The following is a 43,193-nucleotide window of genomic DNA, read 5'->3' as shown; positions in this document are numbered from 1 at the left end:
CCCTTAACCCCCTTAAGAAACCCCCTAACCCCCAAGACCGCTTTTTCAATAAGCTATCGCTTGATTAAAATCAAGCTCTTTGCTATTTTTTACAAAAACGCTTAAAGCGTTTTTAAAATCTCATTTTTTAAAAAGAAAGCGATGGGTTAGGGTATAACTCCTCTTTCTTTTTAACCTCATCAAATTCATCTTTATAGCGGTGTTGGTGGTTTGGATCATAATCCACAACGCTCTTTAAGAAACCGCTGAATTTTTCATTTTTCGTGCTAAGCTCTGAAGCCACGGTGTAATCAATCTTTTCTTTGTATTTAGCGTTCAATAAAATAGCGCTTTTATCCTCATCGGTTCTCAAATCAATCACGCCAATCCCAAAACTCGCATGCAAACGCTTCAACAAATCCATGAGTTTGGGATTATGCGTATCAATATGATGGCCCACTAAATACCCCTCATTAGAGCTGTTAGAAATCGCTTGAAAATAACATTTCCTGCAATTATTCACGCTGATTTCTTTTTTCAATTCAAAACTTACCAATTTAACGGGTAAAATGTCAAATTTCTTAGAAAAAGCGATTAAATTTTCATTAGACCATTCAGCGTGTAAAAACCTAACCCCCACCATGTCCGGATAAAGCCACCTGTCCATGCCTTTTGGCGATTTCGAACTCTCTTCATGAAAAATGGTTTTCGTGTAGCATTTCAAATTTTCATTAAAAAAAGCCATGTAAGTTAAAAAAGGGTGCAAATCCCTTTCATGCATGATTTTATTATGCGCGATTTTAACGCTTGAAACGCCGGGCTTTTCTATGTTTAAAACCGGATCGTTTGCCGCATCTTTTAAAGCGATTAAAACCGGTTTTTCTTGCGCTTTCAAAAAAGGCAACTCTTCGCCCTTATTTAAGGCGGTATAAATAAAGGCGCTAACGCTTCTATCTGGAGTGTTGCCCCCATAATCAAACATGTTTGTAATCTCGCCTTTTTCAAAAAGCTCTTTGGCTTTATCATACACTTCAGTAACCTTAATCGGTCCTGTAATCTCTAAAACGCTTTGAACGATTTCAATGTCTTGCGGTTTCATTTTTTGCTCGCTAAATACTCTTCATAACTGCCTTTAAAATCAATGATTTGAGCGCCTTTAGGGCTTGGGACTAATTCAATGATCCGGTTAGCATACGCATCAATGAGCTCTCTGTCATGGCTTATGCAAATCAGCGCCCCATCAAATTTAAAGAGCGCTTCGCCCAAAGCGATAATCGCTTCTAAATCCAAATGGTTGGTTGGCTCATCTAAGACTAAAAAATTCCCCCCCTCTAGCATGAGCTTGGATAAAACCATTCGGTGTTTTTCGCCCCCACTTAAAGCGTTCACGCACTTTTCTTGCTCTTCGCCATTAAAAAGCATCCTCCCTAAAGCGTTCCTAACCTCAGCGCTTTCAATCTTTTTATTGAAATTAAAGAGCCATTGATACAAGGTCTCTTCCCCGCTAATTTCTTCGCTCACGTTTTGAGGGAAATACCCTCTTGAAACCGTCGCTCCCCATTTCACCACGCCCGTATCCGGCTTTAACTCTTCTACTAAAATTTTACAAAGCGTGGATTTACCCACGCCGTTTGGCCCTATGAGGGCGATTTTATCTTTAGGCATCACTTTCAAGCTCACTTGATTTAAGATAATTTGCCCGTCATAACTTTTAGAGATATTTTCACACTCTAAAGCTTCATTCCCAATGGTGCGTTTGGGTTTAAAAATAATGCTAGGATCCCTCCTACTAGATACCGCTAAGCTTTGAATGTCTAATTTATCCAGTTGTTTTTGGCGGCTGGTGGCTTGCTTGGCTTTAGAAGCGTTAGCGCTAAAACGAGCGATGAATTTTTCTAGCTCTTCTTTTTCTTTGAGTTTTTTATTGCGTTCAGCCTCTTGCTGTTTAGCGATCAAGGTAGAAGCGATATACCAATCGTCATAATTCCCGCTAAATTCGCGCACGCTGTGAAAATCCAAATCTAAAATATGCGTGCATACCGCGTTTAAAAAATGCCTGTCATGGCTGATGACTACCATCGTGCCTTCATGGCGTTTGAGGTTGTTTTCTAGCCATTCAATGGCGTTTAAATCCAGGTTGTTCGTCGGCTCATCTAAAAGCAAAATATCCGGTTTAGGGAACAAAACTTGAGCGAGAAGGATTTTAAATTTATCGCTGCTTGGCAAGGTTTTCATCAAATCATTATGTTTAGAGCTAGGAATGCCTAAATCTTCTAGGATTTTTTCAATCACCACTTCGCATTCATACATGGGATCTTCTTCTACGCAAATGGTTTCCAACTCCCCTAATCTCGCATTCACTTTATCATCGCTCAAATCGCCCTCTGTGTATAAGCGCTCTTTTTCTTTGATAGCGTCATACAAACGCTTATTGCCTATCAAAACCGCATCTTTAAGGCTCAAATCTTCAAAAGCGTATTGATCCTGCCCTAAAACCCCCATTCTCATGCCGCTTGTGATGATGACTTCCCCACTGCTGCAATCAATGCTCTTGCTTAAAATCTTTAAAAAAGTGGACTTTCCTGCACCATTAGCCCCAATAAGCCCGTAGCGTTTGTTTTTATCCAGCTTGATATTCACGTTTTCAAACAATTTTTTAGTCGCATAGCGTTGCGTTAAGTTGATGGTTTGTAGCATCTTATGATTTCCTTATTTTTTGTGATCAGACTTATAGAAAGTTTATTGTAGCGTTTTCTTTGCAATATTGTATCCCTTGCTTATTATGGTTATTCATAAGGTCTTTGGCGCCCAAAATTTGATCGAGCCTATATCATTCTCTCTTGATTTTTTATTCAAATTAAGGTAAAAATAATGTTTTAAAGCAAAAAAGGATCAAGTCATTGAAAGTATTTGATTACGAAGATGTCCAACTCATTCCTAATAAATGCATTGTGAATAGCCGTTCAGAATGCGATACGACTGTTATTCTAGGCAAACATGCGTTTAAAATGCCCATAGTCCCGGCCAACATGCAAACAATCATCAACGAATCGATCGCAGAATTTCTAGCAGAAAATGGCTATTTCTACATCATGCACCGCTTTAATGGATCGGCAAGAATCCCGTTTGTCAAAAAAATGAAAGAACGCCAATGGATTAGTTCAATCAGTGTTGGGGTGAAAAAGGAAGAATATCTTTTGATAGAAGAGTTAGCCAAACAAGGATTAGCGCCAGACTATATCACGATCGATATTGCGCATGGCCATTCAAATTCTGTCATTGAAATGATCCAACGCATCAAAACGCGTTTGCCCGAAACTTTTGTGATTGCCGGGAATGTTGGTACGCCAGAAGCAGTCCGTGAATTAGAGAACGCCGGTGCTGACGCTACGAAAGTTGGCATCGGGCCTGGGAAAGTGTGTATCACTAAAATCAAAACAGGCTTTGGCACGGGTGGTTGGCAACTAGCAGCTCTTAGGTGGTGTGCTAAAGCAGCAAGAAAGCCCATTATTGCAGATGGCGGTATTCGCACGCATGGGGATATTGCAAAATCCATACGCTTTGGTGCGACAATGGTGATGATTGGCTCGCTTTTTGCAGGGCATGAAGAGTCATCTGGAGAAACAAAAATAGAAAATGGTGTCGCATATAAAGAATATTTCGGTTCGGCATCAGAGTTCCAAAAAGGTGAAAAGAAAAATGTTGAAGGTAAGAAAATTTGGATCCAACATAAAGGCTCATTAAAAGACACGCTGGTTGAAATGCATCAAGATTTGCAATCTTCAATCTCCTATGCGGGTGGGAGAGACCTTGAAGCAATTCGAAAAGTTGATTATGTGATTGTGAAAAATTCAATTTTCAATGGGGACACAATCTAAAAAAGATCAATGAAAGCGAAGACAGAAAAAATAGTCTTCACCCTCTTTTTCAAGCGATTTGCTTTGACTTGGGTTTTTGGTGTTTTTTGATCCTTTCTTTTTAATTCAAACGCATAGCCTTTGAATTTAGTTTTTGTGAGCGAAATGCCTTTCAATGCAATCGCATAAGATATGGATCATAAGAATGTGCATTTCTTGGATTCGTGGGGTGTCATCACTAGGGACAATCAAAGCCATATCGCTTAAAGGCTTCATTTTCCCCCCATCACGCCCCGCTAAGCTAAGCGTTTTCATCCCTAAATCTTTGGCTTTTTCATAAGCTTTTAGGACATTTTTGGAATTACCGCTTGTAGAAATCCCTATTAAAACATCTTCTTTATTCCCTAGCGCTTCCACTTGTCTGGCGAACACTTCTTCATAACCATAATCGTTCGCAATGGCGGTAAGGGCTGAGGTATCCGTGCTTAAACTTATCGCGCTCAAGCCTTTCCTTTCTAGTTTATAGCGCCCAGTCAATTCAGCGGCAAAATGTTGCGCATCGCTCGCGCTCCCTCCGTTACCGCAAATAAGGATCTTCCCTTGATTTTCTAAAGTTTCTATCAAAAGATGAACGCTTTGCTTTAACGCATCTTGCAAACTTTCTAAACTTTTTTCTAACGCTTCCTTATGGGCTAAAAATTCTTTTTGAATCAAATCATTAATCATTATGTGTCCTTTTAATTTTTTCTATGATAGCGCTTGTGGAATAACCTTCTTCAAACTCCATCAAACGGGTTTCTTTGGCCAACTCGCTCCCTATGATTTCTTTATTGAGGTAGTCCGCTCCCTTGACTAAAATATCAGGCTTTAGGGCTTGAATCAATTTTATTGGTGTGTCTTCTTCAAACACCACAACATAATCCACGCAAGACAAACTCGCTAAAAGAAACGCTCTGTCTTTTTCGCTCACTATGGGGCGTTTATCCCCTTTAAGCCTTTTAATGGAATTATCGCTATTTAACCCCACAATGAGAATATCCCCTAAAGCTTTAGCCTTTTGCAAATAGCTCGCATGCCCTTTATGGAGGAGGTCAAAACAGCCATTGGTGAAAACGATTTTTTGCTGGTTGTGTTCTAAAGTTTCTAACAGCTTTTCTAAAGGGAGGATTTTAGGGTGCGTTTGGTCCAAAATCAAAGCGATTTCTTCTAAACTCGCTAACGCGCTCCCCATTTTACCCACCACCACCGCCGCAGCCGCATTGGCAAACTCGCAAGCATCTTTTAGGCTCTTTGATTCTAATAAAGAAAGCGTTAAAGACGCGATCACCGTATCGCCTGCCCCCGTTACATCATAAACTTCTTTAGCGATAGTGGGGCAATTGACTAACTCGCCTTTTTCTAAAAAAGCGATGCCTTGTTCGCTCAAGGTTACTAAAGGCATAGCGATTTGATAAATTTCTTTTAAGATTTGGAGCGCTTTTGATAAATTCGCATGGCTGTCTAATTTCAAATGGAGCGCTTGCTCTAATTCAGCGCGATTAGGCGTGATCAAACTCGCATGGGAATATTTGCTATAATCCTTTCCTTTAGGGTCGCATAAAATGAGCTTGTGGTGTTGGTTGGCCAAAGTGATCATTTTTTGAGTGAGTTCAAAATCCAACACGCCCTTATTGTAATCTGAAAGGATCACGCCATCTATTTCTTGGATTTTTTCTGTGAAAAAATCTAAAAGTTTTTTTCTTAAATCAGCGTTTAAGGGGTCTTTGATTTCCTTATCCACGCGCGCGATTTGCTGGTTTTGCGCGATGATGCGCGTTTTAAGCGTGGTGCAACGGGTTTTATCTATTAAGACGCCTGAAGTGTCAATCCCTCTTGTTTTTAAAGCGCTAATGAAATGCTTGCCCTCTAAATCATCGCCCACTACCCCACATAAAAAAACTTTAGCTTTTAAAGAGGTAAGGTTATTAGCCACATTGGCCGCTCCGCCTAAATTCTTACTCTCTTTTTTGACTTCTAAAACAGGCACAGGGGCTTCAGGAGAAAGGCGTTCGCTCTTCCCCCACAAATAATAATCAGCGATCAGATCGCCTATGACTAAGATTTTTTTCATGCGTGTTGTTCTTTGAAAATCGCATGGATATGGGGCAAATAATCTTTAATGCCGCTTTCTAAATCGTATAAAGGGGTGTAATCTAAATCTAAAATAGTAGGCTCAATATGCGCTTGGGTGTGCTTTTGGAAAAAAGCGTAAGGGTTTTTAATATAGCTCACTTTAAAATCCCCTAAATGCTCTTTTAAAATGCTAACGATTTCATTATAACTCCTGGCTTGTGAATAACCCACATTATAAACCCCGCTTTTTTGAGCCTTCATCGCTTTCACATTCGCTTGGATCACATCTTCAATATAGACAAAATCCCTTAATTGCTCGCCAAATTCAAAAAGCTTGACTTCCTTAAACGCCATTGCGCTTAAAGCGAGTTGCAAAACCATGGAAGCGGTTTTTTCTTTATAAAATTCCCTAGGCCCATAGACATTAAAATACCTTAAGCCCACTTGAATGTTATCGCTTGAATGAGAGAGAACAAATTCGTCCATGCAAAGCTTGGAAAAGCCATAAACGTTTTCAGGGCTTTCGTTTGAGCCTACCACATTGGGGGCTTTGGTGTTGCCATAAACGCCCGCTGAAGAAGCATAAATCACTTTAGCTTTTTTTGATCGAGCGATTTCTAAAAGGTTTAAAAAAGCCTGATAATTGGTTTTCATCACTAATTCTTGATTGAGTATGGTCGTATCAGAGACAGCGGCCTGGTGGAACAAATAATCAAAATGCAATTTTTCTAAACGCCTTAAATCTAAGGGGTTATTAATATCAGCCGTGATCACCTCACCCTTAAAACCGATTAAATTCTTAAAATGCCCTAAAGAACTCGGGCGGTTATTACTGAAAAGCGTGTTACTGCGGAATTTATCCAAAATTACTACTTTAGCTTTAGGGTGGTTCTCTTGAAAATAAAAGGCCAAATTACTGCCTACAAAGCCAGCCCCACCGGTGATTAAAATCGTTTGATTTTCTAATCCATCATCAATATAACGCATGATTTATCCTTATTTAATCCAATCAATCATCTCCTTAAGATTTTTACATTGTATCCAAGAATGAGGAGTTTTTAAAAAATTTGCGCTCAATAAAAGGTTATTTTTAACTTTAGCGTTCAAGCCGGCTAACATGTCGCTCTCTTTATCGCCTATCATAAAAGATCGCTCCAAACAAATTTGATGCTCTTTAGCGGCTTGTAAAATCAAAGAGGGTTTTGGCTTCCTGCAAGCACAATTTTCTTCTGGAGCGTGCCTGCAAAAATAAACGCCGTCTAAATTAAAACCTAATTCTTTGAGCAAGCTTTCTTGGAGGTATTCAGTGAGTTGTTCAAAATCTTTAAGGGTGTAATAGCCTCGGTTGATCCCGGATTGGTTGGTGATTAAAAGCAATTTATAGCCTAAAGATTTCGCATGCTTTAGCAATTCAAAAATCCCTTTTTGAAACTCAAAATCTTCTTTTTGACTCACGTAACCTTTATCAATATTGATAATGCCGTCTCTGTCCAAAAAAAGGGCTTTGTTAGTGGTGATCATGAAAGTGGCCCTCTTGCTGTGGTGTGGCGTTATTTTGATGGCGCATCATATCGCTTTGATGATGCATCGCATGGGGTGCTTGGTGGCTAATGAGCATGATCCCCATATAAAGGACATAAAGCCCAAAAACCCCCATTAAACCTTTAGACAAAAGATTGAAAAATTTCCTGTAAGAGGTAGAAATTTTGCTTAAAAAAACCCCCATTAAAAACAACGGCACGCTAGTCCCAAGCCCAAAAGAAAGGCCTAGCATCGCTCCCATAAACGCGCTATGACTGAGAATCACGCTCGCTAAAAACGAATACACCATCATGCAAGGCAAAAACCCGTTCAACACGCCTAGAAAATATAACCCCAGAACGTTTTGAGATTGCAAGGTTTTTTTCATCAAAAAAGAGATAAAAGGGATTTGAAAGCTTAATTTTTCCGCTTTAGCTCCTAAGAGCGCTAAAAGGATTAAAACAATCCCCATGCTCATCAATAAAACGCCCCTAAAACCCATGCTCACGCTAAGACTATGCCCTAAACCTGCCGTTATAGCCCCTAAAAGCATGTAGGTGCTGATCCTCCCCACATTATAGAGGGCATGGCAAGCGATCTGGTAAGAAAAGCTTGTAACTTTAGAAAACCTTATTTGACTAAACGCGCTCACAATCCCCCCACACATGCCCACACAATGCCCTAAGGACATGCTCAAAGCGGCTAAAAACATGCCCAAAAAACTCAAATTCTGCATCATTTGCATTCTAGTATCCCTGCTTTTTTAAGAGCGATTTCCATCCCGTCAAAAACCAAACGCTCCTTGCAAACAGAATGAGGTAAAAACGTGCTCAAATACTTCGCATCGCCCCCACAAAGATAGATTTTTTGATCTTTGGCTAAATGCTGGATGCAAGCAATGACGCTCAAAATCATGCCGTAATTCACAGCGTCTCTGGTGTTTTTAGGTAAAACTTCTAAAGAATCTAAGGCTTTGAAAGGTTGCTCTAAGATTTTCGCGCTTTTTTTATACGCATGGGTGTATTGGGCTAAACCGGGTAAAATACACCCTCCTAAATGCCTGCCCTCTTTGACTAAATCTATCGTAATCGCGCTCCCAGCATCCACTATAACCCCATTAGCCACCGCTAAACACGCCATTTGTCGGTCTATCCCAAGCCCTATATAGTCGGTTTCTAAATGAAAAAACCCTGCAATATTCTTAGCGTTAGGGTAACAATTTAAAAGGGCTTTTTCATTTTCTTCATTCACGCTAATGTAAAAAATTTCCTTTTGAATACCCAAACGCTTTAAATCTTCTTTAGCGCTTGAAAAGAGCTGGTAGTTTTGCGCGAAATGGATGCGCGTGTTACCTATATCGCATAAAACCAGGTTTCTCAAATCTTTGAAAGATTGCCTAGCTGGCATAGGCCTACTTCTTATTCATTTCTAAAGCTTTTCTTCTTTCTTCAAGCTCTTTTTCATCTCTTTCTTGATGCTCTCTCGCTCTTTGTTCAAATTCCCTCGCTCTTTGTTCGGCTTTGGCTTTTTTCTTTTCTTCTTTCAAGCGGCGTTTTTCTTCTTTAGAGCTTGGTTTTGGTGCTTCTTTTTTAACAGCGTTCTCTTTTGAAATAGGAGCGTTTTGTTTTTCTTGTTTTTCTTTTACGCCTTGTTGGATAGCGCTATTTTGATCCTTAATAGGCTCAGGCCTTCTGGTTTTAATCTCTTCTTCTTCAAACCCGCTATTTCTTGGTTTAACTTTGTTTTCTTCTAAAGGCTTTTCTTTAGCTTTATGCCTTTCTTGCAAATAAATAGGAGCGTTCCCTTTTTCGCCTTTTTGAGATTTTTTAGATGCCGGTTTTTCTACAACCGGGTAAAGCTTGGGCTTAAAATCGTTATAATCTAAATAGTAGCGATCGTAATACACCCGATTTTTATCATAAAACACCCCTTTATCCAAACGATTGGATGAAAAAAACTTAAAACTGCCTATAGACGGCGTTTTATAGACATTATACGAATCAAAATCATTCAAATCCACCTCTATCACATACCCTCGTTTTTCTAAAGAATACAATTTATTGTGGTTTAATACAATCGTGTTGAGCGAAGCGAAGGGCAGTTTCACGCTGTTTAATTCCCTCAAACTCTTATCCATTTGCAAAATCTGCCCATCTAAAGTCAGCACATATAAAGTCCCCTTATCATAGAGCAAATCTATAATATCCCCATCATAGTTGAACTCTTGACCGCTCACGACTGAGAGTATCCTTTTCCCTGTAGAAGCGATCATGTTATTGCCATCTACGATAAGGTAAGTGATATTGTTAAAAAACTTATCGCTGCTGATAACAATGTTTCTAATAGGCGTAGGGTTTCCATGCACATAATCCACGACCAACAAGCGCCCATCTAGCATGGGGAATACCACGACTGTATCCATAAAAATAGGCATCGCCATTAAAGAATTGATCGTGGTGCTTGGAGAACCTTTCTCACTAAAAAGCAATTTTTGAGAAGTGATGTCGTATAAATTCGCTGAATTGTCCGCTAACACCACCGCTAAAAGATTCCCTTTAACGCTCGCGCTCAAGGCAAAAGTTTCCAAAGGAATGATGATAGATTGTTGGCTGGCGTTAGGGTTATTGCTAATCAATTCCACTTGATGGCAGACTTTATCTTGGACTTCCGCTTCAACGCCCTTTAATTTCAATTCCGTTTCTTCAGTCTTAGCCACCTTTTTTTTGCTTGTTTTTTTATCAATCTTGTTCAAACAATCTTGCGCAAGGATGAAAAACCCTTGACTCTCATTTAAAAAACTGCTTTCGTAATTGAAGTTCTTACCGATTCTTAGTTGCGTTAAACCTTTATCGCCTATAACCGCTCCATTTTTCAAAATGGCTCCATAACGATTGGACGAAACGATACTTTCTTGCAAATGGTTAGGGAAATACGCTTCGCCTTTAACTTGGTGTTTAGCAGGTTTGAAGTATTTTTTCATGTTACAGCCACTAAAGACAATTAGGGCTATGAGTGAGATTAAAAATGGTTTATTCATCAAATCAATGCGTTCCTTGAATAGTTTCTTTTTTTAGATTAGTTGGTTTGGAAGGGTTTTGCTGAATATCTTCTAACATTCCATAGTGTTTTAAGATAGAGATTATAGCATAGAGTGAAGAACTTAGAGGGATAGCGGATAAACTTTGATGCGCTTTTTTGATTGCGTCTTTAGAATTTTCTTCATACAACAAGTTCACTTCTTGTAAAGCGCTCATTTCTTTAAGAATGGGGCTTTTTTCAAGCAAGTTTTTATCTCTAGAGAGCGATGCGTAAGAATATTTAGCGAAAATTTTAACGATTTCATTAGAAGATTGCGAAAGTTTTTTAAACTCGTTTGCATCGTTTCTTTCACTCGCTCTGGCGAATTGATACAAGTCATACAACTCTGGGGCGACTTCTTTCAATCTTTTTTGCAAAGCTATATTATTAGGACTCTCTAGCACTTCGTTATAAATTTGAGTGATCCGCTCTTTCGTTTGCTCATGCTTATAATCTTGTAATTTTGTATCCCCTAAATAAGCGATAAAAGCCACCACAATAAACAACAACACCCACTTGTAGCGTTTGAAAAACTTTTCTAATCTAAACGCCCCCTCTAAAAGCTTTTCATCGCTTTTGAATTCGCTTTTAACCTGCTCTAAATTTTCCTTAATACTCATGCCTTGCTCACTCCTGTGCTGCCAAACCCTCCGCTACCCCTTGAAGTTTCATCTAATTGTTCGCATTCTATAAATTCGGCTTTATAAGTTTTTTGAACCACCCCTTGAGCGATCCTATCCCCTACTTGAACTTTAAAACCTTTATCACTCAAATTCGCTAAAATGACCTTAATTTCGCCCCTATAATCATTATCCACCGTGCCAGGGGAATTTAATACCATCACCTGATGATTCAAAGCCAAACCGCTACGGGTGCGCACTTGCAATTCATACCCCACTTCTAAAGACAAACAAATCCCTATTTTCACCAACCCCACGCTATGAGGTTTGATCGTTACTTCTTCTACAGCGTGCAAATCAAAGCCTGAAGAACCCTCGGTTTGGTATTTAGGGATAAGGGCGTTTGGGTGGATTTTTTGGATTTTAATTTTCATCAAAACAAATCTCTTTATAATAAATGTCTAAAATTTCAAAATCGCTCTCGCCATTGGGTAATTGAATGCTCACCGCATCACCCTTGCTCTTGCCTATCAAACTCTTAGCGATCGGCGAACCAAAAGAGATTAACCCTTTAGCCGGATCGCTCTCCACACTCCCTACTATCGTGTAAGAAAACTCTTTATCGTTGTCTAAATTAAGGATTTTAATCGTGCTCCCAAAACTCACTTTATTATGGGCTAAAGCGCTCGGATCAATCACTTGAGCGTTAGCGACAATCTCGCTTAAATCCACGATCCTCGCTTCAATGAAGCGTTGTTTTTCTTTAGCGGCATGGTATTCAGCGTTTTCTTTCAAATCCCCATGCCCTCTAGCAATATCAATTTCTTTCACAATATTAGGCCGTTCCACCTCTTTTAATTGCTTTAATTCCGCGCAAATCTTATTGTATCCATGCATACTCATAAATTCTTTATTCATTTAATCTCCTAAGCTTATTCAGTAGAGATTATAGTAAAAATTAAGTTAAATTCAGCAAAAAAGCCATTTCATTAGCGATTTTTCTCGCACTCCCACTGGCTAAATATTCCCTTAATCTCAAACTTTCTTTAAAATAGCGCTCTCTGTCCATTTCTTCATACGCTTTTAACAAACCCTCTACGCTCAAAAAATGCTGGATCAATTCTGGGTGCAATTGGCTCTCTCCAAGCCCTGGAGTTTCATCATTTAAGGCGTTATAAAAGATATTCGCTAAACCTATATAATGCAAATTGACAAGCATTCTAGCAATCAAAAAATCCATCGTTTTAGCCCTATACGCTAACACAAAAGGCGTGCCAATCAAAGCGGCCTCTAAAGTCGCTGTGCCGCTGCAAATGAACGCAAATTCCGCTTCAAATAAACTTTTATGCGCATCATAAGAAATTTCAAATAATTTAATGTCTTCTCCATAAAGGGCTTTCAAATCCAATCCCTTAAAGAAACTCGGCACCACCAACACACGCCTTTTAAACCCTTCGTTTTGTTCTAAAATTTGAGCCGCTTTGACAAATAAAGGGAATATTTTAGCGATTTCACTTTTCCTACTTCCTGGCATGAACACTAGAGTTTCGCCCTTAATATCTTTTTTATAGTATTTAATTTCATCTAATAAAGGGTGTCCTACATATTGGGCTTTTTTTTGGTAATAGCCCACTTCAAAAGGCAAAATCGCTCCCAAAAAATCGCAGTATTTTTCAAGACTTTTAGCGCGCCATTTTTTCCATGCCCAAACTTGCGGTAAAATATAATACATGATTTTTTTATGCGGATCTTGTTTTTTGATTTTTTTGGCTAGGGGGATATTGAAAGAAGAAGAATCCATTAAAAGCACCATATCCGCTTGTTTGGCTAATTGGACCATTTCTTTATGGGCTTTGAGTAAAAACCCCAAACGGCCTATCACGTCTCTAAAACCCATGACAGAAAATTCCCTAGGGCTATAGAGCGCTTCTTCCCCTTCAAACACGCCAATGAAACGATAATCTTTAGGTAAATTGCGGCGTAATTCTTCTAAATGAACATTAGAGCTCGCTTCTAAAGCGCTCACTAAAATCGTGGGCATTATTTGTCTTTCAAAAGGTTTTGGACTTGATAGAGCTTGATTTCTTTATGCAAATCCCTCAATTCAATTTTGAGCAACGAATTTTCAAAATCTTTTTTAGAGAGATGGTTTTTTAAAAGCCTGTTTTCGCGCAAAACGCTGCGGTATTGCAAGTAAATCCCTTCATCAAACACGCGCTTGCTTGGTTTTGCCATTATAACCTGATTATCACTAGTGAAAACCTCCACCTCTTCAAGGGCTTTAGGGAAAATCACATCCTCTTCTGTAATTTGTGTTTCTTTGTTTAAGCGGGAGCTTTCTTTTTCTAATTTTTTTTGATAAATTTCTTGCTTCAAACCTTTTAAAGCACTCTTTTTCTTACGCAAGATTTCTTGGACTTGCTTCAATTCCAAACGGATTTTTTTTAAAACTCCTCTAGTGTCTTCAATTTCTTGCTGGTAAGCGTTCAATTCGTCTTGCATGGGTTTTTATTCCGCTAACATTTCTAAAGACAACAAACGCATTTCGTTGCCTTGAATGATAATAACATTCTTGCTGTGGCATTTCTCACACACCCCATAATCTAGTGCGTTAGGCTTAAAAACATGCGAACAATCCTTGCATTCTAATTCAACCTTTTCATCTACAATGTCTAAAATAGCGTCTTTACACACCAAAGATTCTTCTCTAAAAGTCTCAAACGCGCTCACAAACAAGCTCTTATCCATAGCACTTCTTTCGCCAATACCGACCACGACTCTTTCAATCTTATGGGCTTTATTTTTCTCCGCATGCTCTTCGCAAAGAGCGATTAAAGAAGAAACGACCGAGTATTCATGCATACTAAACCTTAATCTTTAAATTAGCCCCTATTATATTGTATTAGAGTAATCCTTTGGTTTATTGCTTAAGATTCAATAGGGTGTTAAGGATTTGATCGGATGTGGTTACCGCTTTAGAGTTCGCTTGAAACCCCCTTTGAACCACAATCAAATTCGTTAAACTCCGGCTCAAATCCACATTACTAGACTCTAGTTTGGATCCTGAAATTGAACCCCTACGCCCCGTATTAGCCGCGCCGATTAAGGCTTGCCCTGAGTTTCCGGTTTGAGAAAAGACATTCCCACCTAAAGCCTGTAAGCCCGCATCGTTAGCGAAATTCGCTAAAGCCACTTGAGCGAGCGCTAAAGTCCTGCCATTACTGAACGCCCCTAAAAGCACCCCATCTGAATCAAAGCGAACATCCATCAAATCGCCCGCTTGATAGCCGTTTTGCTCAATCGCATAAGTTTCAGAAATCTTATCCACGCTCGTGAGTCCATCAAAACTCCCTGAGGAACCAAAGGCTAAATTGATGCGTTGGGGGGCATCAGCGCCATTTTTAGGGTCAAATTGCAAAAGAGGCGGGTTCATGCCTGCAAGCGATCCGTCGTTATTAAAATGCAAACGGCCTCCCTCAAACACATTAGGCCTAGCCGCTGACCCCCCTACTAATTCCCCAGGCTCAGGCACGATCACTCTAAAATTCCATTCCGCTCCCCCACTCCTATAAAACTCAATACGCATGGCGTGTTTAGTGCCTAAGCTGTCTATCACATCAATGCTTGTCGCATGGGTAGCGTGGGTGAATTTAGAACTGCTCGCTGACGCTCCTCCTTCAATTAAAGAAGCGGTATTAAGCCCTTTCATGGCGTTTTTAAACAAAACATTGTTCGTTACGCTGTCTGAAGAATACCCGCTCACAAAGATATTGAGATTTTCTTTAATGACATTTTTATTGTCTTTATTATTGATTTCAAACATGCCGTATTGGTTGATTGTAACCCCTATAGAAGCCGCTGAGTCCTGGTAATTGTCCGCTAAACTAGGATCTTTAACGATATTAGCGTCATGCTGGATTAAGGCGCGCAAGTCTTCAGTGGTCCTAAACTGCCCAATATCCGCATTAGGGCTGATAGAATGCGTATAACTATATTTGAAAGCCGTTACATCTTTATCGCCGTCTAAAAAGTTAGCGAACGCCCCGGTTCCGGCTTGAGTAACCACAATGTTTTTAAGCTTTTCATCGCCGTCCAATTCATTGGTGTTTTCCAAACGCAATTGCTTGCCGTCCAAATAAGCTTCAATCCCTGTTTGGCTTTTGACCGCATTGATCGCATTTTTCGCCGCTACTAAGCTTGAAGTCCGGCTCACCGCTGAATCGTTCATGAAAGAAATCTTAACCCCATTCAATTCAAGCGTGCTGTTTTCTGCAGAAGGGAGGATGTCTTTGACCATTTTTGCGCTCTTATAGCTCACCCAAATCCCTTGATTTTCATTCAATAAAAGAGCGTCGCCATCTTCATTGTATAAAGATCCCATGTCTTCGGCGACTTGAGTTAGATTCGTGCTTGAATCATACACTGGATTAATACCATCTGAAGGGGTTTTAGCTGAAGAATCCAAAGCAAATATCGCCGCTGTTTGATCCGCATGCCTTCCAGCGTTTAAATTCGCCCTCATAGAAATGCGGTTACTCGCTCTGGCTGGCATCACCATTCCCGGATCAATTCTAATGTTTTCTAAAGGACCTGTGTTATCCACTTTTAAAGCGTCCGTATCGCTCCCTTTATTGCCGGTATCGCTCCCGTTTCTCACCCACCCTTGCACTACAAGCCCGCCGGTGGTAACCAAACTCCCTTGCGAGTCAAAAAGAAACTCCCCATCTCTAGTGAAATTGCGCGTGATCCCCCTATCAGGGCTAATGATAAAAAAGCCATCGCCTTGAATCGCTAGATCGGTTTTGACATCTGTGTTTTGGATATTGCCTTGTGAAAAGATTTTAGTCGTCGCATCCACGCCTACCCCAAGCCCCACAGAAAAGTCATTCTGCCCTGCTAACCCGTTTTTATAGGGTGCGGTAGCGATGAGTTTGACTTGAGAGAGCATATCCACAAAAGAAGCCCTAGAATATTTAAAACCAGTGGTATTCACATTCGCAATATTATTACTCTCAATATCCAAAGCGATTTGGTGGGCTTGCATCCCATTGACACCAGACCATAAAGACCTAAGCATGGTTATCCTTTAATTTAAAGAAATTCAATCTATGCAAAATAAAGCAAAAGTTGTTCCTAAATGGCTTTTTAGAATGATTGGTTGCGGATTTTAAAGTTTTGTCAATAAAAAAGATCAGTCAAATTCATAAGGGGATAGGGGGTTTTGCAACACCACCCCCCAATAACGCTTTTTAAAGACTATCGCTCAAATTTAAGAACCTAACTCGCTTTAGCGCAAAATCGCGCATTCATGATCTTGAATTTCTTCGGCTGAAGCGCGATTCAAAGTCAATGGGTTAAATTGTGTCGCTAACAAGACAAAGGAGTTATCGCTCTGTTGCACCACCGCCAAGCCATAGTCTCCCATGCGTTTGTGCACGTTAGGCACTTCTTTATTAAGCATGATAAACGGGCTTTTTTGCGCTAATTCGCTCTCTGTTACCCGACGCGCCAAATATTTATGCCCGTTCAAGCCACCTGATAATGGCGACCAACGGCTGTTGATATTTTTTAGATTATTATCCAGCTGTTTGCGCGCATCAAGGCTAATGCAAGAAATATGGATGTGAAAATGGTTTTGCGATCGCCCTTTGCTAGAGTTAATCGTCAAAGAAATCGCGCTATCAGGAATGGGTTTGCCGTATTTTTTACTCATAAAATCGCGTGCTTGCCATGATAAATAAAAAAAGTTAGGCGTGGAAAAATCAAGCAACAAAGGGCTTTCAATGCCGCTAATGTGGGTTGTTGGCATCAACAAATATTGCAACGGGCCGTTAATATCTTTTAAAACCACATAGCCGGCATCGGGTTTGACTTCTATGCATGGCGAAGGATTCTGATTTTTCTCATAATTGGGCAAACATTTCTCAAAAACAATCTTACGCAACACATTCGGATCTTTAGCGTTTAAACTCATAACAGCGATAGCCACCACCGCTAAAAAAAGAAAGCCCGCTTTTTTCATCTTTTTTGCTCCTTGTTTTTAATGAGAGTTTTTACAAACCCTCTCGTTATTTTTCTACAATAGCGGTTAAAATCTTTAATCATTATGATTATTTTAATGAATTTTAACTTATTTGCTCCATTTAGTAACCTATTTTAAAAAGAGATTTTTGAATGCTAACTAGAAAAAATTTAAAAAGCGATCTTAGGGGGTTGATACTTATCAAGTTAAAGCGTTTTATAACCTTGATTTAGATAACATGGTAGCGATAACACCACGATAAGGACGATTATCATGCAAGATTTACCCCCATGCCCTAAATGCAACGACGCCTACACCTACCATGATGGCACGCAGTTCGTTTGCTCTAGCTGTTTGTATGAGTGGAATGAAAATGAAGTTAGTAATGAAGAATTGATCGTTAAAGATTGCCATAATAATCTTTTACAAAATGGGGACTCGGTCATTCTCATTAAAGATTTAAAGGTTAAAGGTTCATCTTTGGTGCTTAAAAAAGGCACTAAAATCAAAAATATCAAGCTTGTCAATAGCGATCACAATGTGGATTGTAAAGTGGAAGGGCAGAGCCTGTCTTTAAAATCTGAATTCCTCAAAAAAGCTTAGGAAAATACAAAAGCTCTTAAGAGTAAAAAAAGCTTATTGGCTTTTTAAGCTTGTAAAAATCATTTTTTAGAAAAAATCAACTTATCCAGCTTGAAAAAAATCACCGCTCCAATGGTTTGCCCCAAGAAAAGATTGAGCCACAACGGAAAATTGAAATAATAGAAAATCTCCATAAAAGGTAGCATCACCAACGCACTCAACATCCACCTAAGCCAATAAACCAAAAACAGCTTAGAAGCGTATTCTGTGCCAAGTTTCTTAAAAAATTCTCGCATAAAGACAACCCTTTATAAACCCTTTTTGCAAACTCTCCCTAAAAAGGAAAGCCCGCTATCAAGGAATATTCCTAAAATTCATGCCTTTAGACAATCGTATAGGACACTCTTTTTTCAAAAAGTTTGCTCTCGTAATTGCCTAAATCCCTACCATCTACAAGGGCAAAGGCATCGCCAAAAGTCGCCAACAAGGCAGTATCTAATTGCATGTCTTTATGGCGGTTCAACGGGATAAAGACTTCCTTGCGATTATTTTGAAAATCAAACGCTAGAAATGAATCTTTCAAATACACTTCTACCCTAGAAGCGTTTTTCACTACGCTGTTTTGAGCCAATTTCAAGCCTTGCACTTCAGCACTTTTAATCCCGCACGCATGGCATAAGGACACAAACATGCTCTCTTGTGAAATGGTTGCAAACCAAGGCAAACTATCTCGTTTAGGTAAATTTTCTTTACCCTCTAGAGCCTTTTGTCTCTTGGGCATGTCATGCTTGATGAACGCATAAAAATTGCGAACGCTTTCTTTAGGGGTTGTTCCCTTGAGCTGGTTGGCAATGCTAGCCACGCTCGCATCGTCTCTTTCATAACGCCCCATTGCTACAAAATCGCTCGTTTCAAACAAACGCTCATTCAATTGATAGCTAGCGATCTCATAAGACAAATGGACTTGCTTTTTTTGAGCGCTTTTTAAAAAATCCACTTGCAAATAAGGCACTCCAAAATTGAGCATGCTTTTATAGCTAGCATGATTGCCTTGTAAATGCACATTGCTCGCTACAACACTCGGCATGGGAATGAAAAGTGAAGTGTGTTCTGCAGAATCAAAATCAATGCCGTATTGAGCCTCTATTTTATATTTTGCAACACTCCCTTCGCTTTCTTCTGCCTGCAAAATCTGTGCTCCTAAAACAGCACCTGTAGCGCCTAAAGCAGTCGTTTTAATAAAATCCCTTCGTTTCATAACTATAACTCTTTATTGTAATTTTTAAATTCGTTGCATGAATGAAAAAGTAGGACACACCACCAACCCTAAAGGATTGATAAGTATCCAAAAACCTAAATTCTGAAAGACAAAGCACTCCTAAAAAATAAGAACGCTTAAAGAAAAGGGTTACTTTTTCTTTTTTGTGTGGTGCATGTCTTTTCCATGCATGTCTTTCATCATTTTTTGGTGTTTTTCAAGAGCTTTTTTAACTCCCTCAGCGTATTTGGGGTCAGCTTTCTTGAAATGCTCCAATTGCTTATCCACAATTTCCTTATGGGTAACATGAGCTAAAGACTCTCCAATAGTGTCATGCAACCTTTCTTTTTCATCAGCTGGCAATGAGCGGTAGTAATCACCTGGTTGGGTGTAGTAATCGCTATCATCAGCTCTGTAATCCCAATTCCACACTTCAAACTCTTTCTCAATATGAGCTAAGTTGAACTTAGGATCCCTCGCACTCTTATCTTCTTTATAACCAGGCAATGAGCTAGGCGTATAGTTTTGTAAAGAGCCGTAATACCCATTTTGCATGTAACCATCTCTGCTAGAAGAGTGGAATGGGCATCTTGGTTTATTAACCGGTATTTGAGGATAATTAACCCCTAAGCGGTAGCGGTGTGTGTCTCCGTAAGAGAACAAGCGCCCTTGTAACATCCTATCAGGGCTATAGCCAATTCCAGGAACGACATTAGCCGGAGTGAATGCCGCTTGCTCCACTTCTGCGAAATAGTTTTCAGGATTTTTATTCAACTCTACAATGCCCACTTCCATTAATGGATAATCTTGGAGATACCAAATTTTAGTTACATCAAACGGATGGAATCGATACTTCTTAGCATCCTCTTCTGGCATCACTTGAATGCTCAATTTCCATTTTGGGAAATCCCCTCTAGCGATCGCATCGAATAAATCCCTTTGATTGGAATCGGGATCATGCTTTCTGATTTCTGCGGCTTCTTCGTTAGTCAAGTGCTTAACGCCTTGCATGGTGTGAAAGTGGAATTTTACCCAAAAGCGTTCGCCTTTAGCGTTGATAAGACTGAAAGTGTGGCTGCCAAAACCATCCATGTGGCGGAAAGATTTAGGGATACCCCTATCGCTCATAACCCATGTTACTTGATACAAGCTTTCAGGAACATTACTCCAAAAATCCCATACCATGTCATGGTTAGGCAAATTGGTTTGAGGGTCTCGTTTTTGGGTGTGGATGAAATCAGGGAATTTGATCGCATCACGGATAAAGAAAACAGGCGTGTTGTTCCCTACTAAATCCCAATTACCTTCTTCAGTGTAATACTTCATCGCAAAACCTCTAGGGTCTCTCACCGCATCCGCACTGCCTCTTTCACCAGCCACAGTGGAAAATCTGAAAAAGCATTCGGTTTTTTTGCCCACTTTAGAGAAAATTTTCGCTTTAGTGTACTTAGTGATGTCTTTAGTCACAGTGAAAGTGCCATAAGCCCCGCTTCCTTTAGCATGCACTACCCTTTCAGGGATCCTTTCTCTGTCAAATGCCGCTAACTTTTCCAAAAACCAAGTGCTTTGCAATAAAACAGGACCTCTAGGGCCAGCCGTAATCACATTGTTGTCATCCCAAACGGGAGCGCCAAAAGCAGTGGTTTGTTTCACATCTTTATTAACCATACTCTTTCCTTTGTTTGTTTTAAATCTTCGTAATCTGACACTAATCTGATTACTTGTGGTGATTATCACATAATTTGTTATACAAAGACTAACAAGATTCAATTTTTTTAAAAAATCCTTTTTTTAAGAATAAAAAACCCCCTTAAGTATTTCTATTTGTAACAATTAATGAAAATAAGAAAGATTAAAAACAAAATTTTATTTTTAATCTAGTTTTAATAGTAATTATCATAATATTATATCCCAATGAATTGATGGATTTTGTTTTTTTTTTTTTTGATTTTTATTTTTTGAATTTTTAGATTAAGGAGAGTTGTTGGATGTTTTTAAGACCATATATTAGGCATGTTTTGTGTTTCCCCCTACTCGCTGAGACTTGCTATAGCGAGGAGCACACTTTGAATAAGGTTACCACCCAAGCTAAAAGGATTTTCACTTACAACAATGAGTTTAAAGTAACTTCTAAGGAATTAGATCAACGCCAAAGCAATGAAGTCAAAGACTTGTTTAGGACTAACCCTGATGTGAATGTGGGCGGAGGGAGCGTGATGGGACAGAAAATCTATGTGAGGGGCATTGAAGACAGGCTTTTAAGGGTTACGGTGGATGGGGCGGCACAAAATGGCAATATCTACCACCACCAAGGCAACACCGTGATTGACCCTGGCATGCTCAAAAGCGTGGAAGTTACCAAAGGTGCGGCTAATGCGAGCACGGGGCCAGGAGCGATTGCGGGAGTGATTAAAATGGAGACTAAAGGAGCGGCTGATTTTATCCCTAGGGGGAAAAATTATGCGGCTAGTGGGGCGGTGAGTTTTTATACCAATTTTGGGGACAGAGAGACTTTTAGATCGGCTTATCAAAACGCGCGTTTTGACATTATCGCTTACTACACGCACCAAAACATCTTCTATTATAGAAGCGGCGCTACAGCGATGAAAAACCTATTCCATCCCACACAAGCCGATAAAGAGCCAGGAACTCCTAGCGAGCAAAACAACGCTTTGATTAAAATGAATGGTTATTTGAGCGACAGAGACACGCTCACTTTCAGCTGGAACATGACACGAGATAACGCTACACGCCCTTTAAGGAGTAACGCTATAGGGTTAGCCTACCCTTGTGAAGCCCCCTTTAGCCCTGATGGCGCTCAAGGGTGTCCTAATGTGTTAGATAGTTTCACAAGATATATGTATCACTCTATTAATAGCGCTAACAATCTTTCCTTACAATACAAAAGGGAAGTGGGAAATTCTTTTGGCGATCCACGATTGGATTTTACCCTTTATACAAGCATCAGGAACGCTCAGTTTGATCCCCTATTTGATCCTAATGGCGTTTATGCTAAATTCCCCACTTCTTTAGCGAGCGCATGGGAAAAAGAAAATTACCCATGCGTTGAAGGTGGGTATTGCACCCCAAGCTTTTCTGATGTGGATAAACCAAGCTCACAACCTAGAAATCTGTTTTTAAACAACACCGGCTTAAACCTTAAAGTCGCGCATGTGATTGATGAAGCCACAGACAGCCTTTTTGAATACGGATTCAACTACCAAAATTTAAGCGTTTTTGACGCTCGTATCCCCAAATTAGAATTATACAGGCCTAATCAAGTCTATACTGATGATAAAGGGCAAAAACAAATCGCTTGCAGTCTTGTGGATAATAACCCCAATGACCCTACGCTATGCCAAAGAGGGAAAGCCAATGGGAATATTTATGGAGGCTATGTGCAAGCGAATTACTCGCCTCATAAAATCATCACTTTTGGAGCCGGGGTAAGGTGGGACGCCTACACGCTTTATGATAAAGATTGGAACCACCGCTACACTCAAGGCTTTAGCCCTAGTGCGGCCCTTGTGATCAGCCCCATTGAGCCTTTATCTCTAAAAATCACTTATTCTCAAGTTACAAGGGGGGTTATGCCAGGAGATGGCGTGTACATGCGTCAAAACGATTTGCGATACGCTAAAAATATCAAGCCTGAAGTGGGCTCTAACGCTGAATTTAATATTGACTATTCAAGCCAGTATTTTAGCGGGAGGGCTGCGGCGTTTTATCAAGCCTTAGATAATTTCATCTCCCAATACGCACAACGCTTGATCGTAACCAATTTGAGTCAAGCGATTCGCATTTATGGCTATGAAGTGGGTGGGACTTTCAGATACAAGGGCGTGAGTTTGAACGTGGGGATCTCGCGCACTTGGCCCACCACTAGGGGGTATTTAATGGCGGACAGCTATGAGCTTGCCGCAAGCACCGGTAATGTTTTTATCATTAAATTGGATTACACCATTCCAAAAACAGGGATCAATCTTGCTTGGCTTAGCCGCTTTGTTACTGGTTTGGATTATTGCGGGTTTGATATTTACTTGCCTGATTACGGGACGACTGAGAAACCCAAAACCCCTACCGATTTAGCCAAATGCGGATCCCAATTAGGGTTAGTGCATATGCATAAACCGGGCTATGGCGTGAGTAATTTTTATATCAATTGGAGTCCCAAAACCAAAAGCCGCTGGAAAGGTTTGTTGCTTTCAGCCGTGTTTAATAACGTTTTCAACAAATTCTATGTGGATCAAACAAGCCCCTATGTCATGAGCCCGGATATGCCAGGCACTGACGCTATTAAAAGAGCGATCGCAGAGCCTGGTTTTAACGCGCGCTTTGAAGTGGCTTACAAATGGTAGTTAGCGGGGCTTTAAGCGTTGCGCATGCGTGATAGCAACGGCTATCGCATCGCTAATATCCAAAGGCTTGATTTCGCTTGTGATGTTTAGCAAGCGTTTGACCATAAAGGCCACTTGCTCTTTAGCGGCTTTCCCGTTACCGGTCAGGGCTTTTTTGACTTGCAAGGGCGTGTATTCGCTAAAATTACCAATCCTTTCTAAAATCTTTAAGGACAACGCCCCCCTGAATTGCGCGAGCTTGATCACGCTTTTAGGGTTATACGCAAAGAAAATATCTTCAATCGCCACTTCATTAACTTCGTAACGATCCAATAAGCAATCTAGGGCTTCTATCAAATCTAAGATTTGTTCTTGCAAGCGTGTCGTGGTGATATTAATGAACCCGGCCGTGATTAAAGAAAGCTTGTTAGAAGTGTGAGAAATGATAGCATACCCGCATTTCCTACTGCCCGGATCTATTCCTAAAATACGCATCAACCATTCCTATTATTTAATTGCAAGGTTTAAAAAACGCTATTATTATATCCATGTTTCTTGTTGGTGCAAAAATACAAGATTGCATTAAAAACTTTTAAAAAATTTAGCGTATAAATAAGGGAGCAATAAATGAAAGCAAACACAATCATACTAGTGGATTGGGAGAATTTCAGGCGCGATATTAAACAAACAAAATGCGTTAATTATAATATCGCTTTAGATGTGATCGTTACTATCAGGGCTTTTTTACTGGATGATGAATGGATCAGTCGTATTTACTTTTATACCACCCCACCCTTTGATTTTGAACATGCGTTGTGGGATAAAAGGAACGACACCCTCCAAAATGAAAAAAATCCGGGAACAGAAATGAAAATCTTCACCAGCAGCGACATTGAAGAGATTTTACAAAGCAGTGAAGCGACTAAATGGGAGAAGATTTATAGCGATGTGGAAAATTTCCAACACGATCTGGCTTCATTGGATCAAGTGGAATTGAGGTTAGGGAGAACGAAATTGCATGCAATAAGGGTGGAGTTTGATGGGAGTTATAGGGCGTTATTAGAACAAAAACAGGTGGATATGCTCATGGGCCTTGACATTCAAAGAATAGCCTTTAAAAAAATAGCCGATAGGATTTTGATATTTTCAAAAGATACGGATCTAATCCCAGCGCTCAAATTAGCCAGAGATGAGGGGCTAAGGGTGGATATTGCCGATTTGTCTAACCGATTGTCTCTTCTTAGCCAGGATTTGAAATACAATTCGGATAAAGTGAGGAAATTGAGCAGCAACGAAGTCAAAGACAAGCTTTTTTCCATCAGAGAAAACCTCACTAAAACCAACTGGGCTTTAAACTAAACCATAAAAAGGGTTATTTCATTTTTATAGAGTTTAAAAAATCGTTTTTTAAAAACTCAATTATTGGCGTTTGATTAGAACAAAGCCAGAATTTTTAAAGGGGTTTTTAGGCTTATTTTTCTCATACTGACTGGGTAGGTTTGGGTAGTTTATTGCCTTGCTTATTCTTTTGTGGTAGGATTGTGGTTATCAAGGTTTAGGGGATTAGTATCTTTCCCCTTGTAATTTTGTGCTAAAGGCGACTCAATTAGCCCATTCCTTGTTTTATCCACTTCATAGTTTGTAATAACCCACCTATTATTTAAGGTCTCACCTTTCCTATCATTCAAGCCTTGGTTTAGAAAACCTCTGCTCTAAACCTTGATAAACTTGATAAAAACACTTAAAGCTAGCCGTATGTGTGCCAAAAGTCCCTAACGAAAAAGATTTCTCTTTTTGACTGGGTGGGTGAGGCTTTTTGATCATTTTTCTTTACTCCTTGACTTTTTCAAGTTTTTGTTTTATAGTTTCAATGCAAGCCCACTCCATCGGCTTATCCTTTAAGCGTTCTTGCCTGCGGAATGAAAGAGTGGATAATGTCCGCCTTGTCAATCTCTGCTTTAACATCATTTTTTGTTTTCATTCATTCTCCTTGTGTTCTCTTTGAAAAGATTTAGGTCGTTATTTGGCTTTGTTGGGGTTTTTATGGTAGCATTCTTACAGACATCGCTATAGGAACTCAACCTATGGTTGCCCCTTAGAGGGTTTGGTGTCTTGTATTAAAGCTTTGATTGGTACATCGTTTTTAAGATTAATTCATTTTTCACTCCTTGACTTGTTAGTGGTTTTTATATAAGATTTTCTGTAGCACCACCATGGGAACTCGACCTATGGCTGAACCTTTGCTTTAGCATTGAGTCCGGTGCTTGAAAACTTCTTATAAGCGTTGTTATTCTTATAATCTCCGTTACTCTTGAACATTGTTTTTAAAGCTAATTCACTCTTTCTATTGTTTAATGTTTTTGTGCTAATATTGTCAAGGCATGGGTTGGAGAATATTTTCTAACCCATACTAAAAACACTTTAAGTGTGCCAAGAGACCCTGACACATAAGACGCAAGGGCTTGTGTATGGTCAAGGTGAGGCTTTTTAATGCTTTTCATTGCTTACTCCTTGTGTTTAATTTTTTATGGTGAAGTTTCAAAATACATTAGCTTTATCAAATATGTCTAGCACTCAGCTCATAACTGATGTTTAATCGCTATTCTGAGATTTTGCTAATGTTTTTCTATGGGCTACACTATCCTTATAATTTCGTTTTATGCTTTGTTTTATGCATTTTTTGCATTGTTTTTAGCGTTAACTCAAGCTTTTCGGCGTTGGCTTGCTCTAGTGGGCTTAAAGGCTCTTGCGTTTTAAGCGTGTTTGTGTTAGGATTAGGTTCGGTGAGTTTAGAGGGTTCCAACCCTGCCTCTTGTAATTGGGCTATAGGGCGGAATGGTAGCCCACTCTCACTATTATAGATTTCATAACTGCTTACTACCCACTTATCATTAAGTCCCTAGCCGTGCTCGTGTTCTAATTTCTTTTTTAACGCTTCTTTTCGCTTTGCTTCTTGCTCTTTAGCTTTTAAAAATTCTTGTTCGCTTGCTAATTGTTCGCTTTCTAACTTCGCTAACTTCTCGGCGTTAGCTTGTTCTAACGGGCTTAAATTGGTAGGTTTTGGTGTGGTTTCGGTTAAATTTTCTGTATTTTTTAATAAATCCTCTTGACTATTTAGCGGTTTTGGTGTAGGATTATTTCCGTAGGGATGGTTTCCAGAGTGTAGATTGGCATCCCTAAAATCTGTAAAATTCCTATTGCTATAAAAATCAAAAATCTTATTTCCATTGTTTAAATCATCTACAACTAACCTAAGCTTTACGCCGTTATTCTCCCACTCGTAAGCGTATCTAAAGCCGTTTTTAAGCCTTTCAAAACTCTCTAATAACACGCTTCCGTTTTTAATGACTTCGCTCATGTTAATGAGTTCGTCGTTAGTTAGTCCGCCTGTGTTCTCTTCTCCGTAATGCTTGATTAAAATTTTTCTAGCTCCCGCATGCCTTGTGCCTTGTTCTAAAATGTAAAGGTCGTTTAAATCTATTTCTTTAATCTCTGCTTGGTCTAGATCGCCCTTAAACACCTTTAAAACTTGTTGCTGTTCTTTAGTCAGCTTGCTTTCGTCAATCTTTTGTAATTCTTGTAAGGCTTTTTCGTATTTAGTAGCCTTTTCTTTGATCTCTTCGCTCGCTTGTTTGATCCCGTTGTTAAGCTCTTCAATGATTTTAAGCGTGTTGTTGCTAAAGTGTGATTTTTGCGCGCTTAATTCTCTTACTAGGTTTTTAGCGAGCGGATACTAAAAAACTTTTTTTAAGAGCGCAGTTGTTGTAGGGCTTCTTTAATCGCTGCTTCTATGCTGAGATTGGGTTTTAGGGTTTTTAAGACTTGGTTGATTTCAGCGCTTTTAAAGCCCAAACTCTCTAGGGCTAAAAAGACTTCATTGCGTGCGGGTCTGTTTTCATCTTGAATGAAAAAACCAATCAAATCCACCATGATCTTATCAGCGAGCTTTTTGCCTATACCTGGGACTTGCTGGAGTCTTTTGACTTCTTTAGTGGCGATAATGTTTTCAAATTCATTCGGCGAAAAGCTTGAAAGAATGGCTAAAGCGATACGCCCCCCTACCCCATTGATTTTTAAAAGCCTTTCAAAAAGGATTTTTTCGCTCTCTTCTAAAAACCCGTATAAAAGATGCGCGTCTTCTTTGATCACTTGTAAGATCTTCAAACGCACTTTTTGGCCCGCTTGAAGCAAAGCAGCCGTTCGCATAGAAACTTGCACCCCATAAACAACCCCTTGCACTTCTATATGCGCTTCTAAAGCAGAGATTTTTTCCACAACCCCTATCAAACCCACTATCATTTTATCCCTTTTTTATCTCTTGTTTTAGCCTTTTATAGCGCTTTTAGGGATTTTTTTGATTTTATGATCTTCATAGATCACATTCACGCTTTCATTATGGCTTAACATGGCGGTTGAATTGCTCACTTTGGGGTAATTGCGATGGTAAATCACGATATTTTCTTGCTTGAAAGGGTTTTTAGTCGTAATGCTTGCATGCTGGAAGCTGTTTTCTATGCTGATGAGTTTAGCGTAACATTCGTTATTGATTTTTTGCAATTCTAGCATTTGGGCTTTTAAGATTTTCAAACGCTTTAGAGCAAACATAAACTCGCTATAAGCGTCTTTCACGCTTCCTTGTTGCATTAAAGAGCGTTTGATTTCTTCAGTGGCGTTTTTAAGCTTTTCCATAATGGCTTGATGGTTTTTGACTAAATGGTTTAAGGACTGGTGCTGAGCGATGATTTTTTTGGATTTTAACCCCAACGCATTGAGTTTTTGTTTAGCAGCTTTCAATTCCTCTTGATTTTCTCGCCCCCCAAAAGCGTAAAAAATAAAGCGGTTGCCATTGCCATCCACCTCATCAATCCAACATTGCTTGGAAAAATACAGCTTGTTATCGCTTTTGAGCTTTTCTAAAGCGATTTCTTTCGCATAGACCACGCTCCCCGCGCTCGCTTCCACTTTAACGCTATTGGCATACACCTTAGCGCGCTCTAAATACTTGCACTCAAACTCTTTAGCGTAGCACACGCCCTTATGGTTAGTGATACGCGCTTTATTGGCATAGACATAGCTTTCAGGATGGATTTGCCCCTCTATAGTGATTTCTTTGGCCACTAAGATCACATTCTTGCCCACATTGCCCTTAATGTTAATCGCGCTCGCTTCTAAAATGAGGTTAGAATCAATCGCATCGCTCAATTCATCTTTAGCTTGAATCTCTAAAACTAAACCGCTCTCCACTCCCCCTAAAAGATTGGGCGTTTCAATGGACTTGATCCCATTTTTAAAAATAAAATTTTGCTTAGAAACCAAACGCCCTTTTTCCATTTTAACCCCTTGTAAGGCTTTGGAGTAATACACTAAAGCGTTATTTTCTTCTCTTTCTTCAAAAGCGTTTTTGTCATGCCCTATAGGGGTGGGCGAATTGGCAACTTTAGATAATTCAATATAAAGACCCTTAAGGTTACGGCCATCTCTGCCTTGTTTGGGGTAATTCACGCAAGCGACTTTTTGATTTTCTTTAGCGATATAATCATTTTCTTTAACAAAAGATTCTTCTTGATCGCTTAAGGGAATAATGTGCGTTGGAAGGTATTCTTCTTCTAATAAAAAATGGGATTGTTCTTCTGTATTAGGGATAAAGGTTGGAGAAGCGTATAAAATAAAGCGCTTATTTTGGGCTTCTTTTTTATATTTTCTTAACTCTGTTTTTAAATTTTCATACATTTGTGAAAGGTGGCGAAACACCACGCCTTGAAAGGCTAAACGCTCTTTAATATACGCAAACATTTCTTGGTAATGCTCTTCAGTGTCTAGGACAATAAAACACTCGTCTAAAATGATTTCTATTTTGCTCAAATTTTCATCCACTTCCACTTCAAAAAAGCGTTTGTAAGCGTTTGATTTGATTTTAATGTCGTGGGTTTGATAAAGGGTTAGCTCTTTTTTTTCATAGTATTCATCTTCTTCTAATTGCTGCAATTCCCCACCAAAAGCCTCGCTAAAATCGTCTTTAGCGCTGTTTTTGATAAAAATAGAAGTTTTTAAAATCTCAAACCATAGATCTTCTGTTTGTAATTTATTTTCAGCGGCCGCTTTTTTTAATTCTTTTTGAATGTCTTTGCACCGCTCAACTTTTATAGGGGCAAAACGCTCCAAGCTCATTTTTTAATCCTTAAATGGTATAATATAAGAATTTGAAAAAAGAAATATGCTAACAAAAAAACACTGAAAATTAGGTAATAAATACAACTAATATGCTAAAAAAAATATTTTTAACCAACAGCTTAGGGATTTTATGCTCTAGGATTTTTGGCTTTTTACGGGATTTAATGATGGCTAATATTCTAGGGGCTGGGGTGTATAGCGATATTTTCTTTGTGGCTTTCAAATTACCTAATTTATTCAGGCGTATTTTTGCGGAGGGCTCTTTTTCTCAAAGCTTTTTACCAAGCTTCATACGAAGTTCTATTAAAGGGAGCTTTGCGAGTTTGGTGGGGCTTATTTTTGGTGGCGTTTTATTGGTATGGTGCTTACTAGTAGCATTAAACCCCTTATGGCTGACTAAACTCCTCGCTTACGGCTTTGATGAAGAAACGCTCAAACGATGCACCCCTATTGTAGCGATCAATTTTTGGTATCTTTTATTGGTGTTTATTACCACTTTTTTAGGCGCGCTTTTACAATACAAACACAGCTTTTTTGCCAGCGCTTATAGCGCAAGCTTGCTCAATTTATGCATGATTTCAGCCCTTTTGATTTCTAAAGAAAAAACGCATTTAGAAGTGTTGTATTATTTGAGCTATGGCGTGCTTTTAGGGGGCGTGGCTCAAATTTTATTACACTTTTATCCTTTAGTCAAATTGGGCTTATGGGCTTTATTATGGAAAGGATTTTTGAGCTTTAAAACCAAAAATGCCGCCAAAAAAGAATACCGCTCTAAAAGGGCTAAAAAGGATCTAAAAGCGTTTTTCAAGCAATTTTTCCCCAGCGTCTTAGGCAATTCTAGCGCTCAGATCGCTTCTTTTTTAGACACCACGATAGCTTCTTTTCTGGCGAGCGGGAGCGTGTCTTATTTGTATTACGCTAATAGAGTCTTCCAGCTCCCTTTAGCTTTATTTGCTATCGCTATCTCTAGCGCCCTTTTCCCTAGCATTGCGATCGCCATTAAAAACAACCAGCAGGATTTAATCTTAGAGCGTTTGCAAAAGGCGTGGTTTTTTTTGGTGGGGGTTTTGCTTCTTTGCAGCATTGGGGGGATCATGTTAAGCAAAGAAATCACCGAGCTTTTATTTGAAAGGGGGCAATTTAGCCCTAAAGACACTTTAATCACTTCGCAAGTCTTTTCGCTCTATCTTTTAGGCTTGCTCCCTTTTGGGCTAACTAAACTCTTTTCTTTGTGGCTTTATGCGAAATTAGAACAAAAAAAAGCGGCTAAAATCTCTTTAATTTCGCTTTTTTTAGGTTTAGCGGCTTCTTTGAGTTTAATGCCTTGGTTAGGGGTTTTAGGTTTAGCGTTAGCGAATAGTTTGAGCGGGTTGTTTTTATTTGTTTTAACGATAAAAGCGTTTGGCTTTCAACCATTCTTGGGTATAATTAAAAATTTAAAATTATGGCTTGTAATTCTTTTCCTCGCTTGCGTGGAAATCTTATTACTCTTAGCGTTCAAATCGTGGGTTACACATTTATATTTATTTTATTATTTTCAAGGTTTTTAAATGTTTATTTATGATACCAAATCAAAACAAAAAGTCCCTTTTGAGCCTTTAGTTAAAAATAAGGCGAATATTTATGTGTGCGGGCCTACGGTGTATGATGACGCTCATTTAGGGCATGCCAGGAGTGCGATTGCTTTTGATTTGTTAAGGCGCACGCTTGAATTGAGTGGCTATGAAGTGATACTGGTAAGGAATTTCACGGATATTGACGATAAAATCATCAACAGAGCCTTAAAAGAAAACACAAGCATTCAAGAATTAAGCAGTGTTTATATTGAATCTTACACGAGGGATTTAAACGCTTTGAACGTGAAAAAACCCAGCCTAGAGCCTAAAGCGAGCGAGTATTTAGACGCTATGGTGGGCATGATTGAAACGCTTTTAGAAAAAAATATCGCTTATCGGGTTTCTAATGGGGATATTTATTTAGACACGAGCAAGGATAAAGATTACGGCTCTTTGAGCGTGCATAATAGCAGCATGGAATTTAGCCGTATTGGTTTGGTGCAAGAAAAACGGCTTGATCAGGATTTTGTGTTATGGAAAAGCTATAAGGGGGATAATGATGTGGGCTTTGATAGCCCTTTAGGCAAAGGGCGCCCTGGCTGGCATATAGAATGCTCTAGCATGGTTTTTAAAACTTTAGCGCTCACTAACACCCCTTATCAAATTGACATCCATGCGGGCGGAGCGGATTTGTTATTCCCCCACCATGAAAATGAAGCGTGCCAAACCCGTTGCGCCTTTGGCGTGGAGATCGCTAAATACTGGATGCATAACGGATTTGTGAATATCAACAACGAAAAAATGTCTAAAAGTTTGGGGAATAGCTTTTTCATTAAAGACGCGCTCAAAAACTATGATGGCGAAATTTTGCGCAATTACTTACTAGGGGTGCATTATCGCTCTGTTTTGAATTTCAATGAAGAAGACTTACTGGTGAGTAAAAAACGCTTGGATAAAATCTATCGTTTAAAACAGCGCGTTTTAGGGACTTTAGGAGGAATAAATCCAAACTTTAAAAAAGAAATTTTAGAATGCATGCAAGATGATTTAAACGTTTCCAAAGCGTTGAGCGTTTTAGAAAGCATGCTTTCTTCTACGAATGAAAAACTGGATCAAAACCCCAAAAACAAGGCTCTAAAGGGCGAAATTTTAGCGAATTTGAAATTCATAGAAGAACTGCTTGGCATCGGGTTTAAAGACCCTAGCGCCTATTTCCAATTAGGCGTGAGCGAGAGCGAAAAACAAGAAATTGAAAACAAGATAGAAGAAAGAAAACGCGCCAAAGAACAAAAAGATTTTTTAAAAGCCGATAGCATCAGAGAAGAGCTTTTAAACCACAAAATCGCTTTGATGGACACCCCACAAGGCACAATTTGGGAGAAGCTTTTTTAAACGCCTCCCATTTTACCTTTTTACACATTCTAACCAAAATTTTCAGTAAGAGAGGCTTTTTAAGCTTTTCAAATTTTACCTTTTTACACGCTCTAGCCACAAATTTCAGCCATGTTGCTTTTTAATCTTGTTAAGTTCTATGTTTATTTACTTTAATTTGATAAAAATTGAACATTGGTTGTAGATACTGCATATTTATAACCTTAATCGTAAATGCAACAGAAATTTTCTAGTCTAAAGTCGCACCCTTTGTGCAAAAATCGTTTTACAAAGAGAAAGGAAGAAAATGGAATTACAACAAACACACCGCAAAATCAATCGCCCTCTGGTTTCTCTCGCTTTAGTAGGAGCATTAGTCAGCATCACACCGCAACAAAGTCATGCCGCCTTTTTTACAACCGTGATCATTCCAGCCATTGTTGGGGGTATCGCTACAGGCACCGCTGTAGGAACGGTCTCAGGGCTTCTTGGCTGGGGGCTCAAACAAGCCGAAGAAGCCAATAAAACCCCGGACAAACCCGAAAAAGTTTGGCGCATTCAAGCAGGAAGAGGCTTTAATGAATTCCCTAACAAGGAATACGACTTATACAAATCCCTTTTATCCAGTAAGATTGATGGAGGTTGGGATTGGGGGAATGCCGCTAGGCATTATTGGGTCAAAGGCGGGCAATGGAACAAGCTTGAAGTGGATATGAAAGATGCTGTAGGGACTTATAAGCTCTCAGGCCTTAGAAACTACACTGGTGGGGATTTAGATGTCAATATGCAAAAAGCCACTTTACGCTTGGGCCAATTCAATGGCAATTCTTTCACAAGCTTTAAGGATAGTGCTGATCGCACCACGAGAGTGGATTTCAACGCTAAAAATATCTCAATTGATAATTTTGTAGAAATCAATAATCGTGTGGGTTCTGGAGCCGGGAGGAAAGCCAGCTCTACGGTTTTAACTTTGCAAGCTTCAGAAGGGATCACTAGCGATAAAAACGCTGAAATTTCTCTTTATGATGGCGCTACGCTTAATTTGGCTTCAAACAGCGTTAAATTAATGGGTAATGTGTGGATGGGCCGTTTGCAATATGTGGGAGCGTATTTAGCCCCTTCATACAGCACGATAAACACTTCAAAAGTAACAGGGGAAGTGAATTTTAACCATCTCACTGTGGGTGATAGAAACGCCGCTCAAGCAGGCATTATCGCTAGTAACAAGACTCATATTGGCACACTGGATTTGTGGCAAAGCGCGGGGTTAAACATTATTGCCCCCCCAGAAGGTGGTTATAAGGATAAACCTAATAATACCAATTCTCAAAGTGGTACTAAAAACGACAAAAATGAAAGCGCTAAAAACGACAAACAAGATAGTAACACTCAGGTCATTAACCCACCCAATAGCGGGCAAAAAACAGAAATTCAACCCACGCAAGTCATTGATGGGCCTTTTGCTGGCGCCAAAGACACGGTGGTCAATATCAACCGCATCAACACTAACGCTGATGGCACGATTAAAGTGGGAGGGTATACAGCTTCTCTTACCACCAATGCGGCTCATTTGCATATCGGCAAAGGCGGTGTCAATCTGTCCAATCAAGCGAGCGGGCGCTCTCTTTTAGTGGAAAATTTAACTGGGAATATCACCGTTGATGGGGCTTTAATGGTGAATAATCAAGTGGGCGGTTATGCTTTGGCAGGATCAAGCGCGAATTTTGAGTTTAAGGCTGGTGTGGATACCAAAAACGGCACAATCGCTTTTAATAACAATATCAGTCTGGGAAGATTTGTGAATTTAAAAGCGAGCGCTCATACGGTCAATTTTAAAGATATTGATACTGGTAATGGTGGTTTCAACACCTTAGACTTTAGTGGTGTTACAAACAAGGTCAATATCAACAAGCTCATTACAGCTTCCACTAATGTGGCCATTAAAAACTTCAACATTAATGAATTGTTGGTTAAAACCAATGGGATAAGTGTGGGGGAATACACTCATTTTAGCGAAGATATAGGCAGTCAATCGCGCATCAATACCGTGCGTTTAGAAACTGGCACTAGGTCAATCTATTCTGGGGGTGTTAAATTTAAAGGCGGTGAAAAACTGGTTATCAATGATTTTTACTACGCCCCTTGGAATTATTTTGACGCTAGGAATATTAAAAATGTTGAAATCACCAACAAACTTGCTTTTGGGCCTCAAGGAAGCCCTTGGGGCACATCACAGCTTATGTTTAATAATCTAACCCTAGGCCCCAATGCAGTCATGGATTATAGTCAATTTTCAAATGTAACCATTCAGGGGAATTTTATTAACAATCAAGGCACTATCAATTATTTGGTTCGAGGCGGGAATATAGAAACCTTAAGCGTAGGCAATGCAGCAGTCATGAGTTTTAATAATGATATAGATAGCGCGACTGGATTTTACAAACCGCTTATCAAAATTAACAGCGCTCAAGATCTCATTAAAAATAAAGAACATGTCTTATTGAAAGCGAAAATCATCGGTTATGAAAATGCTTCTTTAGGCACTAACAGCATTAGTAATGCTAATCTAATAGAACAATTCAACGAGCGCCTAGCCCTTTATAACAACAATAACCGCATGGATACTTGTGTGGTGCGAAATACCGATGACATTAAAGCATGCGGGATGGCTATCGGCGATCAAGCCATGGTGAATAACCCTGACAATTACAAGTATCTTATCGGTAAAGCATGGAAAAATATAGGCATCAGTAAAACGGCTAATGGCTCTAAAATCTCTGTGCGTTATTTAGGTAATGCTACACCTGCTGAGAATGGTGGCAATACCACAAACTTACCCACAAACAGCACTGAAAACGCCGCTAAAAGCTACGCTCTCATAAAGAACGCTCCCTTCGCTCAACCTAGCGCCACTCCTAATTTAGTCGCTATTAATAAGCATGATTTTGGCACCATTGAAAGCGTGTTTGAATTGGCTAACCGCTCTAGTGATATTGACACGCTTTATGCTAACTCAGGCACGCAAGGTAGGGATCTCTTACAAACCTTATTGATTGATAGCCATGATGCGGGTTATGCCAGAACCATGATTGATGCTACAAGCGCTAATGAAATCACCAAGCAATTGAATGCCGCCACTGATACTTTAAACAACATAGCCAGTTTGGAGCATAAGACAAGCGGCTTACAAACTTTGAGCTTGAGTAATGCGATGATTTTAAATTCTCGTTTAGTCAATCTCTCTAGAAGGCACACCAACAATATTGACTCGTTCGCCCAACGCTTGCAAGCTTTAAAAGGCCAAAGATTCGCTTCTTTAGAAAGCGCGGCAGAAGTGTTGTATCAATTTGCCCCTAAATATGAAAAACCCACCAATGTTTGGGCTAACGCTATTGGAGGAGCGAGCTTAAATAGCGGTGGCAACACTTCATTATATGGCACAAGCGCAGGCGTAGACGCTTACCTTAATGAGAAAGTGGAAGCCATTGTAGGCGGATTTGGAAGCTATGGTTATAGCTCTTTTAGTAATCAAACGAACTCTCTTAACTCTGGGGCCAATAACGCTAATTTTGGCGTGTATAGCCGTATCTTTGCTAACCAGCATGAATTTGATTTTGAAGCGCAAGGGGCGCTAGGGAGTGATCAATCAAGCTTGAATTTCAAAAGCGCTTTATTGCGAGATTTGAATCAAAGCTATAATTACTTAGCCTATAGCGCTGCAACAAGAGCGAGCTATGGTTATGACTTTGTGTTTTTTAGGAACGCTTTAGTGTTAAAACCAAGCGTGGGCGTGAGCTATAACCATTTAGGTTCAACCAACTTTGAAAGCAACAGCACCCATAAAACGGCTTTAAAAAATGGTGCAAGCAGTCAGCATCTATTCAACGCTAGCGCTAATGTGGAAGCGCGTTATTATTATGGGGACACTTCATACTTCTATATGAATGCTGGAGTGTTACAAGAATTTGCTAATTTTGGTTCTAGCAATGCGGTGTCTTTAAACACCTTTAAAGTGAATGCTACTCGCAACCCTTTAAACACCCATGCGAGAGTGATGATGGGTGGGGAATTGAAATTGGCTAAAGAAGTGTTTTTGAATTTGGGCTTTATTTATTTACACAACTTGATTTCCAATGCAGGCCATTTCGCTTCCAATTTAGGAATGAGGTATAGTTTCTAATACTTGCTCTAAGTATCGATCTAAAACCCATGCTTTGGCATGGGGTGCGATGGGTTTAAAAAGTATAATTGGGGGGAGTGTGTTAGCAAACCAACCCCAATAAGGGGTTAGCCTTTAAAATAAACTCCGCTAACGCAAACAAAAAGACTCTAGCTTTTTAAAAATCTTAAACAAAACATATTGTATAAGAAATTTTTTATTCAGCCTAGTGTTTAAAAATTCAAAAAAACTCTTTTTGTTGTGGTTGTTGAGTTCAGTAAAAGTTTCAATTTTACCCACTAAGTTCTCAAAAACTAAAGAGTCAAAAGAAGTTTTAAAAGCTACTTGGTGCCATTCTTTAGAATACGGGTATCTAAAATGCTTCCAAGGCTTTTCGTCAGCATAAAAATGCAACATGCAAGCATCAGATTTTTTAGGTATCATCCTTGTCCCAACCATGCGTGGATGGACATTATACTTGCAAGGCATTTCTAAAATATGCCCTTGACAAACAAGCACGAATAAATCTTGCTCTGGCAGCAACAGTCCTTCATCTCTTGTTTTAAAAAAATCAATCAGCTTCTCTTCTAAATAATGCTCCCTCCACAACGCTAAATTGACCAGCATAAAACCCGCATTAAAAGGGTTTTGATATAGAATTTCCACTTCTTGAAAAGTTAGGCTTTTATGATTGAGTTTGACACCCATTCCCCTAGACCAATTAAGGCGAGATGAAAACAAATCATTAGCGTTATGAATGCCAATCAATGAGAAGTCTTCTTTGGTTGCTCCAAAATACGCTCCATCCATAGAGATAAAAAAGCTCTCGCTAATATCGCCCACGAACAAGGTATCCACATCAAACATGATAATTTTTTCATATTGAGAAAAAATACTCGCTAGCAACAAACGGCATAAAATCATTTTAGAAAAACGCTTTTTAGCGAAAGGATTGAATCTTAAGAAAAGTTGAGAAACCAATTTAGAAGGGTAAGCGTCATTCTTTGAAATATCACAAAATTCAATACCAGAAAACGCGCTAAAGGGGGCTATAGTTCGCTTTAATTTTTCTGCATTTTCAGTGCTCAAATTATCAACTAAACAATGGATTTGATAAAAGAGTTTTACCTCAATCTCTTTCTTGCGCGCAAGAAGAAAGCATGGAGTATAAACTCACACCCGCAGGGATGCAATAATTATTGTCAAAAGCGACTACTATAGGGATAGTTTGAAATGAGAGGGGGGGGTAACAGATGCACTAATTTTCATATAAACTCCTTGAAAATAAAAATAAACGAAACATTATAACTCAAAATCCCCTTTTTTCAACCCCTACAACGCATACACGACAAGCTTGTTATCATGCCAGATCGCTTCTAAGGGCGTGTCATAGAGCGCGCTTAAATTGTGTGAAGTCATAGCCATTGGCGTGGAAGCTTGCAAAAAAAGTTTTTTATCTTTGAGCATGACCACATGCGTGGAGTGCCTGGCAACCAAATTCGGATCATGGATATTGACTAAAACGCTCAATTCTCGTTTTTTCATCTCATCTTTAATTGCATCAAAAAAAAGGGCTTGGTTTTTTAAATCTAACGCGCTCGTAGGCTCATCTAGTAACAACAAGGGCGTTCTTTGCAACAAACTTCTGGCTAAAAGCACCATTTGCCTTTGACCGCCGGACAAATCATTAATACCTTGATCTTTTAGGGACTCTAAATCCAAGCGCTCTAAAACGCTGGTCGCTTCTTTAATGTGCTTGGCTTTAGGCATAGCGAATAAATTCAAATGCGTCGCTTTCCCCATTAAGACAAAATCCAGCACGCTGAAATTAAACGCATAATATTCCACTTGGGGGATATAAGCGATTAGTTTAGCTTTTTCATAAGGCTTTAAGGGTAAAATATCTTTGTTACACGCCTTGATTTCGGTTTCTTCTAAAGGCTTCAAAAGCCCTAAAAGGCATTTTAAAAGCGTGGTTTTACCGGATCCATTAGGCGCTAAAATGCTTGTGATGCTGTTTTTTGGCACGCTAAAACTCAACTTATCCAAAATGAGTTTTTGAGAATATTTAAAAGACAAATTTTTAACTTCTAAGACCATCACACCCCCCTAGTTCTAAACAAAAGCCATAGGAAAAAAGGCGCTCCTAAAACGCTTGTCGCAATGCCTACCGGTAAATCATAGGGGGTAATGGTTTTAGCCACCACATCCGCTAAAAGCAAGAAAAACGCCCCCATTAACAAAGAGCTTAAAAGCAGTTTTTGTAAATTCGCCCCAAAAAACAACCTCGCCACATGCGGAATGACTAACCCAATCCAGCCAATCGTGCCGGACACGCTCACCGCTAAAGCGCTCGCAACGCTCACGCACACTAGACAAAGCGATCGCAACAGCACCGGGTTAATCCCCAAGCTCAAACTTTGCGCATCGCTTAAGCTCAATAAATTAATACGCCACCTTAACAAAAAAAGCGGGATAAAGCCTAAAGATAGCCCTATGAAAGCGATCAAACAATCCTTATAACTGCTTAAAGACAAGCTCCCTAAAAGCCACACGACAATCGCTTGCGCTTTTTGGGGGATCACAAAGAATTTGATCGCTCCGGCAAGTGCGCTTAAAAACGCGCTCAACACCACCCCTGAAAGCACCAACGAAAGGACGGAATTACCCAAAACCCTATTCATCGCCAAAACAGCAAGGCTGGCTAAAATCGCCCCAAAAAACGCCAAAATCGCAATGTTAGACTCCACTACCGCTATCGCCATCGCCACGCCTAGCATCGCCCCGCTAGAAATCCCTAATAAAAAGGGATCGACTAAGGGGTTTCTAAAAATCGTTTGCATCACCACCCCACTCCCGGACAAACTCGCCCCCACTAGGAGCGCTAAAATCACTCGTGGTAATCGTATTTCTAAAATAATAACACTTAAAGAGCTCAGTTCTTCATTGTGTAAAAAGTGGTTTTTCACGTTAAGGTACACTTCTTGCCATTCTTCCAAACTCAAGGACTCCCCTCCAAACAACAACACCACCACCGCTAAAATCACGCAAGCTAAGGCGATATGATAGGTTTTAAGCATCACGCTTCCTTTTAAGAACAATTAATCTGAACAAAGAATCATACCAGCTACTCGGGAGGATTTGATACAACGCCAACAACAACTGGGTTTTTAAGCCGATCAAATAACGAGCCTTGATTTTTTGACTCATGCTAAGAAAAACGATTTTTTGCGCCACGGCTTTAGGGCTTAGGGCTTTTTCATACACGCTCGCATAAAAAGTTTTAGCCGCATTCACTTCTAACGCATAAACGCTATCTTTTCGCTCATCGTTTTCAAAAGCGGTTTTTTCCCAGTTGCTTTTCACCGGGCCTGGCTCAATCAAACACACTTGAACGTTAAAGGGTTTAAGCTCCAAACGCAAGGCATCGCTATAAGCCTCTAATGCATGCTTACTTGCGCTGTAATGGCCTAAAAAGAGCATGCTCATACGCCCCGCTATGGAAGAAAGATTAAAAATCTTAGAGTAAGGCTTGTTTTTTAGTAAGGGCAAACAAAACTGCACCACTTCACAAAGGGCGAAAAAATTCACGCCAAATTGCTTTTTAACCTCTTCAATAGGCGTGTCTTCTACGCTCCCAAACACCCCATAACCAGCGGAATTGATCAAAACATCACAATGATTTTCTTTAGCGCTGATGTTTAAAAACGCTTCTTTTAAAGCGTTAGAATCGCTCACATCAATATCAACGCACTCGCACAACGCATGGTTTAAGGCTACGCACAAAGTCGCATGCCTAGAGAGCGCATAGACCTTATACCCTTGATCTAACAGCATTAACGCGCACTCTAACCCAATCCCAGAACTCGCCCCAGTAATAATTGCCACCTTTTGGCTTTCTTTCTTCTCTCCAACGCCCATTCTCTAACGCCAACTCTCTTATGATTTTTCTAATTCCTCTAATATTCACTTAATATTACTTAATTTTGACTAATATATAGTTCTTGGAATGTTTTTTACAAAAGACATTTTTAACACCAATTTTAATTAAGGAGAAGCAATGCCTCAAATACAATCATCGCATTCTAGCCATTTTGATTTTACTATAGACACAGCGGATCGCACTAAATTATTGATGAGCTATTTAGTCGTGCCTACAACCGCTAATTTCAACAATGTCATGCATGGGGGGGAATTATTGAATTTATTGGATAAAGTGGCTTATGTGTGTTCGACTCGTTATTGCGCTAAAGGAACGGTCACTTTAAGCGTGGATGGGGTTACTTTTAAATACCCCATTCCTGTAGGGAATTTGCTCACCTTTTTAGCCAGCATCAATTATGTGGGCAACACTTCGTGCGAAGTGGGGATTAAGGTTTTGAGCGAAGATATTAAAACTCGTGAAATCACGCACACCAATTCATGCTATTTCACGATGGTGGCTGTGGAAAATGGCAAACCCACTCCCATGCCTAAATACGAGCCTAAAACAGAGGTTGAAATCCGCCGTTATGAAGGGGCTTTGAAGCGTAAGGAAATGCGCACACGAGGGTATTTAAAAAGCGGGAAACACGAGGGTGTTTAAAAAGCAAAAAAGCGTGAGCGGTGTTTTAACCCTAAATTTATCCCTAAAAGGGGGATAGTTGGTGAGCGATTCATTTAAGCGTTATGAGTGGTGTGGGCGGTTCAAAACAACTCGCTATGACTGCCCAAGTCATAAAAAAGCGTTGCTTTCCATTCTATAAACGCCAAGAATTTTAAAAATTTGGCTAAACACTAGGATTCACAATCTCAAGTAAAACCGCTAAAGTCCTCTACCTTAAACGCTCCAATATCCCTAACAGACTTTTTAAACCACTCAATTTGAGAGAGTTTATTGATCGCTTTATAGACTTGTGCTAGAGTGTTTTCTTTAGAATAATTAACATAAACGCTCCCTTGAGTGTTTTCAAACCCTAATAGCTCTAATTGCCTTAAATCATCATAGGCTTTATTGTAGGGTTCTCCGTATTCTTTTTTTTAAAATCTCAATCTTTAAATCAAACGCTAAAGCATACATTTTCAAAACCTTTACTATTTTCTCTTTTTAACTCGTTTACAAGATTATCTAAACTATCAATTTGAGTGAGATTAACCCCATTATCCGCTTCTCTCATGGCTTGTTGCGTTTGAATGTTTGGGATCTCATGCCCAAAACAACAATCATTAGCTCTTTTGTTGATCTCTTGTAAGATCTTATTCAATTCTTCTAACTTGATAGTGAAACCTTTATCTTTTTTTTCCAGCTCTTTAACCATTTTCTTTTCAAGATATACCCTATCTCTTTTTAGCTTTTCAATTTCTTGTTCTTTCTTATTCATGAGATTAAAAAGCTGTCTTTGGCTGTATTTTGTGTAATCTTTGTTGGTGGTGTTTGGCATATTTATTTCTTTAAAATATAAGATCAGTTCATTATAGCGCAAGCGATAGAGTAAGATTAAAAAGGCTAGAAAAATAAAAAACTTAAAGATTAAAAAGCGGATTGAAAAATTAATGAAAGATTAAAGATCAAAAATTCTGTGAGTGAAAAATAATCGTTTTAGATTTGATTCTATAATAAAATGCATTTTCTTAAAAAGATAGGAAGCATTTGAAACCATTCTCCCCCTTTTAATCTCCAACTTAAACCCCCTATATAAAGAAGTGCTTTTTAAAAAACTATCGTTTGAATTAACGCCAAGTTTCCCACCAACTAATACAAAAACGCTAAAAAAGATTTTTCATTTTTAAAATTATCGCTTGCTTTTGGCAAGCTCTTTTATCATTGGTTATAAAAAATACTAAAAAAGATTTTTCATTAAAATCCCCCAAAAAAACAAAGAGTTCAAAAAACAAAGAGTTCAAAAAACAAAGAGTTCAAAAAACAAATCCCTTAACAAGAGAGTTTAAAAAAGAAACCCCCCTAAAACAAAGGGTTTAAAAAAACCACCAAAAAAAAGAGAGTTTAAAAAGGGGGTTCAAAAGAAAAAAGATTTTTCATCAAACTCCCCAAAAAAAACAAAGAATTTAAAACAAAGGGTTCAAAACCCCACTAAAAAAACAAAGGGAGCTTCAAAACAAAGGAATTTAAAAAAAAAGGAATTTAAAACAAAGGGTTCAAAAATTTAAAAAAAGAGAATTTAAAAAGGGGTTTAAAACAAAAAAGGAGTTCAAAAAAGAAACCCCTTAAAAAAAGAAGCCCAACTAAAACAAAGGGTTCAAAAACAAGAATTTCAAAACAAAGAATTTCAAAACAAAGAATTTAAAAACAAAGGGTTCAAAAAACAAAGGGTTCAAAAAACAAAGGGTTCAAAAAAGAAACCCCCCTAAAAAAAGAGGGTTAAAAAAGGGAGTTTCACAAAGGGGTTTAATGTGAGCTTTTAGTAAGCGAACACATAATTCAAATACACGCTATAAAGCCTTCTGTATTTGAGTTCAGCCCCCATAAAGGAATAGTAATTGGTGTTAATGGTAGGGATTTTAAGCCCTAGTTCAATGCCGTGTTGCGCTGCATGATCGCTGCCTTTTTTCTTAGGCCTAGCGAGATTCATC

The 43,193-nt window shown here is 39.2% G+C and carries 38 protein-coding genes and 5 pseudogenes; 8 read left to right on the top strand and 35 right to left on the bottom strand.

What is annotated here, in order from left to right; genetic code table 11:
- Positions 1-127: 127 nt before the first annotated feature.
- Positions 128-1,078 carry a COG2958 family protein gene (locus FIM66_RS06680; protein ID WP_140600264.1) on the bottom strand — a complete coding sequence of 317 codons (951 nt, stop codon included), beginning with the start codon at positions 1,076-1,078 and terminating at the stop codon, positions 128-130.
- Positions 1,075-2,676 carry an ABC-F family ATP-binding cassette domain-containing protein gene (locus FIM66_RS06675; protein ID WP_140600263.1) on the bottom strand — a complete coding sequence of 534 codons (1,602 nt, stop codon included), beginning with the start codon at positions 2,674-2,676 and terminating at the stop codon, positions 1,075-1,077. The genes FIM66_RS06680 and FIM66_RS06675 overlap by 4 nt, the downstream gene beginning before the upstream one ends.
- A gap of 203 nt (positions 2,677-2,879) precedes the next feature.
- On the opposite strand from FIM66_RS06675, the gene FIM66_RS06670 reads away from it, so the two are divergent.
- Entirely contained in the window at positions 2,880-3,857 is a 978-nt protein-coding gene (locus tag FIM66_RS06670) for a GMP reductase (RefSeq protein WP_194147165.1), read from the top strand.
- Positions 3,858-3,983: 126 nt separating this feature from the next.
- Here the strand turns inward: FIM66_RS06670 and gmhA are convergent, their stop codons facing one another.
- From gmhA to cdh, 15 genes and pseudogenes are all read right to left on the bottom strand, one after another.
- The gene (gene gmhA / locus FIM66_RS06665; protein WP_140490560.1) at positions 3,984-4,562 is read right to left on the bottom strand and encodes a D-sedoheptulose 7-phosphate isomerase; all 579 of its coding nucleotides are present in this window, start codon (positions 4,560-4,562) and stop codon (positions 3,984-3,986) included.
- A complete protein-coding gene (gene rfaE1 / locus FIM66_RS06660) occupies positions 4,555-5,946 on the bottom strand; it encodes a D-glycero-beta-D-manno-heptose-7-phosphate kinase (RefSeq protein WP_140600262.1) in 1,392 nt (463 codons plus the stop codon). Before rfaE1 ends, gmhA begins: the two co-directional genes overlap by 8 nt.
- The gene (rfaD, locus tag FIM66_RS06655; protein WP_140490564.1) at positions 5,943-6,935 is read right to left on the bottom strand and encodes an ADP-glyceromanno-heptose 6-epimerase; all 993 of its coding nucleotides are present in this window, start codon (positions 6,933-6,935) and stop codon (positions 5,943-5,945) included. The genes rfaE1 and rfaD overlap by 4 nt, the downstream gene beginning before the upstream one ends.
- A gap of 9 nt (positions 6,936-6,944) precedes the next feature.
- Entirely contained in the window at positions 6,945-7,469 is a 525-nt protein-coding gene (gmhB, locus tag FIM66_RS06650; RefSeq protein WP_162979266.1) for a D-glycero-beta-D-manno-heptose 1,7-bisphosphate 7-phosphatase, read from the bottom strand.
- Positions 7,456-8,214: a sulfite exporter TauE/SafE family protein gene (locus FIM66_RS06645; protein WP_120926707.1), complete on the bottom strand. Its 759-nt coding sequence runs from the start codon at positions 8,212-8,214 to the stop codon at positions 7,456-7,458. The genes gmhB and FIM66_RS06645 overlap by 14 nt, the downstream gene beginning before the upstream one ends.
- A complete protein-coding gene (locus tag FIM66_RS06640) occupies positions 8,205-8,876 on the bottom strand; it encodes a type III pantothenate kinase (RefSeq protein ID WP_120926705.1) in 672 nt (223 codons plus the stop codon). The genes FIM66_RS06645 and FIM66_RS06640 overlap by 10 nt, the downstream gene beginning before the upstream one ends.
- 4 nt (positions 8,877-8,880) lie before the next feature.
- Positions 8,881-10,506, bottom strand: coding sequence for a plasminogen-binding protein PgbB (pgbB, locus tag FIM66_RS06635; RefSeq protein ID WP_140490568.1), 1,626 nt, complete (start codon positions 10,504-10,506; stop codon positions 8,881-8,883).
- Between the two features lie 4 nt (positions 10,507-10,510).
- Positions 10,511-11,167, bottom strand: coding sequence for a hypothetical protein (locus tag FIM66_RS06630; protein WP_140490570.1), 657 nt, complete (start codon positions 11,165-11,167; stop codon positions 10,511-10,513).
- Positions 11,164-11,601, bottom strand: coding sequence for a dUTP diphosphatase (gene dut, locus FIM66_RS06625; RefSeq protein ID WP_140490572.1), 438 nt, complete (start codon positions 11,599-11,601; stop codon positions 11,164-11,166). Before dut ends, FIM66_RS06630 begins: the two co-directional genes overlap by 4 nt.
- A complete protein-coding gene (gene greA / locus FIM66_RS06620; protein ID WP_140600261.1) occupies positions 11,591-12,085 on the bottom strand; it encodes a transcription elongation factor GreA in 495 nt (164 codons plus the stop codon). The genes dut and greA overlap by 11 nt, the downstream gene beginning before the upstream one ends.
- 40 nt (positions 12,086-12,125) lie before the next feature.
- The gene (lpxB, locus tag FIM66_RS06615; RefSeq protein ID WP_140490574.1) at positions 12,126-13,208 is read right to left on the bottom strand and encodes a lipid-A-disaccharide synthase; all 1,083 of its coding nucleotides are present in this window, start codon (positions 13,206-13,208) and stop codon (positions 12,126-12,128) included.
- Complete coding sequence (gene mua / locus FIM66_RS06610) at positions 13,208-13,669, bottom strand: nickel-binding protein Mua (protein WP_140500245.1); 462 nt, start codon at positions 13,667-13,669, stop codon at positions 13,208-13,210. The genes lpxB and mua overlap by 1 nt, the downstream gene beginning before the upstream one ends.
- Positions 13,670-13,675: 6 nt before the next feature.
- Positions 13,676-14,029, bottom strand: coding sequence for a hydrogenase/urease nickel incorporation protein HypA (gene hypA, locus FIM66_RS06605; protein ID WP_140600260.1), 354 nt, complete (start codon positions 14,027-14,029; stop codon positions 13,676-13,678).
- A gap of 58 nt (positions 14,030-14,087) precedes the next feature.
- Positions 14,088-16,244, bottom strand: coding sequence for a flagellar hook protein FlgE (gene flgE / locus FIM66_RS06600; protein ID WP_140600259.1), 2,157 nt, complete (start codon positions 16,242-16,244; stop codon positions 14,088-14,090).
- A gap of 210 nt (positions 16,245-16,454) precedes the next feature.
- Positions 16,455-17,343, bottom strand: a pseudogene (cdh, locus tag FIM66_RS06595) (CDP-diacylglycerol diphosphatase).
- Between the two features lie 119 nt (positions 17,344-17,462).
- On the opposite strand from cdh, the gene FIM66_RS06585 reads away from it, so the two are divergent.
- Positions 17,463-17,792 carry a zinc ribbon domain-containing protein YjdM gene (locus FIM66_RS06585; RefSeq protein ID WP_001153372.1) on the top strand — a complete coding sequence of 110 codons (330 nt, stop codon included), beginning with the start codon at positions 17,463-17,465 and terminating at the stop codon, positions 17,790-17,792.
- A 59-nt stretch (positions 17,793-17,851) separates the two neighbouring features.
- Here the strand turns inward: FIM66_RS06585 and FIM66_RS06580 are convergent, their stop codons facing one another.
- From FIM66_RS06580 to FIM66_RS06570, 3 genes are all read right to left on the bottom strand, one after another.
- Positions 17,852-18,067, bottom strand: a complete 216-nt coding sequence (locus tag FIM66_RS06580) for a hypothetical protein (RefSeq protein ID WP_001206520.1) — start codon at positions 18,065-18,067, stop codon at positions 17,852-17,854.
- 86 nt (positions 18,068-18,153) lie between these two features.
- Positions 18,154-19,029 carry a twin-arginine translocation signal domain-containing protein gene (locus tag FIM66_RS06575; RefSeq protein WP_140600258.1) on the bottom strand — a complete coding sequence of 292 codons (876 nt, stop codon included), beginning with the start codon at positions 19,027-19,029 and terminating at the stop codon, positions 18,154-18,156.
- 150 nt (positions 19,030-19,179) lie between these two features.
- The gene (locus FIM66_RS06570) at positions 19,180-20,697 is read right to left on the bottom strand and encodes a catalase (protein WP_021305312.1); all 1,518 of its coding nucleotides are present in this window, start codon (positions 20,695-20,697) and stop codon (positions 19,180-19,182) included.
- A gap of 320 nt (positions 20,698-21,017) precedes the next feature.
- Between FIM66_RS06570 and FIM66_RS06565 the strand changes: the two genes are divergently transcribed.
- Positions 21,018-23,387: a TonB-dependent receptor gene (locus FIM66_RS06565; RefSeq protein ID WP_140600257.1), complete on the top strand. Its 2,370-nt coding sequence runs from the start codon at positions 21,018-21,020 to the stop codon at positions 23,385-23,387.
- Here FIM66_RS06565 and ruvC read toward each other — a convergent pair whose 3' ends face one another.
- Positions 23,388-23,861: a crossover junction endodeoxyribonuclease RuvC gene (gene ruvC, locus FIM66_RS06560; RefSeq protein WP_108366484.1), complete on the bottom strand. Its 474-nt coding sequence runs from the start codon at positions 23,859-23,861 to the stop codon at positions 23,388-23,390.
- A 132-nt stretch (positions 23,862-23,993) separates the two neighbouring features.
- Here ruvC and FIM66_RS06555 point away from each other — a divergent pair, with 132 nt between their 5' ends.
- The gene (locus tag FIM66_RS06555; RefSeq protein WP_000646770.1) at positions 23,994-24,725 is read left to right on the top strand and encodes an NYN domain-containing protein; all 732 of its coding nucleotides are present in this window, start codon (positions 23,994-23,996) and stop codon (positions 24,723-24,725) included.
- A 161-nt stretch (positions 24,726-24,886) separates the two neighbouring features.
- Here the strand turns inward: FIM66_RS06555 and FIM66_RS08400 are convergent, their stop codons facing one another.
- The 7 genes and pseudogenes from FIM66_RS08400 to FIM66_RS06520 all read right to left on the bottom strand — a co-directional run bounded on the left by FIM66_RS08400 (position 24,887) and on the right by FIM66_RS06520 (position 29,534).
- A complete protein-coding gene (locus FIM66_RS08400; RefSeq protein ID WP_488592934.1) occupies positions 24,887-24,997 on the bottom strand; it encodes a hypothetical protein in 111 nt (36 codons plus the stop codon).
- Between the two features lie 49 nt (positions 24,998-25,046).
- Positions 25,047-25,190 carry a hypothetical protein gene (locus FIM66_RS08050; RefSeq protein ID WP_000592537.1) on the bottom strand — a complete coding sequence of 48 codons (144 nt, stop codon included), beginning with the start codon at positions 25,188-25,190 and terminating at the stop codon, positions 25,047-25,049.
- A gap of 527 nt (positions 25,191-25,717) precedes the next feature.
- Positions 25,718-25,867, bottom strand: coding sequence for a hypothetical protein (locus FIM66_RS08195; RefSeq protein ID WP_238698565.1), 150 nt, complete (start codon positions 25,865-25,867; stop codon positions 25,718-25,720).
- Positions 25,868-26,010: 143 nt separating this feature from the next.
- A pseudogene (locus FIM66_RS08395) lies at positions 26,011-26,250 on the bottom strand (hypothetical protein); the annotation flags it as partial.
- An 18-nt stretch (positions 26,251-26,268) separates the two neighbouring features.
- A pseudogene (locus FIM66_RS06535) lies at positions 26,269-27,024 on the bottom strand (DUF3519 domain-containing protein); the annotation flags it as partial.
- 89 nt (positions 27,025-27,113) lie between these two features.
- Positions 27,114-27,665, bottom strand: coding sequence for a Holliday junction branch migration protein RuvA (ruvA, locus tag FIM66_RS06525; RefSeq protein ID WP_140548672.1), 552 nt, complete (start codon positions 27,663-27,665; stop codon positions 27,114-27,116).
- A gap of 24 nt (positions 27,666-27,689) precedes the next feature.
- Complete coding sequence (locus tag FIM66_RS06520) at positions 27,690-29,534, bottom strand: FapA family protein (RefSeq protein WP_140600255.1); 1,845 nt, start codon at positions 29,532-29,534, stop codon at positions 27,690-27,692.
- A 92-nt stretch (positions 29,535-29,626) separates the two neighbouring features.
- On the opposite strand from FIM66_RS06520, the gene murJ reads away from it, so the two are divergent.
- The 3 genes from murJ (at position 29,627) to FIM66_RS06505 (ending at position 36,644) form a co-directional block, all read left to right on the top strand.
- Positions 29,627-31,087, top strand: a complete 1,461-nt coding sequence (gene murJ, locus FIM66_RS06515; RefSeq protein ID WP_140600254.1) for a murein biosynthesis integral membrane protein MurJ — start codon at positions 29,627-29,629, stop codon at positions 31,085-31,087.
- Positions 31,088-32,485 carry a cysteine--tRNA ligase gene (gene cysS, locus FIM66_RS06510; RefSeq protein WP_140600253.1) on the top strand — a complete coding sequence of 466 codons (1,398 nt, stop codon included), beginning with the start codon at positions 31,088-31,090 and terminating at the stop codon, positions 32,483-32,485.
- 286 nt (positions 32,486-32,771) lie between these two features.
- Positions 32,772-36,644, top strand: a complete 3,873-nt coding sequence (locus tag FIM66_RS06505; RefSeq protein WP_140600252.1) for a vacuolating cyotoxin family protein — start codon at positions 32,772-32,774, stop codon at positions 36,642-36,644.
- A 129-nt stretch (positions 36,645-36,773) separates the two neighbouring features.
- Here the strand turns inward: FIM66_RS06505 and FIM66_RS06500 are convergent.
- The 4 genes and pseudogenes from FIM66_RS06500 to FIM66_RS06480 form a co-directional block, all read right to left on the bottom strand.
- A pseudogene (locus FIM66_RS06500) lies at positions 36,774-37,892 on the bottom strand (glycosyltransferase family 8 protein).
- Between the two features lie 63 nt (positions 37,893-37,955).
- The gene (locus FIM66_RS06490; RefSeq protein WP_140478881.1) at positions 37,956-38,723 is read right to left on the bottom strand and encodes an ABC transporter ATP-binding protein; all 768 of its coding nucleotides are present in this window, start codon (positions 38,721-38,723) and stop codon (positions 37,956-37,958) included.
- Positions 38,723-39,703, bottom strand: coding sequence for a FecCD family ABC transporter permease (locus tag FIM66_RS06485; RefSeq protein ID WP_000921470.1), 981 nt, complete (start codon positions 39,701-39,703; stop codon positions 38,723-38,725). The genes FIM66_RS06490 and FIM66_RS06485 overlap by 1 nt, the downstream gene beginning before the upstream one ends.
- On the bottom strand, positions 39,696-40,544 hold the full coding sequence (locus tag FIM66_RS06480) for an SDR family oxidoreductase (RefSeq protein WP_140568591.1): 849 nt from the start codon (positions 40,542-40,544) through the stop codon (positions 39,696-39,698). The genes FIM66_RS06485 and FIM66_RS06480 overlap by 8 nt, the downstream gene beginning before the upstream one ends.
- A 139-nt stretch (positions 40,545-40,683) precedes the next feature.
- Here FIM66_RS06480 and FIM66_RS06475 point away from each other — a divergent pair, with 139 nt between their 5' ends.
- Positions 40,684-41,208, top strand: a complete 525-nt coding sequence (locus tag FIM66_RS06475; RefSeq protein ID WP_001135623.1) for an acyl-CoA thioesterase — start codon at positions 40,684-40,686, stop codon at positions 41,206-41,208.
- Positions 41,209-41,414: 206 nt separating this feature from the next.
- Here the strand turns inward: FIM66_RS06475 and vapD are convergent.
- The 3 genes and pseudogenes from vapD to FIM66_RS06460 all read right to left on the bottom strand — a co-directional run.
- A pseudogene (gene vapD, locus FIM66_RS06470) lies at positions 41,415-41,682 on the bottom strand (endoribonuclease VapD).
- Positions 41,663-42,043, bottom strand: a complete 381-nt coding sequence (locus tag FIM66_RS06465; protein WP_140501477.1) for a hypothetical protein — start codon at positions 42,041-42,043, stop codon at positions 41,663-41,665. Before FIM66_RS06465 ends, vapD begins: the two are co-directional and overlap by 20 nt.
- A 978-nt stretch (positions 42,044-43,021) precedes the next feature.
- The coding region (locus tag FIM66_RS06460; protein WP_140600019.1) for an outer membrane beta-barrel protein at positions 43,022-43,193 on the bottom strand (172 nt) is incomplete at its 5' end.

Origin of the sequence: Helicobacter pylori, assembly GCF_006439795.1 — a bacterium.
GTDB classification, from domain to species: domain Bacteria; phylum Campylobacterota; class Campylobacteria; order Campylobacterales; family Helicobacteraceae; genus Helicobacter; species Helicobacter pylori_CR.
Note: the sequence above shows the minus strand (reverse complement) of the source record. Positions and strands in the feature narration are given on the sequence as shown.

Coding starts and splice junctions, on each gene's coding strand:
- FIM66_RS06465 (WP_140501477.1), bottom strand. CDS start 42,043: ATGCCAAACACCACCAACAAAGATTACACAAAATACAGCCAAAGACAG.
- cysS (WP_140600253.1), top strand. CDS start 31,088: ATGTTTATTTATGATACCAAATCAAAACAAAAAGTCCCTTTTGAGCCT.
- FIM66_RS06575 (WP_140600258.1), bottom strand. CDS start 19,029: ATGAAACGAAGGGATTTTATTAAAACGACTGCTTTAGGCGCTACAGGT.
- FIM66_RS06480 (WP_140568591.1), bottom strand. CDS start 40,544: ATGGGCGTTGGAGAGAAGAAAGAAAGCCAAAAGGTGGCAATTATTACT.
- FIM66_RS06490 (WP_140478881.1), bottom strand. CDS start 38,723: ATGGTCTTAGAAGTTAAAAATTTGTCTTTTAAATATTCTCAAAAACTC.
- FIM66_RS06680 (WP_140600264.1), bottom strand. CDS start 1,078: ATGAAACCGCAAGACATTGAAATCGTTCAAAGCGTTTTAGAGATTACA.
- rfaE1 (WP_140600262.1), bottom strand. CDS start 5,946: ATGAAAAAAATCTTAGTCATAGGCGATCTGATCGCTGATTATTATTTG.
- gmhA (WP_140490560.1), bottom strand. CDS start 4,562: ATGATTAATGATTTGATTCAAAAAGAATTTTTAGCCCATAAGGAAGCG.
- greA (WP_140600261.1), bottom strand. CDS start 12,085: ATGAATAAAGAATTTATGAGTATGCATGGATACAATAAGATTTGCGCG.
- gmhB (WP_162979266.1), bottom strand. CDS start 7,469: ATGATCACCACTAACAAAGCCCTTTTTTTGGACAGAGACGGCATTATC.
- FIM66_RS06645 (WP_120926707.1), bottom strand. CDS start 8,214: ATGCAAATGATGCAGAATTTGAGTTTTTTGGGCATGTTTTTAGCCGCT.
- ruvC (WP_108366484.1), bottom strand. CDS start 23,861: ATGCGTATTTTAGGAATAGATCCGGGCAGTAGGAAATGCGGGTATGCT.
- FIM66_RS06520 (WP_140600255.1), bottom strand. CDS start 29,534: ATGAGCTTGGAGCGTTTTGCCCCTATAAAAGTTGAGCGGTGCAAAGAC.
- FIM66_RS06555 (WP_000646770.1), top strand. CDS start 23,994: ATGAAAGCAAACACAATCATACTAGTGGATTGGGAGAATTTCAGGCGC.
- pgbB (WP_140490568.1), bottom strand. CDS start 10,506: ATGAATAAACCATTTTTAATCTCACTCATAGCCCTAATTGTCTTTAGT.
- FIM66_RS06565 (WP_140600257.1), top strand. CDS start 21,018: ATGTTTTTAAGACCATATATTAGGCATGTTTTGTGTTTCCCCCTACTC.
- flgE (WP_140600259.1), bottom strand. CDS start 16,244: ATGCTTAGGTCTTTATGGTCTGGTGTCAATGGGATGCAAGCCCACCAA.
- FIM66_RS08195 (WP_238698565.1), bottom strand. CDS start 25,867: ATGAAAAGCATTAAAAAGCCTCACCTTGACCATACACAAGCCCTTGCG.
- hypA (WP_140600260.1), bottom strand. CDS start 14,029: ATGCATGAATACTCGGTCGTTTCTTCTTTAATCGCTCTTTGCGAAGAG.
- FIM66_RS06505 (WP_140600252.1), top strand. CDS start 32,772: ATGGAATTACAACAAACACACCGCAAAATCAATCGCCCTCTGGTTTCT.
- FIM66_RS06585 (WP_001153372.1), top strand. CDS start 17,463: ATGCAAGATTTACCCCCATGCCCTAAATGCAACGACGCCTACACCTAC.
- FIM66_RS06485 (WP_000921470.1), bottom strand. CDS start 39,703: ATGCTTAAAACCTATCATATCGCCTTAGCTTGCGTGATTTTAGCGGTG.
- FIM66_RS06570 (WP_021305312.1), bottom strand. CDS start 20,697: ATGGTTAATAAAGATGTGAAACAAACCACTGCTTTTGGCGCTCCCGTT.
- FIM66_RS06580 (WP_001206520.1), bottom strand. CDS start 18,067: ATGCGAGAATTTTTTAAGAAACTTGGCACAGAATACGCTTCTAAGCTG.
- FIM66_RS06475 (WP_001135623.1), top strand. CDS start 40,684: ATGCCTCAAATACAATCATCGCATTCTAGCCATTTTGATTTTACTATA.
- dut (WP_140490572.1), bottom strand. CDS start 11,601: ATGAAAATTAAAATCCAAAAAATCCACCCAAACGCCCTTATCCCTAAA.
- FIM66_RS06630 (WP_140490570.1), bottom strand. CDS start 11,167: ATGAGTATTAAGGAAAATTTAGAGCAGGTTAAAAGCGAATTCAAAAGC.
- mua (WP_140500245.1), bottom strand. CDS start 13,669: ATGCAAGACGAATTGAACGCTTACCAGCAAGAAATTGAAGACACTAGA.
- lpxB (WP_140490574.1), bottom strand. CDS start 13,208: ATGCCCACGATTTTAGTGAGCGCTTTAGAAGCGAGCTCTAATGTTCAT.
- ruvA (WP_140548672.1), bottom strand. CDS start 27,665: ATGATAGTGGGTTTGATAGGGGTTGTGGAAAAAATCTCTGCTTTAGAA.
- rfaD (WP_140490564.1), bottom strand. CDS start 6,935: ATGCGTTATATTGATGATGGATTAGAAAATCAAACGATTTTAATCACC.
- FIM66_RS08050 (WP_000592537.1), bottom strand. CDS start 25,190: ATGATCAAAAAGCCTCACCCACCCAGTCAAAAAGAGAAATCTTTTTCG.
- FIM66_RS06675 (WP_140600263.1), bottom strand. CDS start 2,676: ATGCTACAAACCATCAACTTAACGCAACGCTATGCGACTAAAAAATTG.
- murJ (WP_140600254.1), top strand. CDS start 29,627: ATGCTAAAAAAAATATTTTTAACCAACAGCTTAGGGATTTTATGCTCT.
- FIM66_RS06640 (WP_120926705.1), bottom strand. CDS start 8,876: ATGCCAGCTAGGCAATCTTTCAAAGATTTGAGAAACCTGGTTTTATGC.